Source organism: Mycolicibacterium grossiae, assembly GCF_008329645.1.
Taxonomy (GTDB): domain Bacteria; phylum Actinomycetota; class Actinomycetes; order Mycobacteriales; family Mycobacteriaceae; genus Mycobacterium; species Mycobacterium grossiae.
In genome coordinates, this window is the sequence record NZ_CP043474.1 from 2,686,801 (window position 1) to 2,744,471 (window position 57,671).

Below are 57,671 nucleotides of genomic sequence, written 5' to 3' on the forward strand. Positions count from 1 at the left end.
AGCGCATCCTGCAGCTGTTCGAGGCGGAGGGCATCAACACGCTGTTCGGCATCCCGGACCCGAACTTCGTGCACATGTTCCACGCCGCCGAGGAGCGTGGCTGGAGCGTCGTGGCGCCGCACCACGAGGAGGCCGCCGGCATGATGGCCGAGGCCGTGTCCCGGATGACGGGCCGACCCGGGCTGGCCATCGGGACGCTGGGGCCGGGGCTCGCCAACCTCGCCGGCGCCATCCAGTGCGCCAAGGTGGAGAACTCCCCGGTGATCTTCCTCGGCGGCCAACGCGCACGCATCACCGAGCAGCGCGTCCGGCGCGGACGCATCCAGTTCGTGAAGCAAGCCCCCATGATCGAGGCGTCGGTGAAGTACTCGGCGAGCATCGAGTACGCCGACCAGACCGACGAGATCATCCGGCACGCACTGCGCATCGCGCAGACCGGAACGCCGGGTCCCTGCTACGTCGAGTACCCCGCGCACGTCATCCAGGAGGAACTCGACGTCCCCGAACCGCTGGCGCCCGAGGCCTACCGGCTCGTTCAGCAGGGCGCCAGCGCCCAGATGATCGAGCGCGCCGTCGAGGCCATCCGCAGGGCGGAGAAGCCGATCCTGCTCGTCGGGCACGCCGTGCACACCGCCCGTGCCGGCGAGTCGGTCGAGGCGCTGGCGAAGCTGATGAACTGCCCCGTCATCCAGACCTCGGGTGGCACGTCGTTCATCAAGGGTCTCGAGGACCGCACGTTCCCGTACGGCTTCTCGCCGTCGGCCGTCGAGGCGGTCGTGACGTCGGACCTGGTGGTGTCCATCGGCACCGAACTCGGCGAGCCGGTGCACTACGGCAAGGGCAGGCACTGGGTCGATAACGAGGCCAATCGCAAGTGGATCAGCATCGAACTCGATCCCACGGCGATCGGAGTCAACCGTCGCATCGACGTGCCGCTGGTCGGCGACCTGCGGGCCGTCGTGCCGCAACTCGTCGACGCGCTCAAGGACTCACCCCGCCAGGCGAGCGCCGAACTGTCCCGCTGGATCGCCGACGACGCCGCCCGCATCGCGAAGCTCGCCGAGGACGCGCCCGCGGGCACCCCGGTGCACACCGCGAAGTTCGTGGTCGAAGCGACGAAGGCCTTCCCGGAGGACGGCATCATGGTCCGCGACGGTGGCGCCACGGTGATCTTCCAGTGGACGTACTCGCAAGCCAAGCCGCACGACGTGGTGTGGAACCAGAACTTCGGCCACATCGGCACCGGCCTGCCGTATGCGGTCGGCGCGTCGGTCGCCGACGGCCGCAAGCGGCCGGTCATGCTGCTCACCAGCGACTCGTCGTTCATGTTCCAGATCGCCGAGCTGGAAACCGCTGCGCGGCTCGGCCTTCCGCTGGTGTGCGTCGTCGGCGTCGACAACCAGTGGGGCCTCGAGGTCGGCGTCTACAAGCGGACCTTCGGACAGGGCTCGCTGGAGACCGGCGTGCACTGGAGCAAGGACGTGCGCTTCGACACGATCGCCGAGGGCTTCGGGTGCTACGGCGAGTACGTCGAGGACCCCGACGAGATCGGTCCCGCCATCGCTCGGGCGTGGGCCAGCGGCAAGGTCGGCGTGATCCACGTGCCGATCGACCCGAAGGTCAACTCCGAGGAGATGCCGAGCTACGACGAGTTCCGCACCTGGTACGCCGAGGGGACGCAGTGACGATGCGCGAGTACACCCGGTTCTACATCGACGGCGCCTGGGTGGATCCGGTCGAGCCGAACACGATCGACGTCGAGAACCCCGCGACCGAGCAGGTGGCCGGACGCATCTCGATCGGCTCGGCCGCCGACGTCGACAAGGCCGTGGCCGCTGCCCGTCGCGCGTTCGCCACCTGGTCGGTGACCACGCGCGAGGAGCGCCTTGGCGTCCTCGAGGCCATCCTCGCCGAATACCAGCGCCGTGCCGACGATCTCGCGGCCGCGATCACCGAGGAGATGGGCGCCCCAGCCGGGCTGGCCGCCGGACCGCAGGTCGGGCTGGGCGTGGGGCACCTCACCACCGCGATCGACAACCTCCGGACCTACGCCTTCACCGAGGACCGCGGTGCGACGACGATCGTCAAGGAGCCCATCGGCGTCTGCGGCCTCATCACGCCGTGGAACTGGCCGCTGAACCAGATCGCGGTCAAGGTGTTCCCGGCGCTCGCAACCGGGTGCACCTCGATCCTCAAGCCCTCCGAGGTGTCGCCATTCTCCGCACAGGTGTTCGCCGAGATCCTGGACGCCGCAGGCGTTCCCGCCGGGGTCTTCAACCTCATCCAGGGTGACGGCGCGGGCGTCGGCGTGGCGCTCGCCGGCCACCCCGGTATCGACATGGTGTCGTTCACCGGGTCGACCCGGGCGGGCATCGAGGTGGCTCGCCTCGCCGCCCCGACCGTCAAGCGCGTCGCGCAGGAACTCGGCGGCAAGAGCCCTCACGTCGTCCTCGACGACGAGGCGTTCGCCGACAACGTCGCCTCCGGCGTGGTGACGATGATGGGCAACTCCGGGCAGACCTGCAGCGCCCCGTCGCGCATGCTCGTGCCGCAGTCCCGCATGGCCGAGGCGCGCGAGATCGCCGCCGCGGCCGCCGCGGGCATCACCGTCGGCGACCCGCACGGCGGCGCCGACCTCGGGCCGGTGGTCTCGGGCACCCAGTTCGAGAAGATCCAGGCGCTGATCCGCAAGGGCACCGAGGAGGGCGCCACGCTCGTCGCCGGTGGTACCGGCCGCCCCGACGGCCTCGACGCGGGGTGGTTCGTCAAGCCCACGGTGTTCGCCGACGTGACGCCCGACATGACGATCGCTCGCGAGGAGATCTTCGGGCCCGTGCTCGTCATCCTCGGCTACGACGACCTCGACCACGCGGTCGCCATCGCCAACGACACCGACTACGGACTCGCGGGTTACGTCTCCGGCACCGACCTCGACACGGCGAAGTCCGTCGCGGCGCGCATCCGCGCGGGGTGGGTGGCGATCAACGGGGGCTTCGACTTCAACTCCGCGTTCGGCGGCTACAAGCAGAGCGGCAACGGCCGCGAGTGGGGCGACATCGGCTTCGCCGAGTATCTGGAGACCAAGTCGATCATGACGCCGGCGGCGGGATGACCCGCTAGATGGGCGAACTGATCGACCTCACCGGACGCATCGTCGTGGTGTCCGGCGCCGGCGGCGGGGGCATCGGCACCACCGTCACGGCGCTGGCTGCCCGCGCCGGGGCGACCGTCGTCGCCGTCAGCCGACGTCAGGAGAACCTCGACGAACACGTCGGACCGCTGGTGGCGCAGGGGCTTCCGATCGTCACCGTCGCGGCCGACGCGGCCACCGACGACGGCATCGCCACGGTGCTGGACCGGGTCCGGGAGACGCCCGGCACGCTGTACGGCCTGGTGAACGTGGCGGGCGGCGCGGCGCCGGGAACCTGGATGGCCTCGACGCGCGTCACGCGAGAAGACTGGCGAAACCTGTTCGCCGCCAACCTCGAGACGACGTTCTTCACCAGCCAGGCCGTCGCCGCGGAACTCCTGGCGATCGGCGCGCCCGGGTCGATCGTCTCGGTGTCGTCGATCAGCGGCATGAACACCGCGCCGTTCCACATCGCCTACGGCACCGCCAAGGCCGCGGTCGTCGCGATGACCCGCACGATGGCCGTCGAGCTGGCCGCCAGCGGCATCCGCGTCAACGCCGTCGCCCCCGGCGTCACCGCGACCGCCGCGTCGCGGACCTACGTCGACGACGACGCCGAGCGCGACCGGCAGGCGATCGCCATGGGCCGGCGCGGCACCGCGGAGGAACAGGCCGGCGCCATCCTGTTCCTGCTGTCCGACCTGGCCGGGTACGTCACCGGCCAGACCCTGCTCGTCGACGGCGGGCTGAACCTGAAGTGGACCCACCTCGGCGCGGACAACACGTCGCTGTTCCTCGCCGACGACGGGTTCCGCACGAGCATCAGCAGGCTGTGAGAGGACGAACACGTGACGCACACCGAATCCGACCTGGACGCCGCGATCGAGGTCGCCGCCGAGCCCGACGACTCGACCGGCCAGATCGCGGAGGATTTGGCCGACCCGATGACCATCCCGGTCGAGGCGTACGTCTCCCGCGACTACGCCCGGGCCGAACGGGACAGGTTGTGGCGCAAGGTCTGGCAGCAGGTCGGCCGCGTCGAGGAGGTCCCCGAGGTCGGCAGCTACCTGACCTACGACATCGGTGACGACTCCGTCATCGTCGTGCGCACCGGACCGGATTCCTTCGCCGCGCACCACAACGTGTGCATGCACCGCGGCCGCCGGCTCGTCGACACCCCCGAGGGCGCGAAGAACGCCGTCGGCCGGGCACGGAAGTCCTTCGTCTGCGGATTCCACGGCTGGACCTACGGTCTGGACGGCGCATGCACGCACATCCGGGAGCAGGACGACTGGAAGGGCGCGCTGACGCCGCAGAACACCCACCTGCGTCCGGTCCGCGTGGACACCTGGGGCGGGTGGCTGTTCGTCAACCTCGACCCCGACGGGGAGTCGCTGGCCGACTACCTGTTCCCGGCGTCGAAGATCCTCGACCCGTTCGGTCTGGAGAACATGCGCTACAAGTGGCGCAAGTGGCTGTACTTCGACTGCAACTGGAAGGTCGCGATGGAGGCCTTCAACGAGACCTACCACGTCTTCACGACGCACCCGGAGTTCAACCAGTTCGGCGAGTTCAAGGGCTGGGCCAAGGCTCAGGGCCGGCACAGCAACATCGGCTACGACGCGCCGAAGGGCATGGACGAGACCAAGTCCAAGATCCGGCTCGGCACCGGTGACGACCCGCGCGTCACGACCGCCGAGATGCAGATGTACACCTGGGAGCAGACCAACGCGACCACCACCGAGACCTTGGTCAACGCAGCCAAACGGCTGGTCGACGAGCTGCCCGAGGGGACCCCGCCCGATCAGGTGCTGCAGCACTGGCTGGCCTCGGCCCGCCGCGACGACGCGGCGCGTGGCGTCGAGTGGCCGACGATCCCGCCGGACATCCTGGGCCAGAGCGGTACGGCCTGGCAGCTGTTCCCGAACTTCCAGATCGGCCAGGGACTGACCAGCGCGCTGTGTTACTCGGCCCGCCCGGATCCGAGCTACGACCCGGACAAGTGCATCTTCGAGGTGGCGGTCTTCGAGCTGTACCCGAAGGGCGAGGAACCGGTGACCGAGTGGGTCTACACCCCGAAGGATTCGCCGAACTGGCTGTCGGTGCTGCCGCAGGACTTCTCGAACATGGCCGCGGTGCAGCAGGGGATGAAGTCGCTCGGCTTCCCCGGCACGATGCCCAACCCGTACCGCGAGCGCAGCACCGTGAACCTGCACACCCAGCTGGCCAAGTACATGGGGACGGGCGCACCCCGCGATTTGTAGCGATTTCGGCGCGCTTTCGTTCGCTCACCGAACGTCCGCGCGCCGAAATCACCGAGGAAAGGGAGACAGCGATGACGATCTCGGAGGCCGAGGCCGAACACCCGCCGGTGCCGGCGGCCACCGGATGCGGACCGTCGGACGTGCCGCAGGACGTCGACATCCCCGCGTTGCGGGAGAAGTACGCCGCGGAGCGGGCCAAGCGGCTGCGCCCGGAGGGGTCCAAGCAGTACGTGGAACTGTCCGACGACTTCGCCGGCTACTACGAGACCGACCCGCACACGCCGGTGACCGAGCGCGACCCGATCGACGCGGACATCGACGTCGCGGTGCTCGGAGGCGGGTTCGGCGGCCTGCTGTCGGCGGCATACCTCAAGAAGGCCGGCGTCGAGGACGTGCGGATCATCGAACTCGGCGGGGACTTCGGCGGCGTCTGGTACTGGAACAGGTACCCCGGCATCCAGTGCGACAACGAGTCCTACTGCTACATCCCGCTGCTCGAGGAACTCGACTTCATGCCGAGCAAGAAGTTCGCCGACGGCGCGGAGATCTACCAGCACTGCCGCAACATCGGCACGCACTTCGGCCTCTACGACAAGGCCATCCTCTCCACCCAGGTGCGGAACCTGACCTGGGACGAGGAGATCCAGCGCTGGCGGATCGCCACCAACCGCGGCGACGACATCCGCGCGCGCTTCGTCGTCATGGCGTCCGGTCCCTTCCACCGTCCGAAGCTGCCCGGCATCCCCGGCATGGCGGACTTCGCCGGCCACAGCTTCCACTCGTCGCGCTGGGACTACGAGTACACCGGCGGCGACGCGAGCGGCGGCATGACGGGCCTTGCCGACAAGCGCGTCGCGATCATCGGCACCGGTGCGACCAGCATCCAGGTGGTGCCCTATCTGGCGCGAGATGCCCAGCAGCTGTACGTCTTCCAGCGCACGCCGTCGTCGGTCGACGTCCGCAACAACGCGCCGACCGATCCCGAGTGGGTCAAGACGCTGCGGCCCGGCTGGCAGAAGGAGCGGCAGCGCAACTTCCACGCGTGGACCTTCGAGGGCATGGCCCTCGGTCAACCGGACCTGGTGTGCGACTTCTGGACCGAACTCGGCCGCAACACCGCGGCGCGCGTCCTCGCCCTGCCCGACCCGGCGTCGATGACCCCCGAGCAGTTCATGGGCATCCGGGAGGAGGAGGACTACAAGATCATGGAGCGGCTGCGGCGCCGCATCGCCGACCTCGTCGACGATCCGGACACCGCCGAGGCGCTCAAGCCGTACTACCGCTTCCTGTGCAAGCGGCCGCTGAGCAACGACGACTACCTGCCGGTGTTCAACCAGCCGAACGTGACGCTGGTCGACGTGTCCGACTCCAAGGGCGTCGAGCGCATCACCGAGAAGGGGATCGTCGCCGGCGGCACCGAATACGAGGTCGACTGCATCATCTACGCCAGCGGCTTCGAGATCACCACCGAGATCAGCAGGCGGTACTCGATCGACGGCATCACCGGCCGCGACGGCGTCTCGCTCTACGAGCACTGGGCCGACGGGTACCGGACGCTGCACGGCTTCACCACCCGCGGCTTCCCCAACCAGTTCTTCACCGGCTTCACCCAGGTGGGCATCTCGGCCAACATCGCCGCCAACTACGAGCTGCAGGGCGAGCACATCGCGTACGTGATCGCCGAGGCGCTGCGACGCGGCGCCACGGTGGTCGAGCCGACGCAGGAGGCGCAGGACGGGTGGTGCGCCACCATCCGCGAGACCGCGATCGACAACTCGGCCTTCGACGCCGAGTGCACGCCGGGCTACTACAACAACGAGGGCGGTGGCGGCGGGGAGGGCGTCCGCAGCCACCTCGGCGAGCCGTACGCGCCCGGCTTCTACGCCTTCGGCGACCTGCTGTCGGTGTGGCGCGACAAGGGCGACCTCGAGGGGCTGGAGCTGACGACGTGACGCGTGGCGGGGCGACGGCGCGCATCCGGATCGGTCCGCTGACGTGACCGACCTCCGCTTCGACGGTCGCGTCGCCGTCGTCACCGGCGCCGGCCGCGGCCTCGGCCGCGCCTACGCCCTGCTGCTCGCCTCCCGGGGCGCCCGCGTCGTCGTCAACGACGTCGGTGCCGGCCTGGCCGGCGAGGGCGCCGACGCCGGTCCCGCCCACGACGTGGTCGACGAGATCACCTCCGCCGGAGGGGACGCCGTCGCCTCGACCGCGTCGGTCGCCACGCCGGCCGGGGGAGCGGAGATCGTCGGCGCGGCGCTGCAGCGCTGGGGCCGCATCGACGTGCTGATCCACAATGCGGGCAACGTGCGCCGCGGCTCGCTGAAGGAACTCGGCCAGGATGACTTCGACGCGGTGCTCGACGTGCACCTGCGCGGCGCGTACCACGTGGTGCGACCGGCGTTCGGCCCGATGTGCGAGGCGGGATACGGTCGGGTGGTGCTCACCTCGTCGATCGGCGGCCTGTACGGCAATCACGGCGTCGCCAACTACGCCGCCGCCAAGGCGGGCATCCTCGGGCTGACCAACGTCGTCGCGCTCGAGGGCGCGGCCGAGGGGGTGCGGTGCAACGCCGTCGTCCCCGGCGCGGTCACCCGGATGGCCGCGGGCCTGGACACGTCGGCCTACCCGCCGATGGATCCCGACCTGGTGGCGCCGACGGTGGGTTGGCTGGCGCACGAATCCTGTTCCGTCACCGGCGAATACTGGGTGGCGATCGCGGGCCGGGTGGCCCGGGCCTTCGTCGCGGAGACGCCGGGGGTGTACCGGCCGTCGTGGACGATCGAGGACGTCGCCGCCCACGCCGACGCCATCCGCGACGACACCGCGCCGCTGGTGTTCGCGCCGGTGCCCGACGGGCACACCGACCACATCCGGTACAGCTTCGCCGCGCAGGCGAAGAGCGACGAGGCAGGGGCGGCTCGTGACTGAGCGGTCGGGCCCGCTGGCGGGCATCCGCGTCGTCGACCTGACCGCCGTGGTGATGGGCCCGTACTGCACGCAGATCATGGCCGACATGGGCGCCGACGTCATCAAGGTCGAACCCCCCGAGGGCGACAACGCCCGCTACATCTCGGTCGGCCCGGCCCCGGGCATGAGCGGGGTGTTCGTCAACGTCAACCGCGGCAAGCGCAGCGTCGTGCTCGATCTCCGGACCGACGACGGCAAGGCAGCGCTGCGCGAACTGATCGCCGGGGCGGACGTCTTCATCCACTCGATGCGGGCGCGGGCCATCGCCAAGCTCGGCTTCGGGTACGACGACGTCGCCGCGATCAGCCCCGGCATCGTCTACACGAACTGCTACGGCTACAGCCGGCGCGGCCCCGAAGCCGACCGGCCCGCCTACGACGACGTCATCCAGGCGCAGTCCGGCGTCGCGGCGTTGCAGCAGCGACTCACCGGCGAGACGACCTACGTGGGCACCATCGTGGCGGACAAGGTCGGTGGCCTCACGGCGCTCTACGCCACGATGATGGCGCTGTTCCACCGCGAGCGCACCGGCGAGGGGCAGGAGGTCGAGGTCAGCATGTTCGAGACCATGGCCACCTTCCTGCTCGTCGAACACGCCAACGGGGCGATGTTCACCCCACCGCTCGGACCCGCCGTCTACCCGCGGACGGTGGCACGCGACCGCAAGCCTTATCCGACCAAGGACGGCCACGTCGCGGTGCTCATCTACAACGACAAGCACTGGAATGCGTTCGTGCGCAGCGTGAAACCGGCGTGGATCGAGGAGTACGGCGAAGCCTTCGCCTCACTGGAGCAGCGCGCCAAGCAGATCGACGTGATGTACGCGCTGATCGGGCAGACGCTGGCGGAACGCACGACCGCCGAGTGGCTCGACCTGTTCCGCGAGCTGGAGATCCCCGCGGCGGCGATCCAGACGCCCGACGAATTGTTCGACGATCCGCACCTGAATGCGGTCGGACTGTTCGAGACCGTCGACACCGCGCACGGCCCGGTGCGCTTCCCCGGTGTGCCGACGTGGTTCTCGCGCACCCCGGGCCGCGTCGCCGGCCCAGCCCCGGAGCTCGGGGCGGATACCGCCGCCGTGCTGGCCGAGGTGAACGCGCTACACGGTCCTCGCCAGCCGGTCGGCGAGTAGCGCCGCGAACCGCGCCGGATCGTCGAGCGCGCCGCCCTCGGCGAGAAGCGCCGTGCCGTACAGCAGTTCGGCGGTCTCGGCCAGCCGGTCGCGGGACTCGGCTCCGGCGAGGGCGTCCTTGAGCCCGGTGACGAGGGCATGGTCGGGGTTCAGCTCGAGGATGCGCTTGCCCACCGGCACCTCCTGGCCCGACGCACGGTACATGCGCGCCAGCTGCGGGGTGATGCCGAAGGCGTCGGTGATGAGGCAGGCCGGCGACGACGTCAACCGCGTCGACAGCCGCACCTCCTTGACGTGCTCGTCGAGGGTCTCGGTGAGGAACGTCAGCAGGTCGGCGAAGTCGCCCTGCTCCGGCTTGTCGGCGTCGGCGGCGTCCAGGTCGACCTCGCCCTTCGCAACCGACTGCAGTGCCTTGCCGTCGAATTCGCCCACCGCGTCGACCCACACCTCGTCGACCGGATCGGTGAGCAGCAGCACCTCCAGGCCCTTGGCCTTGAACGCCTCGAGGTGTGGCGAGCGCTCGAGCAGGTGACGCGACTCGCCCGTCGCGTAGTAGATCGACTCCTGGCCGTCCTTCATCCGGGCGACGTAGTCGGCGAGGGTCGTGGACGCGTTACCGAAAGTCGACGCGAACGACGACAGCCGCAGCAGCGCGTCGCGGTTGTCGGCGTCGGACAGCAGGCCCTCCTTGAGGACCCGGCCGAACTGCGTCCAGAACGTCGTGTAGTCCTCGGGCCGGTTGGCCTGCATGTCCCGCAGCGTTGCGAGCACCTTCTTGGTCAGGCTGCGCCGGATCACCTTGATCTGCCGGTCCTGCTGCAAGATCTCGCGGGACACGTTGAGCGACATGTCCTGCGCGTCGACCACGCCCTTGACGAACCGCAGGTACTCGGGCACCAGGTCGTCGCAGTCGCCCATGATGAAGACGCGCTTGACGTAGAGCTGGATGCCGGTGGCGGCGTCGCGGTTGAACAGGTCGAACGGCGCCTGCGACGGGATGAACATCAGCGCCTGGTACTCGAACGTGCCCTCGGCCTTCATGGCGATGACCTCGAGCGGCTCGTCCCACGCATGGGCGACGTGCTTGTAGAACTGCGCGTACTCCTCGTCGGAGACCTCGCTCTTGGGCTTCGCCCACAGCGCGGTGCGCGAGTTCAGCGTCTCCGTCTCCACCGTCACGGTGACATTCCCCGAGTCGCTTCGCTCCTGCCCGCCGGTGGTCTCCGCGTCCTCGCCGTCGGCGGTGGGCACGGTCTTCTCGACGTCCATCCGGATGGGCCAGGAGATGAAGTCGGAGTACTTCTTCACCAGCTGGCGGATCTTCCACGGCGAGGTGTAGTCGTGCAGCTCGTCGTCGGCGTCCTCGGGCTTGAGGTGCAGCGTCACCGACGTGCCCTGCGGGGCGTCGTCCACGGACGTGATCGTGTAGGTGCCGTCGCCGCTGGACTCCCACCGCGTGGCCGCGCTCTCGCCGGCCTTGCGGGTCAGCAGGACCACCCGGTCGGCGACCATGAACGTCGAGTAGAAGCCGACGCCGAACTGGCCGATGAGATCCTCGGTCTCCGCACCCTGATCCGCGTCGCGCAGCTTCTGCCGCAGCTCCGCGGTCCCGGACTTGGCGAGGGTGCCGATCAGCTCCACGACCTCGTCGCGCGTCATGCCGATGCCGTTGTCGCGGACCGTCAGCGTGCGGGCGCCGACCTCGGGCTGCAGCTCGATGTGCAGATCCGACGTATCGACGTCGAGGTCCTTGTTCCGGAACGCCTCGAGACGCAGCTTGTCCAACGCGTCGGAGGCATTCGAGATCAACTCCCGCAGGAACGAGTCCTTGTTGGAGTAGATGGAGTGCACCATCAGCTGCAGAAGTTGGCGGGCTTCGGCTTGGAACTCCCGCTGCTCGACCTGTTCGCTCACGCGCGCGATCCTAATTCCCGCGACGTGGGCGCGTGTTCCGGGGCTCGACGCCCGCGCGCCGACATCGCTATCCGAAGGTGACGCCTTGGGCCAGCGGCAGCTCGGAGGAGTAGTTGACGGTGTTGGTGGCGCGGCGCATGTAGGCCTTCCAGGAGTCCGACCCCGACTCGCGGCCACCGCCGGTCTCCTTCTCGCCGCCGAACGCGCCACCGATCTCGGCGCCCGAAGTGCCGATGTTGACGTTCGCGATGCCGCAGTCCGAGCCGTCGGCGGCCAGGAAGCGCTCCGCCTCGCGGACGTCGGTGGTGAAGATGGCCGACGAAAGCCCCTGCGGCACGGCGTTGTTGAGTGCGATCGCCTCGTCCAGCTCGTCATAGGCGACCACGTAGAGGATCGGGGCGAACGTCTCGGTGTGCATGACCGCGGTCTGCCCGGGCATGCGGACCACGGCGGGCCGCACGTAGTAGCCGCCGTCGGCGCCGTCGAACGCGACCCGGTCACCACCGGTGACCTCACCGCCCTCGGCGCGCGCCGTCTCCAGCGCACCGACCATGTCGCGGTAGGAGCGTTCGTGGATCAGCGGGCCGACCAGGGTGCCCTCGGCGAACGGATCGCCGACCGGCAGGCTGCGGTAGGCCGTGACGATCCGCTCGACGAGCGCGTCGACGATCGAGCGGTGGGCGAACACCCGGCGCAGCGTCGTGCACCGTTGCCCGGCGGTGCCGGCCGCGGAGAACACGATGCCGCGCACCGCGAGGTCGAGATCGGCCGACGGGGTGACGACGGCGGCGTTGTTGCCGCCGAGTTCCAGCAGGACCCGGCCGAAGCGTTGCGCCACGCGTGGACCGACCTGCCGGCCCATGGCCACCGACCCGGTGGCGCTGAGCAGCGCGACCCGCGGATCGTCGACCAGCCGCTCACCGACGTCGCGGCCGCCGAGGACGAGGCGCGACACCTCCTCCGGTGCGCCGACGTCGCGGGCGGCCCGGGTGAGCAGCGCCTGGCAGGCGATGGCGGTCAGTGGGGTGAGTTCGGACGGCTTCCACACCGCGGTGTCACCGCACACCAGCGCCACGGCGACGTTCCACGCCCACACCGCGACCGGGAAGTTGAAGGCGGTGATGACGCCGACGACGCCGAGCGGGTGCCAGGTCTCCATGAGCCGGTGGCCCGGCCGCTCGGAGGCGATCGTGCGGCCGTACAGCTGCCGGGAGAGACCGACGGCGAACTGGCAGACGTCGATCATCTCCTGCACCTCGCCGAGTGCCTCGGAGTTGATCTTGCCCGCCTCGACCGTGACGAGCGTGGCGAGGTCGGCGCGGTGCTCGGTGAGCAGTTCGCCGAGCCGCAGCACCAGCGCTCCGCGCACCGGCGCGGGAGTGACGCGCCATGCGGCGAAGGCGGCGGCCGCCTCGGCGATCGCCGCGTCGGCCTGCTCGGCGGTCGCCGGTGCGACGGTGAACAGGACGTCGCCGGTGATCGGGCTGCTCGCCGGCATGCCGTCGCCGTCCGGCGCGCCGAGCGCGACGTCGGCGCCGATGGCCGCGAACGCGGTGCGCACCCGGTCGCGCAGCTGCTCGGCGGTCGGCACCGCCGCGGCGAGGGAGGTCTGGGTGCTGGTCATGTCGCGGCCTTTCGGTGGGATCGAACGTCGGAGGGATCGTGGGAGAAAACGAGGTCGTGCGGGTCGCGCGGGCCGCGATAGTCTCCGGCCATGACCGACGCGGCCGAGGAACTCGACGACATCGACCGGAGCCTGGTCCGGGCGCTGGTGGCCGACGGGCGCGCCACACTCGCGCAGCTCGCCGCCTGTGCGGGGCTGTCGGTGTCGGCGGTGCAGTCGCGGGTTCGGCGTCTGGAGGCGCGCGGCGTCGTGCAGGGATACCGGGCGAAGGTCGATCCGCACGCGGTCGGGAACCTGCTGTCCGCGTTCGTCGCCATCACCCCTCTCGATCCCTCGCAGCCCGACGATGCGCCGGCCCGTCTCGAACACATCGCGGCGATCGAGTCGTGCCACTCCGTGGCGGGGGACGAGAGCTACGTCCTCCTGGTGCGCGTGCCGTCGGCCCGCGCGCTGGAGGACCTGCTGCAGCAGATCCGCACGGCGGCGAACGTCCGCACCCGGAGCACGATCATCCTACAAACTTTTTACGAGGGACGCGACGTCATCCCGTAATGATTCCGGTCAGTAAGGCTTCATGTCGTAAATATTGCGTTAGGATCGGCGGCATGACCGCTGTCCTGCCGCACGCCACGACTACTGCGCTCGCGCCCGACGAGGTGCACGACGTCCTGCGCCGCAGCATCCTCACCGACGGGATGGACCTCGTCCTGGACCTGGACCGCTCGGCGGGCTCCCGCCTGATCGACGCCCGCGACGGCCGGTCCTACCTCGACATGTTCACTTTCTTCGCCTCCTCGGCCCTGGGCATGAACCACCCGGCGCTGGCCGACGACGAGGAGTTCCGCGCCGAGCTGGCCGCGGCGGCGGTCAACAAGCCCAGCAACTCCGACGTGTACACCGTGCCCATGGCGCGCTTCGTCGACGCCTTCCGGCGCGTGCTGGGTGACCCGGCGCTGCCCCACCTGTTCTTCGTCGACGGCGGGGCGCTCGCGGTGGAGAACGCGCTCAAGGTGGCGTTCGACTGGAAGAGCAGGCACAACGAGGCCCGCGGTGTCGATCCGGCGCTCGGCACGCGGGTGCTGCACCTGCGTGGCGCCTTCCACGGCCGCAGCGGCTACACGCTCTCGCTGACCAACACCGACCCCACCAAGGTCGCCCGCTTCCCGAAGTTCGACTGGCCCCGCATCGATGCGCCGTACCTGCGCCCGGGTCTCGACGACGACGCCCTGGCCGCACTGGAGGCCGAGTCGCTGCGGCAGGCGCGCGCGGCCTTCGAGGCGCACCCGCACGACATCGCCTGCTTCCTCGCCGAGCCGATCCAGGGAGAGGGTGGCGACCGGCACCTGCGGCCCGGCTTCTTCGCCGCGATGCGCGCGCTGTGCGACGAGTACGACACGCTGCTGATCTTCGACGAAGTGCAGACCGGCTGCGGCATGACCGGAACCGCCTGGGCCTATCAGCAATTGGGTGTCGCGCCCGACGTCGTCGCGTTCGGCAAGAAGGCGCAGGTGTGCGGCGTCATGGCCGGACGCCGCGTCGACGAGGTCGCCGACAACGTCTTCGCCGTCAGCTCCCGGATCAACTCGACCTGGGGCGGCAACCTGACCGACATGGTCCGCGCCCGTCGCATCCTGGAGGTGATCGAGGCCGACGGGCTGGTCGCGCGGGCCGCCGAGGTCGGTGAGTACCTGCTCGGTGGCCTCGAGGCGCTGGCCGCCGACTTCCGCGCCCTGGTCTCGGCGCCGCGGGGCCGCGGGCTGATGTGTGCCTTCACCATGCCCTCGCCCGTGCAGCGCGACGCGCTGATCGCGGGTCTGTGGGACGCCGGGGTGATCATGCTCGGCAGCGGCCCGGACAGCGTGCGGTTCCGTCCGGCGCTCACCGTCACCCGCGAGGAGATCGACGAGGCGCTCGCCGCGGTGCGCCGCGTGCTGGCTCAGATGCGCTGAGCGCCCGGCGCGAGCAGCGCACGGATCGTGCCGGCGAGGCGGGTCAGCTCGGCGCCGCCGACGAGCACGCACCCGTGCCGCTCGGCGAGACGGCGCGCGGCGGGGGTGAAGTCGTTGTCGGTGACCACCATGGTCCGCGTGCAGTCCTGCATCGGTGCCCCGGCCACCACCTCCTGCACGGCACCGGTACCGACCGGCCGGGCTTGGCGCTTGCACTGGATCGCGAGCCGGTTCGGGCGGGTGCCGACGATGAGGTCCACGCCCCAGTCACCCGACAGCGGCGTCATGATCACCGGTGCGCCGGTGCTGCGTGCGACGCGGGCCACGTGGTCCTCGAACTCGGTGCCCGAGAGGGCGGCCTTGTCCGCGGCGGGATGCTCGCGCGGGCTCGGCGTCGCGGCGCCCCGCGCGAGCCCGAGGGCGAACGCCGGCAGCGCCGGTGCGAGCACGCCGATCAGCACGCACCACTGGACGTCGAGGCCGCACGCCCACGCCGCGCCGGCGGCCAGCAGGCCCACCGCCACCCGCGTCCTCCACACGGTGGCCGACTCTAGGGTGCCCCGCTGACATGCAGTTCGCGCCACACCCGCGCCGGCGTCATCGGAAGACGCCGCAGCCGTGCGCCGCAGGCCCGGGCGATGGCGTTGGCCAGCGCCGGCGCCACCGGGTTGTACGGCGACTCGCTCATCGACTTCGCGCCCAGCGGGCCGAGTTCGTCGACGGTGTCGGCGAAGTGGACCTCCGTCACGGGCACGTCCGCGAGCTGGGGGATGTGGTAGTTGCGCAGCTCCGTCGTCGTCACCGCGCCGTCGGGACCGACTCGCATCTCCTCGTACAGCGACGAGCCGATCGCTTGCGCCACACCGCCTTCCACCTGCCCGCGGCACTGCTCCGGGTTCAGCACCACGCCGGCATCGGCGGCCTGCACCGACTGCAGGATGCGCACCACCCCGGTGCGCACGTCCACGGCGACGCGGAACGCCTGCACGTTGAACGCCACCGACCGCGGCGTGCCGTCGTGCCGGCCGTGCCCCGTCAGCGGCGCGACGCCGCCCGCGTCGAGCCGGGCTCGCAGGTCCGCGCACGCCGCGCGTACGGCGCGGCCCGCCACCACGGTGCCCGCGGAGCCGAAGGCGCCCGTGTCGTAGCCGGTGAAGTCGGTGTCGGACTGGCGGATGCGGACGCGCTCGACCGGGACGTCGAACTCCGCGGCCACGAGCTGCGCGTGCACGGTCGAGGTGCCGTTGCCGAACTCCGCGGTACCGACCGAGAGCACGTAGCCGCCGTCGGCGCCGAGCGTCAGCGACGCCTCGGAGTGGTGGCCGCGCGGCGGGATGGTCGCGATCATGGCCAGCGCCATGCCCTCGCCGACCCGCCAGTGCGCACCCTCGGGTGGCGCGACGCCATTGCCCGCGTGCAGCGCCCGCTGCGCGTCGTCGATGCACTGATCCAGCCCGTAGCTGCCGAACCCGAGGTCGTGATGGCCGTCCTGGGTGTCGACGAACGGATCGCCGGGCACCACGACGTTGCGCCGGCGCAGCTCGAACGGGTCGATGCCGAGGTCGAGCGCCAGCTCGTCGAGCGCGGACTCGATGGCGAACGCCACCTGGCCGAGGCCGTAACCGCGGAAGGCGCCCGAGGGAATGTTGTTGGTGTACACCGCCTCCGCGTCGACGCGCTTGTTGGGGCAGCGGTACACCGCCACGGATTCGCCGCAGCCATGGAACATGACCCCCACGGTGTGGTTGGCGTAGGCGCCCGCGTCGACGAGGACGTCGACGGCCAGTGCGGTCAGCACGCCGTCCGGTCCGGCGGCGACCGTCGCATCGACGCGGAACGGGTGCCGGCACGGGGCGCCGGTGAACTCCTCGGAACGGGTGAACTCGTAGCGCACCGGGAGTCCGAGGCGCAACACCGCGAGCGCGACGAGGTCCTCGGCGAGCATCTCCTGTTTGGCACCGAAGCCGCCACCGACGCGGCGGGTGAAGACGTGCACGTCGTCGGGCCGTAGGCCGAACAGATGGCACAGCTCGTCGCGCACCAGGAACGGCACCTGCGAGCTGGTGCGGACCACCAGCCGGCCGGCCTCGTCACGCCACCCGGTGGCGCCGTGGGTCTCGAGGTGCGCGTGCTGCACGCGCGCGGTGTGCCACCGGCCGCGGACCACGGCGCCGCCGGACCGCTCGGCCGCGGCGATGCCTGCGGCGACGTCGCCCACCTCGCCGTGGTGGGCGGCCACCAGGTTGCGTCCGGCGTCGAGGATGCGTGCCTCGACGCCCTTGTCGCCGTGCACCTTCGGCGCATCCGGCAGGCGCGCGGCCTCGGGGTCGAGCACGGCGGGCAGCTCCTGATACTCGACGGCGATCGCGCGGCACGCGGCTTCCGCGGTGGCGACGTCGTCGGCGACCACCGCGGCCACGCGCTGCCCGACGAAGCGCACGACGTCGTCGAGGACCAGGGTGTCGTCGGGGTCGTCGCGACGGTCGTCGTGGCGGGCGGTGGAGAACGCGGCCCGGGGACCGTCACGGTGGGTGAGCACCAGCCGGACCCCCGGAAGGCGTTCGGCCGCAGCGGTGTCGATCGCGATGATCCGGGCGTGCGCGACGGGGCTGCGGAGGACCGCCAGGTGCAGCAGGCCGGACGGAGCGAAGTCCATCGTGTACTGCTCGGTGCCCGTCACGACGCGGAGGCCTGCCGGCGCCGCGATGGACCGGCCGACGTCGGCGGCGCCCTCGGACTTCTCGACGTTCCTCCGTCCGGCGAGCGCATCGCCGATCGCGCGGTACCCGGTGCAGCGGCACAGGTTGCCCTTGAGTCGTTCGGCGAGCGCCTCGGCGGCGTCCGGCGTGGCGGCCTCGAGCACGGCTGAATCCAGCGTCGCGGCGGTGGTGATCATCCCCGCGGTGCAGAAGCCGCACTGGAAGCCGGCGGCCTCGGCGAACCGGCGCTGCAGCGGATGCAGATCGTCGGGCGTGCCGAGTCCCGCGACGGTGGTGACGGCGCGGCCGGCGGCGCGGAAGGCCGGATACACGCAGGAGTGCACGGCAGCGCCGTCGACGATCACCGAACACGCGCCGCAGTCCCCGGCGTCGCACCCCTTCTTCACCTCGACGTGCCCGTGGTCGCGCAGGTAGGTGCGCAGGCACTGGCCGGGCCGCGGCTCGCCGGGCAGGGGTCGGCCGTTCACGGTGACGGTCACGACAGCTCCGCGCAGACCTCGTCGGCGAGCAGCAGCGTCATGGCGCGCCGCCAGTCGGGGTCGCCGTGCGGATCGTCGGTCCACGCGTCGGCGGGAATGGTGGCGTGCGCGGCGCGGACGTCCGCGGCGTGCGGCGGGCGGTCGAAGGAGAAGACGTAGGGCCGCACCGTCGCCGCCGTCACGGACAGGTGCACGCGCCCGCCGTCGGCAGCCGCGTCGCGGCGTCCGATGACCACGACGCCGGAGCGGCCGAGGGCCGACGGCGCCAGCTTGCGGTACGCCGTCCGTGCGCGCAGCGCCGCGGCGGGAACGTGGGCGGAGCGCAGGACGTCGCCCGAGGCGAGCACGTTGGCGCTGCTGCCCGTGACGAAGTCGGTGACCGGCAGCCGGTAGTCGGCGCCGTCGGACCGCCACACGGTGACCTCGCCGTCCAACGCCGACAGCAGCGAGATCATGGCGCCGGCCGGGAACGACAGACACACATTGCCGCCGACCGTCGCCGTCCGCCAGATCTTGAACGACGCGAGCAGAGCGGTGCAGCACTGGTGGAACAGCGGCGCAGCCTGCCAGTCCGGGCGGGTCGACGGCAGTGCGGTCGACAGCGCGGACATCTCGGCCAGTGTGCAGGTGGCGGCCAGGTCGATCCCACCGTCGTCGACGGTGACGGGCGGCCAGCCCAGGGCGGTGAGGTCGACGAGGCGGCGCACCCCGGGCTGGGGTTCGGAGAACAACCAGGTGCCGCCGGCGAGCACGGCGTCGGTCCTCTCCAACGGCCAGAGCGTGGCGCGGCTCGTCGGGGCGACGACTGCTTCGACGGTGCCGAGGTCCATCGCTCGACGATACGAACGACGGGCGCACCCCGCATGCCGTACGGCACACGAAGAAGCCCGACCGGTGGGACCGGTCGGGCTTCTCGGTTCGGCTGGGGAGATCAGCCGATCACTGATGGGATTCCTGGCGCTTCTCCGCGGCGGCGGCGCTCGTCCGCGCCGCGTCCGCCTCGGCTTCCTTCTTGGCGGCGTCGCGCTGGGCCTCGGCCTTGTCCTGCTGGGCCTTGCCCTCCTCGGTCAGGTTGTCACTGCCGGTGACGGTGCCCGCCACTTCCTTCGCCTTGCCCTTGACGTCCTCGACGACGCCCTTGATGCCCTCTTCGGGTCCGCTATCGGCCATGGCCATCTCCTTCGATCGTCCGAGAGCCGGCACTCCACGTGTCGGAGGCCTCGCTCCGTGCTCTGGACTGGTTCCCAACGGCCGCTGACGTCAAACCCGGTGGGCGGGCGCCTCGGCGTCGTGATCGCAAAAGCAGTGATTGCGAACGACTTTCGCTGCCACGTCCGCCTCGGGATCCGGGCGTGACGTGACGCGCACCACCTCGGGTCGGCCATCGGGTTTGAAAACGGCCCATCTGGGCACACATCGCCGACGTGTCGCGGGAGGTGGGGTCGTCCGAGGCGACCATGCCGTCACCCCGCTCTTGCGGCGAGCCACCCCGGCCGGGACGGATTTCCGCCGGGGGTAGTCTCGCGTGGAGATCAGGAGGTCGCGTGGCAGAGGTTGACGACAAGGTCGAGTTCAGGGTGGCCGCCAAGTTGGAGAACTTGGCGATCCTGCGCACCCTCGTCGCGGCGGTGGGCACCTTCCAGGATCTGGACTCCGACACCGTGGCCGACCTGCGGTTGGCCGTCGACGAGGCCTGCACGCGGCTCATCCGGTCCGCGGTTCCCGCCGCGACCCTGATCGTCTCGGTGTGCCCGACGCTCGACGACGTCGTCATCGACGCGTCGACCGCCTGCACCACCGCCGACATCATGGAGCCGGGCAGCTTCAGCTGGCACGTGCTCAGCTCGCTGGCCGACGACGTGCAGACCTACCAGGACGGTCAGGGGCCCGACGGCGGACAGATCGTCGGCATCACGATGTCGACGAGACGAGTGAGTTCTCTTCGGTGACGGCGTCCTCGCCACAGGGTTCGTCACAGCGCTCGAACTCTGAGTACGCGGACGTCATCGGCATGTTCCGCGAGTTGGCCGACCTCGACGAGGGAAGCCCCCAGTTCACCCGCCAGCGCGACCGCATCGTCGAACGCTGTCTTCCGCTGGCCGACCACATCGCGCGCCGCTTCGACGGCCGCGGCGAATCCCGTGACGACCTCGTCCAGGTGGCGCGCGTCGGCCTGGTGAATGCGGTCATCCGCTTCGACGTGGACGCCGGTTCGGACTTCGTGTCGTTCGCGGTGCCGACCATCATGGGCGAGGTTCGCAGGCACTTCCGGGACAACAGCTGGTCGGTGAAGGTGCCGCGCCGGCTCAAGGAACTGCATCTGCGGCTGGGTGCTGCCACCGCCGAGATGTCGCAGCGCTTGGGCCGGGCTCCCACGCCGACCGAACTCGCCGCGGAACTCGAGATGGACCGCGACGAAGTGGTCGAGGGTCTCGTCGCGGGCAGCTCGTACAACACGATGTCGATCGACGGTGGCGGCACCGGATCCGAGGAGGCGCCGGCGATCGCCGACACCCTCGGCGACGTCGACGCCAACCTCGACCGCATCGAGAACCGCGAGGCACTGCGCCCGCTGCTGGCGTCGCTGCCCGAGCGCGAGCGCACCGTGCTGGTGCTGCGCTTCTTCGAGTCGCTGACCCAGACCCAGATCGCCGAGCGCGTCGGCATCTCGCAGATGCACGTGTCCCGGCTGCTCGCCAAGTCACTGGCGCAGCTCCGCGATCAGCTGGAGTGACGTCCGATCGCGTCAGCCCAGCCAGCCGCGCTGCAGATCCCACGCCGGTCCGGGTGGCGGGGCCTCCTCGCGCGTGACGGTCGCCTGGATCAGGCCGTAGGGGCGATCGTCGGCGTGGAAGACCTCGCCAGGGTTCTCCAAGCCGAACGGCGCGAGGTCGTAGGCGAAGTGGTGCTTGTTGGGTGCGGACAGGCGGATCTCGACGATCTCGGGATGGCCCTCCAGCACGGCCTGGCCCATCCGGAACAGCGTCTGCTGCAACGCGAGTGACTGGACCACGGCGAACTGCTCGACGAGACGGGCCTTGACGTCGGCGTACACCGCCTCCCAGTCGACCGGCCAGCCGTCGTCGCCGGCACCGAACCGCCACTGCGCCACCAGCGCCGTCGCCATCATCCGATCGTGCGTCGGTTCCAGCACCGTGTAGGGGTCGGTGAGGAAGCCGGCGAACTCCGAGCCGGTCGACTTGAGGATCACCAGGTCCTTCAACCCACCGACGACGTACTCGCCGGTCTCGTCGACGGTGATCGCCGCGGTCCGCACATCCTGGCCCTTGCGCACCCAGGTGTGCGGATGCTCGGCGCCGTCGATGACGGCGCGCTCCCAGGCGTACTCCTCGATCTCGATCCGTGCACCGGTCACCGGCGCGACGTCGGCGACGAAGTGCCGGGCCAACGTCAGCCCGTAGTCCTCGATGGACAGCAGGCCCTCGGACTTGGCGTACGCGTAGGCCGTCTGCTTTTGCGTGTCGGTGGGCAGTACCGCCGACTGATCGCCGGCGAGGTGCGCGGCGCTGAAATCGCCACGCAGACATGTGGAGACGTTGACGTCGTGGATCTCGTGCCGCGGGGTGTCGCGGTAGACCCGGACGATGCGGTTCTCCGCCTTGCCGTACTGGTTCTTGCCCAGGATGATGCCCGACACGCGTCAGCTCCCTCGGTAGGTGGAATAGGCGTACGGCGACAGCAGCAGCGGAACGTGGTGGTGCGCCGCCGCATCGGCGATCTCGAACGCGATGGTGACCTCCGGGTAGAACGCCGGCGTCCCGCGCTCGGCGAACCACGCGGCGGTGTCGAAGCGCAGCCGGTGCAGCCCGGCGCCGGTGTCCTCGGCGAGGCGCGCGATGCGGCCGTCGGCGTCGGTGCGACCGTCGGCCAGCACGGCGCCGCCGGCGTCGAACAGCGTGACCGTCACCCCGGCCGCGGGGGTGCCGGAGACGGCGTCGAGAACGTGGGTCGAGATGCTCATGGCTCCAGCGTCCTCCTCTCGTCGGGCTCGGTCAGCAGCCGCTCCAGGCGGAGCCGGTTGATCTTCGCCAGCTCGCTGCGCATCACGCGGCGCTCGGTCGCCGGGTCGTTGTCGAGCCGCTCGGTGAGGATCGCGAGGAGTTCCTCGGCGCTGCGGCCGCTGGCGCACACCAGGTAGACGTAGCCGAAGCGGTCCTCGTAGCGCCGGTTGCCCTCGGCCAGCGCGGTTCTCACCTCGGCTCCCGCGTCGGCGACACCGGCCTGCTCACGTGCCGAGGAGGAGTCCACTGGGCGCGCGCCGATGCGCGGGTGGCCGTCGAGCGCGGCGTCGATTTCGGCGTCGGGCAGTTCGGCGAGCATCCGGTCGGCGCGGTCGAGCAGCGCGTCGGCATCGGGGAACGGGCCGCCCGCGAGGACCCGGCGGGCCCAAATCGTTGACGAGCACACCCCGAACAGCAGGTGCATCCGCTGCCGCTCGGACAGGGCGTTGAAGCGATCGACGTCCGGCATCTACCGCAGCTCGTTGAACCGGCTGAACCGGGCCGCGGCGATCGGGTTGGCGTCGGCGACCAGGTCGGCGAACCGGTAGTTCGCGATCTTGGCGACCTCGATGAGGGCGAACGCCCGCTCGGCGGCGGGCGAGTTGTCCATTCGCGACCACCCGTTGCGCAGCACCCTGTCGAAACGGGCGGTCTCCCGCGCGCAGATGACGAGCGGAAAGCCGAAGTGCTCGCGGTAGGCCGTGGCGAGGTCCACCACGTCGCGGTGGTCGTCGGCGTCGAGGCTCGACAGTGCGACGTGGTCGACGGCCAGGGCGTGGCCGACCTCGTCCTCGGCGCCGAGGTCGGGGAACGCGTTCAGCAACTGATCCTGCTCGGCAGGTGATCCGGTGAGCACGGCGTCCTGGAACGCCTCCCGCAGCGCGCGGGTGTCGGCGAACGGCCGTGCGGCGTAGGCGCGTTCGACGGCCCACGGCACGTCCTGCACGATGTGTCCGAACACCTCGGTGAAGCGCTCGGCGGTCATGGCGTTGACCTCGTCGAGGGTGATCGAGCCGCCGCCCGCGACGCGGGGACCGCGGGTGCCGAGGTGGAAGAACACGACGTTGAGCAGGATCGCGGCGATGGCCCCGATGCTGATGCCGCTGCCGAACAGCAGGTCGATGCCGGCCGGAAGGCCCTGCGCCACATCCGGGTAACTGGTGACCCACAGCGCCAGAGCGACGCTGGTCGTGACGATGATGAGGTTGCGGTGGTCGGTGAAGTCGACCTTGCCGAGCGTCTGGATGCCCACCACCGCGACGGTCGCGAAGAGCGTGAGGGCGGCACCGCCGAGCACCGGCTGCGGGATGGACGACACCACGGCGGCGACCTTGGGCAGGAAGCCGAGGACGATCATGATGGCGCCCGCGGCGGCCACCACCCACCGGCTCTTCACGCCGGTGAGCCGCACCAGTCCGACGTTCTCGGAGAAGGCGGTGTAGGGGAACGAGTTGAAGATGCCGCCGATCGCGGTGGCGATGCCGTCGGCGCGCAGCACGTTGCCGATGTCGGACGGCTTGATCCGCTTGCCGACGATCTCGCCGGTCGCGTAGGTGCTGCCCGTCGACTCGACCGCGGTGATGAGCAGCACGATGATCATCGTGAGGCAGGCGACGACGTCGAACTTGGGCATGCCGAACAGGAACGGCGGGGTGAAGCCGAACGCCGACGCCCGGCCGACGTCGGCGAAGTCCATGTCGCCGAGCGCGTAGGCCACTGCGCATCCGATGACCAATCCGAGCAGGACCGCGATGGTCGCGAGGAAGCCGCGGAACAGTCGCTGGATCGCGACGATCACCGCGACGGTGCCCAGGGCGTAGAGCAGCCACCGGACGTTGGCCGGATCGGTCTCGCCGGTGTGCGGGTTGGTGACCGCGTCGTGCGCACCCACCGGCACCAGGCACAGCCCGATGATGGTGATGAGGGTGCCCGTGACGACGGGTGGGAAGAACCGCAGCAGCTTGATGAAGATCGGCGCGACGAGGAAGGTGAAGACGCCCGCGACGATCACCGCGCCGTACACGTAGAGCAGGCTCGCCGCGCCGCCACCGTGCGCCAGTCCGATCGCGATGATCGGCGAGACGCCGGCGAACGTGACGCCCTGCAGCAGCGGCAGCCGCACGCCGATCTTCCAGAACCCGACGGCCTGGATGATCGAGGCGATGCCGCAGGTGAACAGGTCGGCGGTGATCAGCTTGACGAGGTCCTCGCCGGGCAGGTCGATGGCGCTGGCGATGAGGATCGGCACCAGCACCGCGCCGGCGTAGAAGGCGACGACGTGCTGGAAGCCGTAGGTGGCCAGCTTCGGCAGCGGCAACACCTCGTCGACGGGATGGACGTGCGCTCCCGACGAGGCGGCGGGCCGGATGGAGTTCGGGGCCGTCATCACCCAAGGATCGGGCAGGAGGACGATGTCTGCATGTCGAACGACGCGCGGGCGGTGGGCATCGTGCTGGCCGCGGGCGCGGGCACCCGCTACGGGATGCCCAAAGTGCTTGCCCAAGATGGGGATTGGCTGCGGTACGCGGTGGCGGCGCTCGCCGGCGGGGGCTGCGCAGACGTCGTCGTGGTGCTGGGCGCCGCTGTGGTCGAGGTGCCGGCGCCGGCGCGGGCGGTCGTGGCCGCGGACTGGGCGTCCGGTGCCGCCGCGTCGGTGCGGGCGGGGCTGGCCGCGGCCGGGGGAGCGGCGCTGGCGGTCCTGCACACGGTCGACACCCCCGACGTGGGCGCCGACGTCGTGGCGCGGGTACTGCCGCGGGCGGCGGGCACCGGGCTGGCGCGGGCGATGTACGGCGGTCGCCCCGGCCATCCCGTCGCCGTGGCGGCGCGGCACTGGCCGGCACTGCTCGACACGCTGCGCGGCGACGAGGGCGCCCGGCGGTTCCTCGCCGGCCGCGACGATGTCGTCGAGGTGGAGTGCGGGGACCTCGCGAGCGGGCTGGATACCGACGAGCGCTCGTGCGAGGAGCATGTTCCCGACGAGCGCTAGGTGTGCACCTCGAGACCGAGGACCGTGGCCGCGTAGCGGCGCACGGTGTCCTCGCTCATCGCGGCGGCATCCTCCTGGCCGGGGCGGGCCCGGCTGTAGAGGTATCCGCTGACGGGGTCGAGCACGACCTCGGCCAGCAGCTCACCGGTCGTCGGCTCGCACACCGCCCAGGTGTACCGGGTGTCGTCGGCCCACGCGTCGGTCGCGTCGTCGATGTACTCCCCGTCGGTCTCGCCGAGATCGGCCAGCGCGGGCCGATCGTCGACGCGATCGTCGTAGCGCAGGGCGCGCAGGTACCACTGACCGTTGTTGATCTCGACGGGGTCCACGGACGGTACTACTCGGCGGCGTCCTTGATCTCGGCGATCACGGTGCCCTGCGTGACGGCGGCGCCGGGCTCGACGGCCAGGCCGGTGACGGTGCCGTCCTTGTGCGCGGTGACCGGGTTCTCCATCTTCATGGCCTCGAGCACGACGACGAGGTCGCCCGCGGACACCTGCTGACCCTCGGTGACGGCGACCTTGACCACGGTGCCCTGCATCGGTGCGGTGACCGAGTCGCCGGACGCGGCGGCTCCGCCGGAGGCGCCCCGCTTGCGCGGCTTCGGCTTCTTGCGGACGACGTTGCCGCCGCCCGCCGCGCCGCCGCCCCCGCCGAGGGCGAGGTCGCCGGGCAGGGACACCTCGACGCGCCGGCCGCCGATCTCGACGACGACCTTCTGGCGGGGGAGGCTGTCCTCCTCGTCGAGGGGCTCACCACCGGTGAAGGGCTCGACGGTGTTGTTCCACTCGGTCTCGATCCAACGGGTGTGCACGTCGAAGCCCTCGCCGTTGCCGATGAAGGCGGGGTCGGACACCACGGCGCGGTGGAACGGGATGACCGTCGCCAGGCCCTCGACGTGGAATTCGGCCAGCGCGCGGCGGGACCGGGCGAGCGCCTCCTCGCGGGTGGCGCCCGACACGATCAGCTTCGACAGCATGGAGTCGAACTGGCCGCCGATGACCGACCCGGCCTCGACGCCGGAGTCCAGGCGCACACCGGGGCCGGTGGGGATGTCGTAGCGCGTGACGGGGCCGGGGGCGGGCAGGAAGCCGCGGCCGGCGTCCTCGCCGTTGATGCGGAACTCGATGGAGTGGCCGCGCGGCGTCGGGTCCTCGGTGATGTCGAGGGCCTCGCCGTTGGCGATCTTGAACTGCTGCAGCACCAGGTCGATGCCGGAGGTCTCCTCGGTGACCGGGTGTTCCACCTGCAGGCGGGTGTTGACCTCGAGGAACGAGATGAGGCCGTCCTGGCCGACGAGGTACTCGACGGTGCCGGCGCCGTAGTAGCCGGCCTCCTTGCAGATGCGCTTGGCGGACTCGTGGATCTCCTTGCGCTGCGCGTCGGTGAGGAACGGCGCGGGCGCCTCCTCGACCAGCTTCTGGAAGCGGCGCTGCAGCGAGCAGTCGCGGGTACCCGCGACGACGACGTTGCCGTGCGTGTCGGCGATGACCTGCGCCTCGACGTGACGCGGCTTGTCCAGGTACCGCTCGACGAAGCACTCACCGCGACCGAAGGCGGCGATCGCCTCGCGGGTGGCCGACTCGTAGAGTTCGGGGATCTCCTCGAGGGTGCGGGCCACCTTCATGCCGCGTCCACCGCCGCCGAACGCGGCCTTGATGGCGACGGGCACGCCGTACTCCTGGGCGAAGGCGACGACCTCGTCGGCGTTCTTCACCGGGTCCGGGGTGCCGGGCACCAGCGGCGCCTGCGCGCGGGCCGCGATGTGGCGCGCGGTGACCTTGTCGCCGAGGTCGCGGATGGACTGCGGGCTGGGCCCGATCCAGATGAGGCCGGCGTCGAGCACGGCCTGGGCGAAGTCGGCGTTCTCGCTCAGGAAGCCGTAGCCCGGGTGCACCGCGTTGGCGCCCGACTTCTCGGCGGCGTCCAGCAGCTTCTCGAACACCAGGTAGGACTCGGCGGAGGTCTGGCCGCCGAGCGCGAAGGCCTCGTCGGCCAGGCGCACGTGCGGCGCGTCGGCGTCGGGGTCGGCGTACACGGCCACGCTCGCCAGCCCGGCGTCCTTGGCGGCCCGGATGACCCGGACGGCGATCTCGCCGCGGTTGGCTACGAGCACCTTGGAGATCTTCGAGCTGGCGTGACTGGGCACTGCGCCTCCTGGTGGCATGTCTAAGAAACGTCTTTAAGAATGTATCCGCCGCAGTTTAAGCCGCGCGACATCGGCCCCGGCGAGCCGGTCTGGTTACTCTCGAGTAGGGAACGCATACCCGCTGGACGGCTGTCCGAATGGGCGTTCGGCGGGTGCGCCGGGCCGCTCGGGGAGCCGGCTGGTCAGGCTGCGCGCAACCGGCGCTTGATGCGCGTGAGCATCGCCGACATCCCGCGCAGCCGCAGCGGACTGATCAACGCCCCGAGGCCGAGTTCGGAGTAGAAGTCGTCGGGCACGGCGAGGATCTCGTCGGCCGAGTGCTCGTCGAGTCCCTCGCGCAGGATCGCCGCGAAACCGCGCGTCGTCGGGGCCTCCGCGGGCGCGCTGAAGTACAGCCGGACGTGCTCGCGATCCTCGGCGTCGACGTGGAGGAACAGCGGCGACTGGCACTCCGGCACCGGTTCCATGGCCGCCTCCTCGAGGCCGGCGGGCAGCGGTGGCAACTCGTTGGCGAACTCCAGCAGCAGCTGCAGCTTGTCCTGTCCCTCGACGTCGGCGAAGTCGGACACGACCGCGGCCAGCGAATCCGGCAGCGCGCCCGGCGCAGTCACGGCGCCACCGTCATCACGGCGCCTCGCCGGGCTCGTCGCCGACGGCGACCGGCACCCGCACGGCGTTGCCCCACTCGGTCCAGGAGCCGTCGTAGTTGCGCACGCCGGGCAGGCCCAGCAGATGCGTCAGCACGAACCAGGTGTGGCTGGACCGCTCGCCGATGCGGCAGTACACGATCGTCTTCGGGTCCGCGTCCCCCTCGGAGAGGAAGCCGTACAACTCGTCGAGTTCGGCGCGGCTGCGGAAGCGTCCGCTGTCGTCGGCCGCCTTGCCCCACGGGATGGAGCGCGCCGTGGGGATGTGCCCGCCGCGCAGCGCACCCTCCTCCGGGTAGTCCGGCATGTGGGTGCGCTCACCGGTGTACTCGAGCGGCGAGCGCACGTCGATCAGCGGCTGCGTGCCGAGGGCGGCGAGCACGTCCTCCTTGTACGCGCGGATCGCGGCGTCGTCGCGCTGCACCACCGGATAGCCGGACGTCTGCTTGTCCGGGACGTCGAGGGTGGTGTCGCGCCCGTGCGAGACCCACAGGTCGCGGCCGCCGTCGAGCAGGCGCACGTCCGGGTGGCCGAACAACGTGAACACCCACAGGGCGTACGCCGCCCACCAGTTGCTCTTGTCGCCGTAGATGACGACGGTGTCGTCGCGACTGATGCCCTTGCGATTCATCAGCTCGGCGAACTGGGCGCCGTCGATGTAGTCGCGGACGTTCGGGTCGTTGAGGTCGACGTGCCAGTCGATCTTCACCGCGCCGGGGATGTGGCCGGTGTCGTAGAGCAGGACGTCCTCGTCGGATTCGACGATCGCCAGACCGGGGCGGCCGAGGTTGCCAGCGAGCCAGTCGGCGGTCACCAGCCGTTCCGGATGTGCATACGTCTGAAGGGCGGGATGCGGGTCTGCAGGCAGGGGCACAGTGCGAGCCTACTCACGTCGAATCGCGGACACGCGCGTTCATGTCCAGAGTTGGCGCGGCAGGAGGTACTGCTGTAAGAATTTACGGAATGAGCGGTTTGCCAGCAAAGTTTGACGTCGGGATCGTGGGCCTCGGCTACGTCGGCCTTACCTTGGCCACGGTGCTCGCCGAAGCGGGTAACTCCGTCATCGGTGTGGAGAAACGTCGGGAACTGGTCGACATGACCAACGAGGGAATTCCGCATTTCACCGAAACGGGCCTGCCCGACGCCCTGTCCGGTGTCACGCGATCGAAGAAACTCGTCGCTGCCGAAGCGTTCGACGACAGCTTCTCCTGCGACGTCTACATCATCACCGTCGGCACGCCACTGGCCGCCGACGGCGTGGCCCGCGTCGACATGATCGAGGCCGCCGCACGCGACATTGCTGCGAATATGCAGGACGGAGCCCTCGTCATCCTGCGCTCCACGGTCAAGATCGGCACGACCCGCGACGTGGTTGCGCCCATCCTCGAGGCCAGCGGCAAACGCTTCGACATCGCGATGTGCCCGGAGCGCACGCTCGAAGGCAAGGCGCTGCAGGAATTGCGCGAGCTGCCGCAAATCATCGGTGCCGACAGTCAGGAAGTCGCCGACCGCGCGGCGGCGGTGTTCCGGAAACTCACGAATTCGATCGTCGGCGTTTCCAGCATCGAAACCGCCGAGATCATCAAGCTCATCAGCAACACTTTCCGCGACGTTCAGTTCGCGTTTGCCAACGAGGTCGCGCGCGTCTGCGATGCGTTCGGTGTCAGCGCCCACGAAGTCATTTCCTCGGGCAAGCTCGGCTACAACCGGACCAACATTCCGCTGCCCGGTCTGGTGGGCGGTCCGTGCCTCGAGAAGGACCCGCACATCCTCATGGAGAGCGCCCGCACGCGCGGGGTGGAACTCGAGATCACCTCGGCCGGCCGCGTCGTCAACGAACGGCAGCCGGAGGAGACCGTCGCGTTCATCAACGCCGAGATCGCGCGCCGCGGTCTGCCGGAACCGTTGAAGATCAACCTCGTCGGCATGGCGTTCAAGGGTCAGCCCGAGACGAGCGACCTGCGCGGCTCGATGTCGATCAAGGTCCTCGACGCGCTGAAGAAGGCGCACCCGGAGGCCGAGATCGGCGTCTACGACCCGGTGACCCCGCAGGAGCTGCTCGCCGAGGAGTTCCCCGACGAGCGCACGTTCAGCCGCTTCGGCGACGCCGTCAGCGGCGCCTCGGTGCTGGTGATCGGCAACAACCATCCGTCGCTCGGCACGATCTCGCCGCGCACGATCAAGGAGTTCATGAGCCCCGAGGGCTTCGTGTTCGACTACTGGAACCACTTCAGTCACCTCCCGCCGTCGGAACTCGGCGACTCGTACTTCGCCGTCGGCCGCAGCGGCGCCGTGGGCGGGGCGGAGCCCTACCGTGGGTAAGCGCGTCGTCGTCACCGGCGGAGGCGGCTTCATCGGCGCCTACCTCGTCAAGCGGCTGGTGCACGACGGCTGGGACGTCGCCGTCGTCGACACGATGGTCCGCGGCGACGCCAGCCGGTTCGCCGAGGTGGCCGATCAGGTCGAGCTGCACACCTGCGACGTCCGCGACCAGGCGGCGCTGGAGAAGGCGTTCGTGGGTGCCGAGGTCGTCATGCACCTCGCCGCGGTCAACGGCACGCAGAACTTCTACACCCAGCCGGAGATGGTGCTGGAGGTCGGCATGCTCGGCGCGCTGGCCGTCGCCAACGCCGGCCGCGTCGCCGACGTGCCCGACCTCGTCTTCGCGTCGACCGCCGAGGTGTACCAGACGCCCGCGGTGATCCCGACGCCCGAGACGATCCCGCTGATGCTGCCGGACAGCCTCAACCCGCGGTACTCCTACGGCGGCGGCAAGATCGTCAGCGAGCTGATCGCCTTCAACTACGGCCGCGAGCACTACCGGCAGGTGCAGGTCTTCCGTCCGCACAACGTGTTCGGGCCCAACATGGGCTGGAAGCACGTCGAGCCGCAGTTCATCATGCGCGCGCTCGCGGCGAAGGATGCCCACCCGGAGGGCAAGGCGCCGTTCGACATTCAGGGCGACGGCACCGAGACCCGCTCCTTCTGCTACGTCGACGACGTGGTGCAGGGCATCCTGACGATGTACGAGAAGGGCGGGCACCGCGAGATCTACCACATCGGCAGCGACGAGGAGGTCTCGATCCGCGACCTGGCCTCGCGCATCGGGGACATCGTCGGGGTCGACCTCGACATCCGTCCCGGCGCGTCCGCTCCCGGTGGCACGCCTCGCCGGTGCGCCGACATCAGCAAGATGCGCAGCCTCGGCTGGTCGCCGGTCACGAGCCTCGACGAGGGCCTGCGGCGCACCGTGGACTGGTACACCGAGCACCGGGACGACACCCCCGCCAACGAGCTGATGTAGCCCCGCGGCGCGTCAGTCGACGGGATTGGCGCGCCACAGGGCGGCGACCGACACGCCGACCCGGGCGAGCAGCCGGGCGGTCAGCGGCAGCCCGATCCCGATGACCGCCGACGGGTCGCCATCGACGCCCTCGATGAACCAGCCCGCCAGGCCGTCGATCGTGAATCCGCCTGCGACGCCCAGTGGTTCGCCGCTGGCGACGTACGCGGCGAGGTCGTCCGGCGACGGGGTGCCGAAGTGCACCGTGGTCACCGCGTGGTCGGCCGCGACGGCGTGCACGGCCGCGTCCCGCATCCGGATCACGCAGTGACCGGTGAAGAGCTCCGCCGACCGGCCGGCCACCGCCTGCCACCCGGCGAGCGCCGCGGCGTCGGTGCCCGGCTTGCCCCACAGCCGGCCATCGCGGAACAGCATCGAGTCGCAGCCGATGACCACGCAGTCCGCCGCGACGTCGGGCGTCAGCGTCGCGGCGACGGCACGGGCCTTCGCCTCGGCCAACGCCGTCGTCGTCCCGGCGGGCCCCACGTCGGCGGGGAGTGCGGCGACCACGGCGTCCTCGTCCACGCCGGACACCACCACGAGGGGATCGACGCCCGCGGCGCGCAGCACCCGGCGCCGGCCCGACGAGGCCGAGCCGAGGACCAGTCGCGTCATCGACGCAGGTGCGTCCGCTCCACCAGGGTCACGCGCTGCCAGCTGAAGCTCGAGTAGCGCAGCTTGTCCACCGGGTGACCCCACAGGTCGCGTTCGTGGGGCTCCATGTCGGCCGACGTGACCTGGTTGCCGGCGCCGGCGAGCACCGTCACCAGCGCCGCCAGCTCCTCGTCGGTGGGCTCGCCCCGGACCACCTGGATCACCGGCTCGGTGGTGGCCGAAGGATCCTCCGGCACGGGCAGATTCGCTTCGCTCACGACACACTCCTGACGTCGATGGCCGATGACATCACAGCGGGATGTTGCCGTGCTTCTTCGGAGGGATCTGGCTGATCTTGCGCTCCAGCAGCCGCAGCGACGTCGCCACGTACCCGCGGGTGTGCGACGGCGGGATGACGGCGTCGACGTAGCCGCGCTCGGCGGCGACGTACGGGTTCACCAGGGTGTCCTCGTACTCCTGCTGCAGCTCGAGGCGGAGCGCGTCGACGTCCTGGCCGTCCTGGGCAGCCTGCTTGAGCTGCTGGCGGTAGACGAAGCCCACTGCGCCCGACGCGCCCATCACGGCGATCTGTGCCGACGGCCACGCGACCACGACGTCGGCACCCATGTCCTTGGAGCCCATGACGCAGTAGGCGCCGCCGTAGGACTTGCGGGTGATGACGGTGACCTTGGCGACGGTGGCCTCGCCGTAGGCGTAGAGCAGCTTCGCGCCGCGGCGGATGATGCCGTTGTACTCCTGGCCGGTGCCCGGCAGGAAGCCCGGCACGTCGACCAGCAGCACGATGGGGATGTTGAAGCAGTCGCACGTGCGGATGAAGCGCGCGGCCTTCTCCGAGGCGTTGATGTCCAGGCAGCCGGCGAACTGCGTGGGCTGGTTGGCGACGATGCCGACCGGGCGGCCGTCGACGCGGCCGAAGCCCACGATGATGTTCTGCGCGTAGCCCGCCTGCACCTCGAGGAACTCGTCGTCGTCGAGGATGCGCGAGATGACCTCGTGCATGTCGTACGGCTGATTCGGGGAATCCGGGATCAGCGTGTCGAGTTCGAGGTCCTCCTCGTTCAGGTTGTCCTCGATGGCGCCCGGGTGCGGCGGCGCGGGGTAGCGCGGCGGGTCGGCGTAGTTGTTGCTGGGCAGGTAGGACAGCAGGTCGCGGACGTAGTCGAACGCGTCCTGCTCGCCCGACGCCACGTAGTGGGCGGTGCCGGACTTCGCCATGTGGGTGTGCGCGCCGCCGAGCTCCTCCATGGTGACGTCCTCGCCGGTGACGGTCTTGATGACGTCCGGGCCGGTGATGAACATCTGGCTGGTCTGGTCGACCATGACGACGAAGTCCGTCAGCGCGGGGGAGTAGACGTGGCCACCGGCCGCGGCGCCCATGATCAGCGAGATCTGGGGGATGACGCCGGACGCCAGGATGTTGTTGCGGAAGATCTGGCTGTACAGGCCGAGCGAGACGACGCCCTCCTGGATGCGCGCCCCGGCGCCGTCGTTGATGCCGATCAGCGGACGGCCGGTCTTGATGGCCAGCTGCTGCACCTTGACGATCTTCTCGCCGTACACCTCGCCGAGGCTGCCGCCGAACACCGTGGCGTCCTGGCTGAAGATGCAGACGTCGCGGCCGTCGATGGTGCCGTAGCCGGTGACGACGCCGTCGCCGAGCGGCCGGTTCTGCTGCAGGCCGAAGTTGGTGGAGCGGTGCCGGGCCAGCGCGTCGAGTTCCACGAAGGAGCCCTCGTCCAGCAGCGCGAGGATGCGCTCGCGGGCGGTCAGCTTGCCCTTGGCGTGCGTCTTCTCGACGGCTGCCTCGCCGACCGGATGCTGTGCCTCCTCGGTACGCTTGCGCAGTTCGGCCAGCTTGCCCGCGGTCGTGTGGATGTCGATCTCGTGCTCGCTGGCCGGCTCGGTAACGCTCGTCATGGGTGGCATGCTATCGACTGCGTCCGGCGGCGGGTGCGGCGGCTGCGCAGGAGCGTCCCGGCAACGCGCCCGAGTGACCTGCGGAAGTTTGCCAAGAGTTGTCGCAAGACGTTTTGTGCTGTTTCATGGACGCATCGATCGGCACGCCGACCAAGGCTTGCTGCGCTCAACCGGACGAATCGTTGTGGAAAGGGAAGTTCCGCGTGCACGAGAAGCGTCGGTCGAGCAGCAATGATGCTCCGCGCGTGGCCATTGCCCACGATTATCTGACGCAGCGCGGGGGTGCGGAGAAGGTCGTCCTCTCCATGAGTCGCGCCTTTCCCGACGCCCCCATTTACACGTTGCTGTACGACCCCGAGAACACATATCCGGAATTCGCTGAGCGCGATATTCGCGTATCCCGGCTGAATGCGCTGGGCGTATTCCGCAGGCACCACCGCGCGGCGTTGCCGATCCTGCCGCTCGCCGCGCACTCGATGAAGATCGACGCCGACGTCGTGCTGACCAGTACCAGTGGCTGGGCCCACGGGTTCCGCACCACTGGCCGCAAGCTGGTGCACTGCCATTCGCCGGCGCGCTGGCTCTACCTCAAGGACAAGTACCTCGGCGAGGAGGCCGGGCTGGCAAAGCGCGCGGTGTTGGCCACCACGTCGGGCTACCTGCGCGCGTGGGATCGCCGGGCCGCGCACTCCGCCGACCGGTACCTCGCGGTGTCCACCGTCATCCAGCAGCGCATCGCCGACGCCTACGGCATCGATGCCGACGTCCTGCCCTCACCGGTGGCCATGACGCGCTCCAGCGTGGGCGAGCCGGTGCCCGAACTCCTCGACTGGCTGGGCTCGGCCCCCAGCGACGGCGCCTTCTACCTCTGCGTGTCGCGGCTGCTGCCGTACAAGAACGTCGACGCGGTGGTCGGCGCGTTCGCCGGCCGTGACCGTCGCCTGGTGGTGGTCGGCCGCGGCCCGGACGCCGAGCGGATCGCGGCGATGAAGACGCCGAACGTGCTGATGCTGTCCGATCTCACCGATGCCCAGATGTCGTGGCTCTACGAACACTGCCGCGCATTGATCGCCGCCAGCTACGAGGACTTCGGGCTGACGCCCATCGAGGCCGGCGTCTGGGGGCGCCCGAGCGTCGTGCTGCGCTGGGGCGGCTTCCTGGACACCGTCGACGAGGGCATCACCGGGTTGTACTTCGACAGCCCGGACGCCGCGTCGATCGCCGAGGCGGTCGACCGCTTCGAGGCCATGTCGTTCGATCCGGACAAGGTGCGGCTGCACGTCGAACAGTTCACCGAGGAGCGCTACGCCGCCGCGTTGCACGCTGCGGTCGACGAGTTGGCGGTGCGGCCGGGATGACGGCCCGTACCGCCGTCGTCACGGGCATCACCGGACAGGACGGCCACTACCTCGCCGCCCTCCTGCGCTCCGAGGGCGTCGTCGTGCACGGCACGACGCGACCCGGCGTGCGGGCGGACGGGACGCTGCCCGACCTGCCGCCGGGCACGGTGTGTCACGAGGTCGACCCGACCGACCCGGTGGCCGTGGCCGCCGTGCTCGACGCCGTCGCACCCGACTACGTCTTCCACCTCGCCGGGATGTCCTCGGTCGCGGCGAGCTGGGACGACCCCGTCCACGCCGCCCGCAGCAACGGGCTGTCGGTGGTCGCCGTCCTGGACGCCGCGCTGAGGCTCCGAGACCGCACCGGCCGCCCGGTCACCGTGGTGAACGCGTCGAGCTGCGAGATCTTCGCCGGCGCCCCCGACGTGCGGCAAGCCGAGGGCACGCCGGTCCGGCCCATCTCGCCCTACGGCGCGTCGAAGGCGTTCGGCCACCACATGGTGCAGGCGTACCGGGCGCGCGGGCTGGCGGCGTCCAACGCGATCCTCTATCACCACGAATCGCCCCGGCGGCCGGAGCGATTCGTCACGCGCAAGATCACCCGTGGCGTCGCACGGATCGCCGCCGGGCGTCAGGACCGCCTGGTGCTCGGCGACCTGAGCGTGCGGCGCGACTGGGGTTGGGCGCCCGACTACGTCGACGCCATGTACGCGATGGCCCTGCGGGAGACCGGCGACGACTACGTGGTCGCCACCGGTGAGGACCATTCGATCGAGGACTTCGTCGCCACCGCGTTCGCGGCGGCCGGCATCGACGACTGGCAGGACCTGGTGGTCGGCGACAGCGCGCTGATCCGTCCCGCCGATCGGCCCGCGATGATCGGCGATGCGACGAAGGCGTGGGAAGTACTCAACTGGAAACCCACGACGTCGTTCCACGACATCGTGGTGAAGATGGTCGATTCGGACACAACACAGGAGCGAGACGCGTGACCCCCGAACCCTTGATCCCCGAACCCTTCGTCGCCGACCCCGAGGACCGTGCCAGGAAGCTGGCCGCCGCCCCCGGGTTGAAGCTGCCGCCGGACCCGGAGTGGGAGGTCGGCCCCGACGGCCGGGTCGTCGACTACAAGATGCAGGGCATGACGTTCCGCCGCAAGGCGCAGAACCGACTGGCCACGATCCTGTTCAACATGATCGTCACCTACATCCCGTCGCACTTCGTGCGGCAGAACTTCCTGCGGTGGTTCGGCAAGTCGACCATCGGCAAGGGCTCGACGCTGATGCGCGGCGTCACGGTGTTCGATCCGGAGTTCCTCACCATCGGCGACAACACCGCGATCGGCTTCCGCTGCTTCCTGGACTCGCGCGCCGGCATCTACATCGGCAACAACGTCACCATCGCCAGCGACACCCACATCCTCGGCGGCGGGCACGACATCAACCACCCCGACTTCCTCCCGATGCCGGTCCCGACGGTCATCGAGGACTACGTGTGGATCGCCAGCCGCGCGATGATCCTGCCCTCGCACATCAAGCGGGGCGCCGTCGTCGCCGCACATGCGGTGGTCACCAAGGACATCCAGGAACTCGAAGTGGTCGGCGGCGTGCCGGCCAAGGTGCTGACCAAGCGCAACCCGGACGCGCTGAAGTACAGCGGTCACTACCGTCCGCTGTTCTTCTGATGAGCGTCGATCTCCACGACTACCGACTGGTCTACATCGGGCCGCGCAACCACGTCACGGCGATCGGGGACTACACCGAGGACCTCATCGCGGCGTACCGGCCGCACTTCGGCGAGGTGAGCGAGGTCCGGGTGTCCGGGCCGGGCGACGAGACCTGGGCCGACGTGCGTCGCGTCCGGGCCCGGGTGCGCGAGCTGGTGGCCTCGGCGCCGGGCGGAAAGGTGCTGGTGCACAGCGAGATCGGCTGCGGCATGCTGTCGCCGTTCTGGTCGATCGCCGGCCTCGAGGGCGTCCCGGTAACACTCACCGTGCACGACCCGCCGCAGGCGCTGTGGTTCATCGCGCGCACCAGTTTCGTGGCGCGGCACAAGCTGCTGATGCACGGATTCCACTACCCGATGCGGCCGTTCTCGCGGTGGCTCGAGGGCCGGGTCAACGGGCGGCGCGACGTCTTCGCGCTGAGCCGGACCGGGCAGGCGTCGATCGACCGGGTGTATCCGCAGAGCCACACGCACTACGTGCCGTACCGGGTCGCGGAGAAGAACGTGATCCCGCCCGCCGAGGACCGTCCCAAGGCGATCGGCTTCTTCGGCCTGGTCTACCGCGGCAAGGGTTTCGAGCAGATCGCCCAGATCCGCAAGGAGCTGCCCGACGACATCGCCATCCGGGTGGCGGGGCGCGGCACCGAGGCGCTGCCGCCGGTGGACGGCGTCGAGCTGGTCGGCGGCGTGGACGGCGCGGCCGAAGATGCCTTCTTCGCCTCGGTGCGCGCCATCGTGATCCCCTACGGCAAGCGGCACTTCTACGCCGACACCTTCCCGGCGTCGTCGGTGGCCGCGCACGCGCTGGCCTACCGCACCCCGATCATCGCCACCAGCTACGGCTCGCTGGCCGAATTCGACACGGAGACGGGCGCTCTGGTGGTGCCGATGGGCGACGACGTGAACGCGCTGCCGCCGGGCTTCGCGACGGAGATCGCCTCGTTCGTCAACGACGACGCGCGCGTGACGGAGTTGGGCAAGAACGCCGACCGCACCCGCGAGGAGCGCTCCACGCCGCGCACCGCCGAGGCGTTCGTCAAGGCCTGGTCGACGATCCTGGACCGTCAGCGGCCGAGTGTCTGACCCCGCGGCGCAGGGCCAGGAGGCGGCCCCGCGCAACATCCTCAAGACGCTCGTCGCCGTGGGCTGGATGTACGGCGGCCGCGGCATCGGCATGCTGTGGACGCTGGCGCTGGTGGGCAAGCTCAGCGTCGGCGACTACGGGCGCTACGGCATGGGGTTCGCGCTGTCCGCGGTCGTGGGACCGCCGCTGGACAATCCGTTCAACGTGCGCGCCATGCGCGAGTCCGACGAGCACTTCCGCGCCGAACGCACCAGCCGCTTCCTGCTCGGGCTGACGCTGATGGCGGTGGGCGCCTGCCTGATCGAGGTGAACTACGTCGCCTGGTTCGGCCTGGTGATCGCCGGCGGCGAGATGGTGTTCAAGTCCTATCAGAGCCAGGCTGCGCGCGACGGGCACCCGCAGGTGACCTGGCGGATGGACACCATCCGGCAGATCTCGAGCGTCGCGCTCGCCGGCAGCTACCTGTTCGGCACCGACGAACCCAACCTGCAGATCGCCAGCCTGCTGTACTGCGCGCCGTACCTGGTGGTGCTGGTGCTCGCAGCCCGGCGGGTGTGGGGCCACCGGCCCGGCGTCCCGGGTCCGCCGCGGCTCATCGCGGCACTGGTCGGCGAAATGCTCGGGATGTGCATCTACCTGCAGGGCGACGTGCTGCTGCTGGGCTTCCTCACCGACGACACCACGGTCGGCTACTACGCGCTGACCGTGACGGTCACCGTCGCGCTGGCCGCCATCGGCCAGTCGTTCGCGATGACCTACAACGAGCCGCTGCGGCGCAGTGGGGGTGACCTGTCCACCGGTCCGTCGCTGCGGCACATCGTGATGCTCGGCGCCGGCACCGGCGGGCTGGTGGTGATCGCGGGCGTCGTCCTGCTGCTGACGCCCGCCCCCACCGAACTCGGGATCGCCATGCTGGTGATGTCGGCGTTCTGCGCCATGCGCACGATGAGTTCGGTGCTCGCCGTGATCCTCTACGCCCAGCGGCGCGACGTGATCCGGTTGAGCGCCAACCTGGGCCTCGTCCCGGTCAAGCTGGGAGCCGTTGCCGCACTTGCCCAATTCGGTGCCGTCGGCGCGGCGGTCGCGACCGTCGCCACCGACGCCATCCTGCTGGTGATCTATCTGGTGGCCATCTATCGAAGGAAGGACCGGGCCGAAGCATGACGACGAAGGTCGCATTCCTGGTGTCCAAGGACCCCGTGACCGAGCACGGTGGTGACGTCGAACTGGCGCGCGTGGTGATGCGCCTGGCCGCGGAGTCGTTCGACATCCGGGCGATCTGCCTGTCCGACGAGCCGCCGGGGGAGTCGGTGGTCGACGTGGTCTCCGGCGGGCTGCGCCTGCAGCGCATCGTGCAGCATCCCGTCGACAAGGTCGGGCTGCTGACCGGATCGCTGCGCAAGCGACGCAGCCTGGTGCACATCCGCTTCGACACCCCCGAGCTGCTCGCGGCGATCGAGGCGAGCGATGACGACGTGTTCTTCTGCGAGCACAACTACATGGGCGAATCCTTCATCCGCAGCAAGCACTTCGGTAGCAAGGGCTTCGTCATCAACACCATCAACACCGAGTCGCAGGTGTGGCTGTCCACGCGCGGCCTGCTGGGCAAGATCGAGGCTCCGCGCCTGCTGCGCGACGAGCTGCGGGTGGCCAAGCTCGCCAACGCCGTCGGCTGCTACGAGATCGAGGAAGCGCAGATGTACCGCGACCACGGCGTCCCCGGCGCGCGGTTCATGGAGGTGACGCTGCCGCCGATCGAGCAGATCGACGTCTCGGCCACGGGCCGACGCCTGGTGTTCCTCGGCGGCCGGGACTGGCCGCCCAATCAGGAGGCATTCCTCGTCGCCCTGCGGCTCTGGCCGCGCATCGCCGAGGGCATCCCGGACGCCGAACTCGTCATCGTCGGTGCCAAGAAGACCGGCTCGACGGACCCGGAGTACCCCGACCGCGTGCGCGACCTCGGCTTCGTCGACGACCTCCCGGCGTTCCTGCGGACGTGCCGCGCCCTGATGGCGCCGATCCGCACCGGTGGCGGGGTCCGGGTGAAGCTGCTCGACGCGGCCAGCCAGGGGCTGCCGGTGATCGGCAGCAAGCCGGCGGTGGGTTCGCTCGACGAGCTGTTCGGGATGTCGACGTTCGACGACGACGACGCCTTCGTCGCGGAGTGCCGTCGCCTGCTGCTCGACCGCGATGCAGCGGTGCAGGTGGGCAACGACCTCTACGAGGTCAACCGCGAGCACTGGGCCCAGAAGCGGCCGCAGAAGGCCGTCGAGGACCTGGTGTACGCCGGCCTGGGCCGCTGACGCGCAGACCCTCAGGTGACGTACGCCGTGGCGCCGACGAACGGCTGCCAGGTGATGTAGCCGTGCTCGAACGTGACCCGCACGCCCCAGCCCTCGCGCACCTCGTCGGTGGTGGCCAGGCCGAGTCGAGGCGTCCACGCCTCGACGATGCCGCCGCCGACGACGTGCGCTCCCGTGGTCGGTGACCACCAGACGCGCATGCCCGACGGCGAATCCATGTCCTGGTAGCCGTTCGCGAAGGCAGCCTTCGGGACGACGCCGTACTGACGGGCCCTCTCGGCCACGGCATTCGGCGATGCGAGGAATCCCGACGGGGTCTCGTACACCGTGCTCGCCGCGCGGGTTTGCGCCCACACCGACGGGGTCGCCCGGTACACCGGGCTGAGGACCTCGCCGTACGCCGGATCGGTCACCTGCGAGAAGCGCTGGTACTCCGGCGTCTCCGGGATGCCGTCCGCCACGGCGTCGGAGATCGTCTGCGCGCTCGGCTTCGGTGACCCGTCGGAGCGGTACACCCCGAAGACGTCCTCGGGGTCGCTGCTGCCGGTGTTCCGGTCGCGCGTCGTGTGGATCATGATGGGCCCGGCGTAGGGCATCTCGCGCCACTTGGTGAGCAGGTCGCCGATGAAGGCGGCCTGGGTCGCCTCGTCCGCGGCCGTCATCGGCTCGCCGTACTCGGTGGCCCAGATCTTCTTGCCCGCATCGCCGTTGGCGAGCATCAGCTGGCGCATCGCGATCACCTGGTTCATCGGCGAGTTCGCGATGGGGAAGCCCTCGGAGAACTTCAACGTGTACTGGTACGGGTGGAAGGACAGGGCGTCGAACGAGCCGTGGGCCCCCGCGGCGTACATCTGCTGCAGGAACGTCACGGGGTTGACCGTCCAGGTGCCCCAGTCGATGACCGAGCCGAGCACGCCGCCGATCACGGTGGCGCGCGCGTCGACGGCCTTGATCCTCGGATAGGCGGCTCTGAGCAGTTCGGTGTACGCGGCCGGGTCCGGGGTGGGTGCGAAGAACTGGGAGCCGTTCGGCTCGTTCCAAATCTCGTAGGCCGAGACCTTGCCTTGGTAGCGCGCGGCGACGCGCTCGCAGAACTCGGCGTACTGCGCGGCCGACGCGGGACGTCCCGTGATCGGCGGGGCGCCCGGGACCACGGCCCAGGCGGGCGTCGCGTTGACGATGCCGAGGATCGCCATGTTGCGCGCCACCGCCGCATCGATCGTGCGGTCGACGTTGGTCCACGTGAACTGGCCCTGGGTCTGTTCCACCCCGGCCCACGGGATCATGAGGCGCACGGTCTTCACGCCGAGGGCGACCATCTGGTCGAACGCCGCGCCCACCTGCGCGTCCGACATGAAGTACGTCTCGGGATCGTGGAAGCCGACCGTGGTCGGCAGCGGCGCGATGCGCGCCGTCCCGACGACCTGCACGACGCGCGGCGCGGCCGGCGTCAGCCAGATGCCCGCGACGGTGAGGAGCGCGACGGCCAGTGCCGTGAGGCTCCGGGTGGCGAACCGTCGACGGGGACGACGATGGGGGCGCCGCACGCGTGCACCTCAGACTTCCTGGCGGTCACCGCCTCGAGGGAGGTCCGTGGGAAATCAACGGAGTTGCAAGGAGTATGACGGTTCGGTGACCGATTCTCCTGGCGGCGCCCCGGTGTGTCCCGATCTTGATTTCAGCCGGATCCGGTCGCGGTCCACGACGACGAGGAACACCAGCAGGATCGAGAACATCAGCGTCACCTGCTGGATCGTCGCGACCATGTGATCGAGCTGCAGCGCCACGAAGCACATCCCGATGAAGATGCCGCCGAACATCGCCTTGCCCCAGGACTCGCTGCGGATGGCGCGGCCGCTCATGATGCAGCCCACCAGCAGGACGGCGAGGAACGCGATGCCGACGATGATGCCGGCGCGGTAGATGGTGATGAGCGGCACGTTGGCGACGAAGTTCAAGGTGAACGCCGTCTGACCGTTCTTGAACTCGGGCCGGCCCCAGCCCAGTCCGAACAGCCAGTGACCGGACATCTGGCCCGGGAAGGCGCGCAACGCGTCCCCGCGGGCGGAGCTGCCGACGTCGTCCGAGCTGAACGAGCTGAAGATGCGCGTCCGGACCGACGGCGTCAGCATGGCGGCGACCGCCACCAGGCCGATCGCACCGACCACCATCCCGCGGTTGCGGGCGCGCATGCCGTGGAAGGCGAGGACGAGGAACACGCCGACGAGCACGCTGAAGATCGCGGCCCGGCTCAGGGTGAGCACGATGGCGGCGGCGAGGATCACCGTGATGCCGATGCGCAGCCATCCCTTGACCAGGACGCAGGCCAGGGCCAGGGCGATCATCAGGCCGAGGCCCGCCATGTTCGGGTCGACCCACAGGCCGCCGAGGCGCATGAAGCTGGTCGCGCCCTCGTCGGTGTAGACGAAGCGGCCGGTGTCCACCAGGCCGTAGCCGAAGGCGCTGAAGGCCTTGATGAACCGGTGGCCCGGGTCGGCGACGACCACCAGGAGGCCGAACGCGGCGTTCGCCGTCGCGAAGTACACGTAGACCCTGCCGAAACGCGCCAATACGTCGGGCGGAAACCTCAGCAAAGCCACGACCGTCAACGTGGCAATGGACCACTTGATGAATTCTGCGAGGTCGGTGATCGTTCGCCCGGTGAAGATCAGTGATAGGCCGGACACGCCGACGAAAACGATGAGCGCCTTTTCCAGCGGATGAAACGGAACCGGGGTGCCGCGGTGCACGACGGCCGCGAGGACGACGCCGGCAGCAAAGGGCAGGTAGAGCGGTACGTGGATGCCCGGGAAGTAGCCGAACGGCAGGAAGCCGAGCGCCGCAGCAAGGCCGTAGGCGAGCCACTGCGGGTGGCGAATGCCCACGTACACGCCGATCGCGGCCGCCGCCAGCCCGCCGAGGGCAAGCATCGCCGTCGTCCCGCCGGTGATGGCTAGAGCTGCAACGATCGGACACGCAACTACGATGGCGGTGCCAGTTATCAGTTCTGAATGCGACTGCATCGCCCATCTCACGTCATCAATAGTCGACGTTGTGTTCGCTGAATGCAACCGTCCGCGGCGACGCGGCAGTGTGCTTTATCGCTCGTCTGCGGCTATGGTGATTGAGTTGCGGCAAACTACGACGAATGGAGATCCCGTGGCGATCGGGGACTATCTGCGAGCCTTTCGGCGGTTCTGGTGGCTCGTCCTCGTTGCGACCCTGATCGGCGCGGGCGCCGGCTACGGCTACACGCTCTTCACCACGCCGGAGTACCAGTCGACGGCCCGTCTGTTCGTCACGACACAGAGCGGCACCTCGGTCGGTGACGCCTACCAGAACAACCTGTTCTCCCAGGAGCGCGTCGTTTCCTACGCCGGTCTGGCCACCAGCGAGCAGGTCGCGGCGCGTGCCGTGGACCAGCTGAAGATGCCGATCAGCCCCGAGGCGTTGCGCGGCAAGATCACCGCGACGCCGCTGCCGAAGACCGTCCTGCTCGACGTCTCGGTCACCGACCCGGACCCGGGCCTGGCGCAGACCTACGCCAACGCGGTCGCCGATCAGCTGGTGCAGCTCGTCAGCGAACTCGAGACCTCCCGTCGCGGCGGTACCCCGGCCGCCGGCGCCATCCTCCTCGACGACGCGAACTACCCGACCGAGACCGCGGGCATGTCTTTGCTGACGACGGTCGGACTGGGCGCGGCCGCCGGTCTGGTGCTCGGCCTGCTGCTGGCCGCGCTGCTGGCGGCACTCGATCCGCGGCTGCGGGCGCGCGAGTCGGTCGACGCGATCGCCCCGGCCAAGACGCTGGGCAACCTGGTGGCCGACAAGCGCAGGCCCGACGTCCCGGTCGCCAACCTCGCCGCGGGCGGCCTCGCCGCCGAGCGGCTGCGCGAGCTGCGCACCAACCTGCAGTTCGCCAGGACTCCCGGCGGTCGACGTCCGCAGGTCATCGCCGTCACCAGCCCGTCGCGCGGCGACGGTCGCTCGACCACCGCCATCGACCTGGCGGCAACCTTCGCCGAGTCCGGCCGCCGCGTGCTGCTCGTCGAGGGCGACCTCGTCAACCCGACCCTGACCACCACGCTCGGACTCACCGACGCCGAGCGCACCCGCGCCGAGCAGCGTGGCCTCGGCACCGTGCTGGCCGGCGACCACGACGTTGCCTCCGCCGTAATCGCCAACCCCGGCGGGGCCGCCTTCGCGCTGCTGCCCGCGGGCCCGTCGCCCGCCTCGCGCCGCCAGCTGTGGGGCGATGAGAGCGCCGGCCACCTCGTCGACGACCTCCGCGCCGGCTGGGACTACGTCGTCGTCGACACCCCGCCGCTCACCACGGTCTCCGACGGCGCCGCGGTCGCGGCCCTCGGTGACGGCGCGCTGGTGCTCGCCCGCATCGGGCATACCAAGACCAAGCCGCTGCGTGCCGCGCTCACGGTCCTCGAGACCGCCGGTGCGGCGCTGCTCGGCACCGTCGTCACGTGCGAGCCGGGACACGAGCGGGAGCTGTCCAAGCAGCCGTCCGGTGACGGCAACCCGGTCGTGGCGCCGCGCGCCGAGGATGCGCGGCCGGCCCGCGGCGGGGCCGCACGCCCGAACGGCAACGGGGGCAACGGCAACGCGGGCAACCCGGGCATCGGCAACGCCGGCACCAACGGCGCCGTGGACGCCCCGACCGAGGCCATCGATCAGACGGGGGCGCACCGGATGTCCGGTGCCAAGCGCGAAGGCCGGTGAGTTCGATGGGTGCCTCGAGACGGACGCCGTGGCGGCTGCTGACCTGCGCCGTGGTCGCCGCCACCCTGGCGGGCGGCTGCACGCCGGCGACGCGCGAGGCGACTCCGCCGCCCCGGGACGAGGTGCCCACGGTCAAGAAGTTCGAGCCGCCGTTCGGCGGAGCGACCCAGCTCGGCCCGCCGGACCTCACCGACGACGGGCCCGGATCGCTGGTGTCGGTCGAGGTCCTGCACGGCAGTGAGGAACTCGAGGACGCCAATGCCACGTATGCGCGGGTGGTCTACCGGTCCACCTCCGGGATCGACGACAGCCCGACCGAGGTCTCCGGCGTGGTGGCGATCCCCCCGGGCACCCCGCCCAAGGGCGGCTGGCCGGTGATCTCCTTCGGCCACGGCACCACCGGCGTGCTGGAGAAGTGCGCACCGAGCCGGTTCCCGACGCTGCCCGGCAACGGGTTCATGATGCAGGCGATGGTGCTCAACGGCTTCGCCGTGACGATGACCGATTACCAGGGCCTCGGCGTGCCCGGTTACACGCACCCGTTCCTGGACGGGAAGACGTTCGGCAACAACATGATCGACGCCGTGCGCGCGGCCCGGCGGGTCGGCGCGGACGTCAGCACGCAGTGGGTGGCGTTCGGCCACTCGCTCGGCGGCATGGCCGCGTGGGCCGCCGCCGACCGCAACACCGCCTACGGCCAGGGTCTGCAGCTGATGGGCACGCTGTCGATGGCACCGGCGGCCGACATGGCGGGCATGGCCGACGCGGCGTGGAACGGCACGCTGACCGCCGACCAGCGCGTGGCCATGGTGTTCGTGCTGCAGTCGCTGTCCTGGTCGCACCCCGATCTCGACCTGAACAAGTACCGCCGCGGCTACACGGCCGAGCACTGGGATCAGCTGCTCGACTGCCTGCCGCCCGACCTCGACGACATCCTGCGGGTCCGGTCGAAGATGCAGAACTCCGACCTGCGGCCCGAGACGCCCGCCGACCGCGACCGGCTGCGTGACCTCCTGGCGCAGATGGCGTTGCCGCAGAACAAATTGGACACGCCGATGATGGTCGTCTACGGCACCCAGGACACGCTGGTGGACCTGCCGTGGTTCGAACAGGCGGTGTCGCGTGCCTGCGCCCAGGGTGACCACATCCAGATCGAGAAGAGCATCGGTCAGGGTCACTCCGACCTCGACAGCACCTACGGCCTGCCGTGGCTGCGGGACCGCCTGACGGGACAGGACATCCCCAACTCCTGCACGGGTCAGGCGTGAGACCGCCGGTCGGTGTGCCCCGCCTGCGCGACTACGCGCGCATGCTCCGCCGCGGCTGGCGGGTGATCCTCGCCGCCACCGTGCTGTCGGCCGGAGCCGGGGTGCTCGCCGCCGGGTTGCTGACCGACCCGGTGTACGCGGCCACCACCCGGGTGTTCGCCATCGTCCCGGGCGACGCCCAGACTCACGCCGCCTACGAGGGCAACCGCGGTTCCAGCGTCCGGATGCAGACCTACGCGCAGTTGGCCACCTCGACCATCGTCACGCAGCGCACCATCGACGAACTCGGGCTCGACGAGACGCCCGCGGAGCTGGCCGAGCACATCACCGCCACGCCGACGCCCGGCGACCTGTCGCGGTTCTCCTATCCGCTGTCGGTGCTGCTCGACGTCCAGGTCACCGGCAGCGACCCTGGCCGCACGGTCGACGTCGCGAATGCCGTGGGCCGCAACCTGATCGCGGCGTCCCAGGAACTGGAGTGGCACGAGGATCAGCCCGGCCCCGAGCTGGTGCCCGTCGACGCGGCGACCTCCGCGCACGACGTCGCCAAGCCCTGGTACACCAACGCCGGCATCGGCGCGGCGTGGGGACTGGCTCTCAGCGTGCTCGCGGTGCTGGCCTTCGGTGCGGCGCGGGACAGCGTCCTCTCCCGCGACCAGATCGCCTACGCCGCCACCGCGGGCGATCCCGACGACGAACCGGAGGCGCTGGCGTGATGAGGGCGAAGGCCGTGGTGGGTCTGCTGGCGGCCGTGACGCTGTGCGCGCCCGTCCTCGGCGCGTGCGCGCCGTCGACCGCGCCCGCGCCGCCGCCCAGCCAGGGCAGCCGGCCGACCGGCGTCCCGGTCGACGGCGACTTCAGCGGCTCGGGCAGCGGCACGCTGCGCAAGGCCGAGACCCTGCCGACCGTCGACCGCCGGGTCCTCAAGGTGACGTCGCTCGCCGCGCGCATCGAGTACCAGTCGACGTCCGGCATCGACGGCAGCGCGCAGACGGTGTCCGGTTCGGTGTTCGTGCCCAAGGGCGATCCGCCTCCCGGTGGGTGGCCCATCGTCGCGATGGGCCACGGGACCACCGGCGTGCAGCACGACTGCGGTCCGTCGCTGTGGCCCAACCTGCTCGGTGCGTCCGAGCCCGTCGCCACCCTGGTGAACGCCGGCTTCATGGTGACCCTGCCGGATTATCAGGGCCTCGGGATGGACGACGTCTACCACCCGTACCTCGACTCGACGACCGTCGGCCACAACATGATCGACTCCGTGCGGGCGGCGCGAAAGCTCGTCCCCACCGCGTCGGACCGCTGGTTGGCCTTCGGCTCCTCGCAGGGCGGCCAAGCCGCCTGGGCGGCCAACGAACTGGCGCCGGCCTACGGCGGCGGGCTGCAACTGATCGGCGCGGTGAGCATCTCGCCCGCGGCGAACGTGGCGGGTCTCGCCGACTCCGCGGCCCAGGGCGTGCTGACCCCGGAGCAGGCGTCGGCACTGCAGTGGGTGCTGGTGTCGCTGAAGAACGAACACCCCGCCCTCGACCTCGACCTGTACCGCCGCGGGATCGTCGCCGAGAAGTGGGACGTGCTGTCGGCGTGCGCCGGCCCGCTGGTCGCCCAGCGGACCGAGATCACCACCCAGGTCACTCCGGACGACCTGCGTCCGGCCGACGAGCAGGCCACCAATCAGCTGCGGGACTACCTGGCGGCGATGAGCCTGCCGAAGGCGCAGACCGCCGCGCCGATGCTGGTGCTGTTCGGCGAACTGGACAAGGTGGTGTCGCCGCCGTGGACCGGGGACGCGGTGCGGCGCGGCTGCGAGATGGGCGACGTCATCGAGGCCTACCTGGTGCCCGGACGGGGACACGACGACATCGACGGTGCCGCCGCGCTCGGCTGGATCAACCAGCGCTTCGCCGGCGTCGAGGCCAAGAACTCCTGCACCGTGGCCGAGGGGCCGGTCCTTCCGCTGCCGAACAAGCAGTGGTACGAGCAGTGACGGCCCGCACCGACGGGTGCGGTGACCGGTGACGCGCCGGACCATCCTGCTCATCACCGTTCCGATCGTCGTCATCGTGGTCGCCGCCGTGACCGTGCTGCTGGTCGTGGACCGGCGTCGTGACGAGGCTGCCCAGGCCCCGCCCGGCCCGCCACCGATCGCCTCGGCCCGCATCGCCGACGCCGGGCCGGGATCGCTGGTGAGTGCCGTCCAGATGCCGGCCTTCGACCGGACCAACTACGGCCGGTCGATGACTGCGGCGCGCGTGCTCTACCGGTCCACTTCCGGTGACGACGGTGCCGCGACCGTGGTGTCGGGCACCGTCTTCGTCCCGAAGGTCCCCCCGCCGCCGGGCGGCTGGCCGGTGGTGTCCTTCGGTCACGGCACGCTGGGCTGGCAGGAGGACTGCGGCCCGTCGCTGTCGGTGACGCTGCTCGGGCAGGTCGACGCGGTGCAGGGCTTCGTCAACCGTGGCTACGCCGTCGCCATGGCGGACTATCAAGGTCTCGGTGCGCCGGGCATCCACCCCTACAGCGACGCGAAGACCGCCGGGCTCAACATGATCGACGCGGTGCGCGCCCTGCGCAACACGTTCGACGGGATATCCGACCGCTGGGCTGCGATGGGCGGATCCCAGGGCGGGGGAGCGGCCTGGGCCGCCGACGAGCAGGCCGCCGTCTACGCCCCCGAGCTGAATCTGGTGGGCGCCGTAGGGCTCTCGCCGGCCGCGGACGTGTCCGGATTGGTGGACAAGGCGGTGGCGGGCACCCTCACCACCGATCAGGGACCCGTCCTGCAGGGCATCCTGTTCTCCCTCGCCCGGCTGCATCCCGACCTGAACCTCGACGACTACCGGCACGGTGCGGCGGTGAAGTACTGGGACGTGCTCTCGTCGTGCGGCGGGGCCGACGTCCACGACCGCACGACGGCGATGAACGCGCTCGGGCCGGACGACTTCGCGCCGAGTTCGCCTGCGGCGGCCGACGTCCTGCGGGACTACCTGACCGCCTGGGCGCTGCCCCAGCGGCCGCTGTCGGCGCCGCTGTACGTCGAGTTCGGCGCCCGGGACACCTTCATCGACCCGGCGTGGACGATCGCGGCGATCCAGCGGGCCTGCGCGCTGGGCGGCACGGTGACGTGGCGGGAGGACCCGCTGGCCGGGCACGGCGATGTCGAGTGGACCGCCGGGCTGACGTGGTTGGACCAACGATTCGAGGGGGTGCCCGCAGTCAATGGTTGCGCGTGAGAAGAGGAATCCCGACGGTGACAGCCCGCTGTGGCGGCGCCTGCTGATCGAGGCGAAGTGCACGGTGAAGCGCCGGATCGCGAAACCCGGTGTGCCCGTCGACCCGCCCGCCGAGCCGTACCTGGTGGTGCCGATCCTCGGGCAGTCCAACGCCTTCGGGATGGGACTGCCCCTGGACCCCGAGGGTCTGGACCGTCCGCATCCGCGAGTGCACCAGTGGGCGATGAGCGGTCCGTCCAAGGGCACCGTGGTGCTCGGCGTGGACCCGCTGTTCCACGAGATCCCGGCCCGACGCGTCGGTTTCGGCGTCACCTTCGCCAAGCGCCTGGCCGACGAGACGGGCCGCGCGGTGCTGCTGGTTCCCGGAGCGCGAGGCGACACGTCCTTCACTCCGAAGAACGGCTACACCTGGGACGGCGCCGACACCACGACGCGGACGAACCTGTACCGGCAGGCGGTCGCCGCGATCGACGCCGCCCTCGCCGCCCATCCCGGCAGCGAGGTCGCGGCGATCCTCTGGCACCAGGGCGAAACCGACGTGCCGCTGATGGAGCCCCGGGTCTACCAGGGCAAGCTCGACACCATGATCGCCGACCTGCGGTCGCGCTACGGCGCGCGGACCCCGGTCGTGCTGGGCCAGATGGTGCCCGAGGAGATGGAGCGCAGCGGCAAGCCGTACGCCGGCATCGACGCCGTGCACCAGGACACGCCGAACCGCCTGCCCGACACGGCCTTCGTGCCCGGACCGCGCGACGCCTTCAACAGCGACGCCGACCGGCACTACAGCGCCGCCGGACTGCGGGAACTCGCCGAGCGGATGTGGTCGGCGTACCGCGAGACGTGGCCGGATGCCCTCGCCCGATACCGGGTGGCGGGCGCGGGAAAGGGCGAATAGATGTCGATGCGGACCGTCGTCGCGTGCCTGGCCGCGGTGGCGGCCATCGTCAGCGGCTGCTCGACGAGCACGCCTGCCGAGTCGGCGGACCCGTCGGGTGCGATGCCGCTGCCCGGTGACTTCGGCGGCGACGCCGCCGGCTCGCTGCTCTCCGCGCACACGCTGCCCACCCTGGACCGCCGGCTGAGCGCCGCGTCCTCGGTGGCGGCCCGGATCACGTACCTGTCGACGTCGGGCATCGACGGCTCGGTGCGCGAGGTGTCGGGCACCGTCTTCACCCCCGCAGGGACACCGCCCGACGGCGGCTGGCCGGTCATCGCGTACGGCCACCCGACCACCGGCACGCGCTCGGAGTGCGCGCCGTCGCTCGATCCCATGCTGCTCGGGATGTCGCAGACCGTCACCGGTCTGGTCAAGGCCGGATACGTGGTGACGGTGGCCGACTACCAGGGCCTGGGCACCGACGGCTACCACCCCTACCTCGACGCGACGACCGAGGGCTACAACCTGATCGACTCGGTCCGTGCCGCGCGCAAGCTCACCGCCGGCGCGTCGACCCGGTGGGCGGCCTTCGGCGGTTCCCAAGGCGGCCAGGCGGCGTGGGCCGCCAACGAACTGGCCGGCGGCTACGCGCCGGAACTCCAGCTCGTCGGATCGGCCAGCTACTCCGCGCCGCTGTCCCTGGAGGGCTTCGTGGACGGGGCGGTCGAGGGAACGCTCACCTCGGAGCAACGGCTGGCGCTGTTGCAGGTACTCGGGTCGCTGGCGGCCGCGTCGCCCGACTTCCCGCTCGACGACTACCGCAGCGGCCTCGCGAAGGAGAAGTGGGACGTCTTCGAGGCGTGCAAAGGCCCCCAGGCAGAAGAGCGCGACCGGCTAGCGAATGACCTCACGGCCGATGATGTGCGTCCGGCGAGCCCGGGAGCTGCGGAGACGCTTCGCGCACGTTTGACGGCCATGTCACTTCCCAAGGTTCCAGCAACGGCGCCGCTCCTCATCGTCTATGGTGGGCAGGATCAACTCGTGCCGCCCGTGTGGACCGATCGGGCGCTCGAAGAGGCCTGTCGGAAGGGTGACGTGATTCAGATCGAGTTCCAGCCCGACCGCGGGCACGCCGACGTCGACGGCGGATCGGCGTTCCCGTGGATCAATCAGCGATTTGCTGGTGAACCGGTGCGCAACGACTGCCCCGCCTTCCTCGGGCCGGTGGAGCCCCCGGAGACGGAGCAGGTCCCGCAATGATCGGGGCCGGGCGATGACGGCCGGTACCGCGGCCGGCCCGGTCGCGGTCGCCGCCTCGGGAACGAGCCGCCCCCGAATCATCGGCCTGGATGGTGCGCGCGGCCTGTCGTGCGTCGGCGTCGCGGTCATGCACGTGTGCGCGCACTACTCGCCCGACACGGCCGCGCAGTACAAGACCAACCTGTTCGGCATGGGGCTGATCTTCTTCTACGTGCTGAGCGGCTTCCTGCTGTTCCTGCCCTACGTCCGCAACCTCGTTGCCGACCGGTCGCGCGCCGCCCTGCCGAGCACCCGGAACTTCGCCATCCACCGCCTGGCGCGCGTCATGCCCGGGTACCTGGCGATCTTCCTGCTGGTCAACTACGTCTTCAGCGTCGCCTACCTGGAGAACGCCTCGCTGCAGCCCCCGCGCAGCGACGCCGGCACGGGAACCATCACCGACCCCGGCCAGCTGATCGCGAACCTCGTGCTGGTGCAGTCCTACGTGCCGGGGTACTTCCAGACCGGGCTCAACCCGTCCTGGTCGCTCACGCTCGAGTTCGCCTTCTACACCTCGCTGCCGCTGCTGGGCATGGTGCTCTTCGCCCTGCGGAGGCGCACGACGCTGGCGCCCTACCGGATCGCCCTGATCGCACCGCTGGCCCTGATCGCGCTCGGATTCGCCGGCAAACTGATGGTGCCGCTGCTGATGACGCACTTCGGCATCACCGATCCGCACCAGGCCGACTGGGGCGCCAACTGGGTGGCGGTGTTCCTGCGCAGCTTCGTCGCGAGCGGCGACAACTTCGCCTTCGGCATGCTCGCGGCCGTGCTGGTGGTCGCCATCCAGAAGGGGACGCTGCGCGAGTCGGTGAGCCGCCGGGTCCGTGCCGCGTCGTGGCTCGCGATCCTGCCGGCGTGCGTGCTGTGCGCCGGGCTGCTGGGGCTCGGCGGCGTCTTCGCCCTGTTCGGCGTCAGCGCGGTGGCCCTGCTCGCCGGTCTGGCGATCCTCGTCATCGTCGTCCCCGTCGTGCGCGGCGAGAAGTCGAGGATCGCGAACCTCCTGGAGACGACGCCGTTCCGTTTCGTCGGTAAGGTTTCCTTGTCGGCGTACCTGTGGCACTTCCCGGTGATGCTGCTGCTCGGCCGCTGGGGCCTGCTGGGCGCCGACACCGTGGGCGGCATGGCGTACAACGTCGCGATCGTCCTCGGTGCCACGCTGCTGATCTCCACGGTCACCTACTACGCCGTCGAACAGCCCGTGGTGAACTGGGCCAGGCGATACCGGTACGGGATGGGATGATGCGCAAGACGCTGCGGAGGGTGGCCGTCGCACTCACCTCAGCGCTCGCCATCGTGGCCCTGGCCGCCTCGCTCCCGGTGTCCTTCAACGCCGCGGCCAATCTCATTGCGGTGCTGGCCCGCTCGGGTGGTCAGGTGGTGCCGATCGCCAACGCCGACCTCTCCGGCACCGGTCCCGGGTCGCTGGTGAGTGCGGTGACGATGCCCGGCCTCGCCGCCACGCCCGCCGGCCTCAAGCAGCAGTCCGCGCGCGTGGTGTACCGCTCGACCAACGGCGACGACGGTGCGCCCACCGAGGTGTCGGGTGCCGTCTTCGTCCCGCTGGGCAGCCCGCCCGGCGGGGGGTGGCCGGTCGTCGCGTTCGGTCACGGCACCACCGGCATCGACGAGCCGTGCGCGCCGTCGCTGTCGAACGACCTGATGGGCACCGCGAGCATCGTGGCCGGGCTGACCGGTCAGGGCTTCGCGGTGGTCATGCCCGACTACGAGGGACTCGGTGCCCCGGGCGTGCATCCCTACACCGACGCCCGGACCGCCGGGCGGAACCTGATCGACGCCGTCCGGGCGTTGCAGCACACGTTCGCCAATGTCTCGAATCGCTGGGCGGCGCTGGGGCATTCCCAGGGTGGCGGGGCGGCGTGGGCGGCCGACGAGCAGGCCGGCCAGTACGGCGCCGGCCTCGACCTGGTGGGCACCGTCGCCCTGGCCCCGGCGGCCAGCGTCGCGGGGCTGGTCGACAAGGCCCAGGCCGGCACGCTCACCCAGGATCAACGGCTGGCGCTGACCCTGATCGTCGAGTCGCTGGCGCGGCGCTACCCGGACGTCGATCGCGACGAGTACCGCCGCGGCAAGGTCGCCCGCACCTGGGACGTGCTCACGGCGTGCGCCGGACCGCTGGTGGCGCAGCGCCCGACCGTCTCGGCGAACCTCGCGCCCGACGACGTGAAGCCCTCGAGCCCGGCGGCCGCCGACCGGCTGCGCACGCCGCTGCAGCGCTGGGCGCTGCCACAGCAACCGCTGGCCGCTCCGATGTACGTGGTCTACGGCGACAGCGACACGCTGATCGATCCGGGGTGGACGACCGACGCGATCGCCCGCGCCTGTGCGCTCGGCGGCACCGTGCAGTGGGAGCTGCAGGCCGGCAAGGGCCACGGTGACATCGACTTCAGCCGTGCCCTGGCCTGGATCGTCGAGCGGTTCGCCGGCAAGCCCGCCGCCAACGACTGCCGCTGACCGCCCGTGTCCTGGCGGAGGCGATGGATCACGGCCGTCGAGGCCCTGCTGACGGTGCTCGTGGTGATCGCGGTCGACCTCGCGGTCAGTGGCTACGTCGTCTTCGCGAACGCCAAGGTCGACGCCCTGACGCGCGCGGACGCCATCATCGTGCTCGGCGGCGAGCACGACGGCCGCGAGGACTACGGGCTGGACCTGGCCCGGCAGGGCTGGGCCCCAACGGTCGTGCTCTCCAACCCCTACGACGACTGGGACCCGGTGATGAAGCGCGTGTGCCGGCCGTCGCCCGGCATCGAGGTGCTGTGCGTGCGTCCGGACCCGCTCACCACCCGCGGCGAGGCGTTGCTCATGCGCGACCTCGCGACGCAGCGGAACTGGAGCCGGATCATCGTCGTCAGTTGGCGGTACCACCTGCCCCGAGCACGGTTCGTGTTCACGCAGTGTTTCTCCGACACGCCGGGTTCCTCGGTCATGGTGGCGGTACCGCGGCGCTATCGCTATTCGATATTCCGCTGGGAATTCGTCTACGCATACCAATGGGCTGGACTCGCGAAGGCCGTTGTGCAAGGCGAATGCGATTGACCACGGGTTTCAGCGAATATGTGGCGTCCGCTGGCAAACGGTGTCATAGTGTTACCGAGCGCGGGGGCGGGCTCGAAATCATTTGCCGCCAGCAAACAGGAGGTTAGCAGCAAGTGTCGGTGGCTGAAGAGGTTCACGTACCCGCCCGAACCTCGGTGCGCTCAGTCGGTCAGATGGCCGGCCCGCAGTGGCAGCAACGCTACGTGCGCGGCCTCGTCGTGATCGACGTCCTCGTCGTCGGCGTCGCCCTCGCCTGCGCCCAGATGGTGCGCCTCGGCCGCCCCATCACGGCCGGTGACCCCGCGACCGTCTACTTCCTGATCCTCTCCTGCTTCGTCGGCGCCATCTGGCTGACGTTGCTGGCGGCCTACCGCACGCGCTCCCCGCGAATCGTCGGCGCCGGCGTCGAGGAGTACCGCCGGGTGGTGTCGGCCACGCTCGCCACCATCGGCGTCGTCGCCGTCGCCCTCATGATCTTCCGGCCGGAGTACGCCCGCGGCTATCTCGCGGTCGCCTTCCCGCTCGGGCTGCTCGGCCTCGTCGTCGGACGCAACCTGTGCCGCGCCTACCTGGCCCGCCAGCGCCGCCGCGGCCGCTGCGTCGTCACGGTGCTCGCCGTGGGCGACGCCCGCGCGGTGCGCAGCCTGGTGCAGTCGCTGACCCGCGGCTGGGGCTACGGCTACCAGGTGATCGGCGTGTGCCTGACCGGCCGCAGCTCGGGCGGCACCATCGAGGTGCCCGAGGTCGGCACGCTGCCCGTCCTGGGTGACGAGGGGAAGGTGCACGACGCCATCCTCAAGACCAACGTCGACACCGTCGCGCTGACCACGACCGACCACCTCGGCCCCGAGGGCGTCCGGGAACTGTCCTGGGATCTGCACAAGCTCGGCGTCGACCTCGTCGTCACCCCCGGCGTGGTGGACGTGGCCGGCCCGCGTCTGACGATGCGCCCGGTCGCCGGCCTGCCGCTCATCCACGTGGAGAAGCCGCAGTACAGCGGCACCAAGAAGGTGCAGAAGCTGGCCTTCGACTACTTCGTCGCCATCAGCGTCCTGATCGGCGCGCTGCCGGTCATGCTGGCCTCGGCCATCGCCATCAAGCTCACCAGCCGCGGCCCGGTGTTCTACAAGTCCGAGCGCATCGGCCTGGACGGCCAGCCGTTCCAGATGATCAAGTTCCGCACGATGGTCGACGGTGCGGACAAGCAGGTCGACACGCTGCTGGCCGTCAACGACAGCGTTGGCGGCGTGCTGTTCAAGGTGAAGAACGACCCGCGGGTGACCCCGGTGGGCCGCGTGCTGCGGAAGTACAGCATCGACGAGCTGCCGCAGTTCTTCAACGTGCTGCGCCGCGACATGAGCGTCGTGGGTCCGCGCCCGCCGCTGCGCCGCGAGGTCGACACCTACAACGACCAGGTGCGCCGCCGCCTGCTGGTGCTCCCCGGCATCACCGGCCTGTGGCAGGTCAGCGGCCGCTCCGACCTGTCCTGGGAGGACTCGGTGCGCCTCGACCTGTCCTACGTGGAGAACTGGTCGATCACCAACGACCTGCTGATCGCGGTCAAGACGATCCGCACCGTCGCCAGCGGCAGCGGCGCGTACTGACAGCAAACGCGTCGCCGCACCCGCGGCAGCGACGTGACCGGCGTCACGAACGGCGGCCGCAAACCCCTTTGGCAGTCTCGCCATCGGGTGATGCCCGAACGTCGCGCCGGTGCTCCTAGGCTGAGCGGCATGTCCGATCCCCGCGCTGCCCTCGACCCCGCCGCCCTCGCCGACGTGGCCGGCCCCGGCGGGCCGTGGCGCCGGATCGACGTCGTCGCCGAGACCGGATCCACGAACGCCGACCTCACCGCGCGCGCCGACGCCGGCGAGGACGTCGACGGCACCGTGCTGGTCGCCGACCACCAGACGGCGGGCCGCGGCCGCAACGGCCGGACCTGGGCGGCCGTGCCGGGCGCGCAGGTGTCGATGTCGGTGGCCGTCGCCACCGCGGGGCTGCCCCCGGCGGCGTGGGGCTGGGTGCCGCTGGTCACCGGGCTCGCCGTGCTGGACGCCGTCGCCGAGACCACCGGGGTGCGCGCCGGGCTGAAGTGGCCGAACGACGTGCTGGCCGGACCGGACGCGCGCAAGCTGGCGGGGATCCTCGCCGAGGTCGCCGGCGGCGGCTCGGTGATCGTGGTCGGCGTGGGCCTCAACGTCTCGCACGACGTCGACGAGCTGCCCGACCCGGCGGCCGTCTCGCTGCGGCTGCTCGGCGCGCCGGAGGCCGACCGGCGCGAGTTGGTGGCCGCACTGCTGCGGCAGCTGGCCCGCCGCATCGACGACCTGCGCCGCCACGGCGGCGCAAACGCCGCGCTGGTCGAGGAGTACGTCGGGCGCAGCCTCACGGTGGGGGCCCGCGTGCGTGCCGTGCTGCCCGGGGACCGCGAGGTGGTGGGCACCGCGCGCGCCATCGACGACCAGGGACGGCTGCCCATCGACACCGACGCCGGGACGGTCGTGGTGTCGGCCGGCGACATCGTGCATCTTCGTCCCGTCTAGTTGTCGTGACCCGGCAGGTTGTTGACGGCGTGCCTGCTTGAAATTGGGAGGACCTCCTGACGGAGTGGATGTGTCTGGCATTCACCCGTAGGAGGTCCTCGTGTCCCACGCTAACGCCCGTACCAACGTGTTCGCTCGTCGCCTGATCGTCGAGCGTGTCGCCGCTGGCTGGCCACCCGCTCACGTCGCTGAACAGCTGGGTATCTCTCGTGCGACGGTCTACAAGTGGCTGCGCCGCTACGACGAAGGCGGCGATGCGGCCCTGTCGGACCGGTCCTCGCGACCGATCAGGACCCCGGCGCGCACCAGCGCCAAAGTGGAGCACGAAGTGCTCGCTGCCCGGC

At 70.5% G+C, this 57,671-nt stretch carries 52 protein-coding genes (2 of these 52 only partly in view); 33 read left to right on the top strand and 19 right to left on the bottom strand.

Going from position 1 to position 57,671, the window contains the following annotated elements:
- The 7 genes from FZ046_RS12865 to FZ046_RS12895 form a co-directional block, all read left to right on the top strand.
- Positions 1 to 1,685 carry the 3' portion of a thiamine pyrophosphate-binding protein gene (locus FZ046_RS12865; RefSeq protein ID WP_070354373.1) on the top strand. 19 nt of this gene lie to the left of the window's left edge, so only the last 1,685 of its 1,704 coding nucleotides appear in the window; the start codon falls outside the window, past its left edge; the stop codon is at positions 1,683 to 1,685.
- A gap of 2 nt (positions 1,686 to 1,687) precedes the next feature.
- Positions 1,688 to 3,112, top strand: coding sequence for an aldehyde dehydrogenase family protein (locus FZ046_RS12870; protein ID WP_070354388.1), 1,425 nt, complete (start codon positions 1,688 to 1,690; stop codon positions 3,110 to 3,112).
- Positions 3,113 to 3,120: 8 nt separating this feature from the next.
- Complete coding sequence (locus FZ046_RS12875; RefSeq protein WP_070354372.1) at positions 3,121 to 3,966, top strand: SDR family NAD(P)-dependent oxidoreductase; 846 nt, start codon at positions 3,121 to 3,123, stop codon at positions 3,964 to 3,966.
- Between the two features lie 12 nt (positions 3,967 to 3,978).
- Positions 3,979 to 5,394, top strand: a complete 1,416-nt coding sequence (locus FZ046_RS12880) for an aromatic ring-hydroxylating oxygenase subunit alpha (protein WP_070354371.1) — start codon at positions 3,979 to 3,981, stop codon at positions 5,392 to 5,394.
- A 71-nt stretch (positions 5,395 to 5,465) separates the two neighbouring features.
- On the top strand, positions 5,466 to 7,346 hold the full coding sequence (locus tag FZ046_RS12885) for a flavin-containing monooxygenase (protein WP_070354370.1): 1,881 nt from the start codon (positions 5,466 to 5,468) through the stop codon (positions 7,344 to 7,346).
- Between the two features lie 43 nt (positions 7,347 to 7,389).
- Positions 7,390 to 8,325 (top strand): SDR family NAD(P)-dependent oxidoreductase, encoded by a 936-nt coding sequence (locus tag FZ046_RS12890; protein ID WP_070354369.1) that lies wholly within the window; start codon positions 7,390 to 7,392, stop codon positions 8,323 to 8,325.
- 52 nt (positions 8,326 to 8,377) lie between these two features.
- On the top strand, positions 8,378 to 9,499 hold the full coding sequence (locus tag FZ046_RS12895; protein WP_070354387.1) for a CaiB/BaiF CoA transferase family protein: 1,122 nt from the start codon (positions 8,378 to 8,380) through the stop codon (positions 9,497 to 9,499).
- Here FZ046_RS12895 and htpG read toward each other — a convergent pair.
- Both htpG and amaB read right to left on the bottom strand, forming a co-directional pair.
- On the bottom strand, positions 9,467 to 11,413 hold the full coding sequence (gene htpG / locus FZ046_RS12900) for a molecular chaperone HtpG (protein ID WP_070354368.1): 1,947 nt from the start codon (positions 11,411 to 11,413) through the stop codon (positions 9,467 to 9,469). The two genes, FZ046_RS12895 and htpG, sit on opposite strands and share 33 nt — an antisense overlap.
- A gap of 67 nt (positions 11,414 to 11,480) precedes the next feature.
- Positions 11,481 to 13,037, bottom strand: coding sequence for an L-piperidine-6-carboxylate dehydrogenase (amaB, locus tag FZ046_RS12905; RefSeq protein WP_070354367.1), 1,557 nt, complete (start codon positions 13,035 to 13,037; stop codon positions 11,481 to 11,483).
- A gap of 90 nt (positions 13,038 to 13,127) precedes the next feature.
- Here amaB and FZ046_RS12910 point away from each other — a divergent pair, with 90 nt between their 5' ends.
- On the top strand, positions 13,128 to 13,589 hold the full coding sequence (locus FZ046_RS12910) for an Lrp/AsnC family transcriptional regulator (RefSeq protein ID WP_070354366.1): 462 nt from the start codon (positions 13,128 to 13,130) through the stop codon (positions 13,587 to 13,589).
- 53 nt (positions 13,590 to 13,642) lie between these two features.
- Entirely contained in the window at positions 13,643 to 14,986 is a 1,344-nt protein-coding gene (gene lat / locus FZ046_RS12915) for an L-lysine 6-transaminase (RefSeq protein ID WP_070354365.1), read from the top strand.
- Here the strand turns inward: lat and FZ046_RS12920 are convergent.
- The 4 genes from FZ046_RS12920 to mbp1 all read right to left on the bottom strand — a co-directional run bounded on the left by FZ046_RS12920 (position 14,974) and on the right by mbp1 (position 19,361).
- A complete protein-coding gene (locus FZ046_RS12920) occupies positions 14,974 to 15,525 on the bottom strand; it encodes a restriction endonuclease (protein ID WP_099045982.1) in 552 nt (183 codons plus the stop codon). The genes lat and FZ046_RS12920 overlap by 13 nt on opposite strands.
- 11 nt (positions 15,526 to 15,536) lie before the next feature.
- Positions 15,537 to 18,185, bottom strand: coding sequence for a molybdopterin-dependent oxidoreductase (locus FZ046_RS12925; RefSeq protein ID WP_070354364.1), 2,649 nt, complete (start codon positions 18,183 to 18,185; stop codon positions 15,537 to 15,539).
- Positions 18,182 to 19,015: an FAD binding domain-containing protein gene (locus FZ046_RS12930; protein WP_070354363.1), complete on the bottom strand. Its 834-nt coding sequence runs from the start codon at positions 19,013 to 19,015 to the stop codon at positions 18,182 to 18,184. The genes FZ046_RS12925 and FZ046_RS12930 overlap by 4 nt, the downstream gene beginning before the upstream one ends.
- Positions 19,016 to 19,124: 109 nt before the next feature.
- Positions 19,125 to 19,361, bottom strand: coding sequence for a microaggregate-binding protein 1 (gene mbp1 / locus FZ046_RS12935; protein WP_070354362.1), 237 nt, complete (start codon positions 19,359 to 19,361; stop codon positions 19,125 to 19,127).
- Positions 19,362 to 19,729: 368 nt separating this feature from the next.
- On the opposite strand from mbp1, the gene FZ046_RS12940 reads away from it, so the two are divergent.
- Positions 19,730 to 20,134: an ATP-binding protein gene (locus FZ046_RS12940; protein WP_070354361.1), complete on the top strand. Its 405-nt coding sequence runs from the start codon at positions 19,730 to 19,732 to the stop codon at positions 20,132 to 20,134.
- Positions 20,131 to 20,919 carry an RNA polymerase sigma factor SigF gene (locus FZ046_RS12945; RefSeq protein ID WP_070354360.1) on the top strand — a complete coding sequence of 263 codons (789 nt, stop codon included), beginning with the start codon at positions 20,131 to 20,133 and terminating at the stop codon, positions 20,917 to 20,919. The genes FZ046_RS12940 and FZ046_RS12945 overlap by 4 nt, the downstream gene beginning before the upstream one ends.
- Before the next feature lie 12 nt (positions 20,920 to 20,931).
- Here the strand turns inward: FZ046_RS12945 and pucL are convergent, their stop codons facing one another.
- The 4 genes from pucL to FZ046_RS12965 are packed head-to-tail and all read right to left on the bottom strand — an operon-like array spanning position 20,932 to position 24,593.
- On the bottom strand, positions 20,932 to 21,843 hold the full coding sequence (pucL, locus tag FZ046_RS12950; RefSeq protein WP_070354359.1) for a factor-independent urate hydroxylase: 912 nt from the start codon (positions 21,841 to 21,843) through the stop codon (positions 20,932 to 20,934).
- 3 nt (positions 21,844 to 21,846) lie between these two features.
- Positions 21,847 to 22,167, bottom strand: coding sequence for a hydroxyisourate hydrolase (gene uraH, locus FZ046_RS12955; protein ID WP_070354358.1), 321 nt, complete (start codon positions 22,165 to 22,167; stop codon positions 21,847 to 21,849).
- The gene (uraD, locus tag FZ046_RS12960; RefSeq protein WP_070354385.1) at positions 22,164 to 22,631 is read right to left on the bottom strand and encodes a 2-oxo-4-hydroxy-4-carboxy-5-ureidoimidazoline decarboxylase; all 468 of its coding nucleotides are present in this window, start codon (positions 22,629 to 22,631) and stop codon (positions 22,164 to 22,166) included. Before uraD ends, uraH begins: the two co-directional genes overlap by 4 nt.
- A gap of 45 nt (positions 22,632 to 22,676) precedes the next feature.
- Complete coding sequence (locus FZ046_RS12965; RefSeq protein WP_070354357.1) at positions 22,677 to 24,593, bottom strand: PbuX/PucJ/PucK family nucleobase permease; 1,917 nt, start codon at positions 24,591 to 24,593, stop codon at positions 22,677 to 22,679.
- A 33-nt stretch (positions 24,594 to 24,626) separates the two neighbouring features.
- Between FZ046_RS12965 and FZ046_RS12970 the strand changes: the two genes are divergently transcribed.
- Positions 24,627 to 25,196 (top strand): nucleotidyltransferase family protein, encoded by a 570-nt coding sequence (locus tag FZ046_RS12970; RefSeq protein WP_070354356.1) that lies wholly within the window; start codon positions 24,627 to 24,629, stop codon positions 25,194 to 25,196.
- On the opposite strand, the gene FZ046_RS12975 is transcribed toward FZ046_RS12970, so the two are convergent.
- From FZ046_RS12975 to FZ046_RS12990, 4 genes are all read right to left on the bottom strand, one after another.
- Positions 25,193 to 25,525, bottom strand: coding sequence for a hypothetical protein (locus FZ046_RS12975; RefSeq protein ID WP_070354355.1), 333 nt, complete (start codon positions 25,523 to 25,525; stop codon positions 25,193 to 25,195). The two genes, FZ046_RS12970 and FZ046_RS12975, sit on opposite strands and share 4 nt — an antisense overlap.
- Positions 25,526 to 25,533: 8 nt before the next feature.
- Complete coding sequence (locus FZ046_RS12980) at positions 25,534 to 27,345, bottom strand: acetyl/propionyl/methylcrotonyl-CoA carboxylase subunit alpha (RefSeq protein WP_070354354.1); 1,812 nt, start codon at positions 27,343 to 27,345, stop codon at positions 25,534 to 25,536.
- 182 nt (positions 27,346 to 27,527) lie between these two features.
- Entirely contained in the window at positions 27,528 to 27,956 is a 429-nt protein-coding gene (locus tag FZ046_RS12985) for a SufE family protein (RefSeq protein ID WP_170292433.1), read from the bottom strand.
- Between the two features lie 13 nt (positions 27,957 to 27,969).
- Positions 27,970 to 28,866: a sulfurtransferase gene (locus tag FZ046_RS12990; protein ID WP_070354353.1), complete on the bottom strand. Its 897-nt coding sequence runs from the start codon at positions 28,864 to 28,866 to the stop codon at positions 27,970 to 27,972.
- Positions 28,867 to 28,955: 89 nt separating this feature from the next.
- Here FZ046_RS12990 and FZ046_RS12995 point away from each other — a divergent pair, with 89 nt between their 5' ends.
- Positions 28,956 to 30,314: a nucleotide sugar dehydrogenase gene (locus FZ046_RS12995; RefSeq protein ID WP_070354352.1), complete on the top strand. Its 1,359-nt coding sequence runs from the start codon at positions 28,956 to 28,958 to the stop codon at positions 30,312 to 30,314.
- On the top strand, positions 30,307 to 31,296 hold the full coding sequence (locus tag FZ046_RS13000; protein WP_070354351.1) for an NAD-dependent epimerase/dehydratase family protein: 990 nt from the start codon (positions 30,307 to 30,309) through the stop codon (positions 31,294 to 31,296). Before FZ046_RS12995 ends, FZ046_RS13000 begins: the two co-directional genes overlap by 8 nt.
- 12 nt (positions 31,297 to 31,308) lie before the next feature.
- Here FZ046_RS13000 and FZ046_RS13005 read toward each other — a convergent pair whose 3' ends face one another.
- The 3 genes from FZ046_RS13005 to FZ046_RS13015 are packed head-to-tail and all read right to left on the bottom strand — an operon-like array spanning position 31,309 to position 33,867.
- The gene (locus tag FZ046_RS13005; protein ID WP_070354350.1) at positions 31,309 to 31,950 is read right to left on the bottom strand and encodes a Maf family protein; all 642 of its coding nucleotides are present in this window, start codon (positions 31,948 to 31,950) and stop codon (positions 31,309 to 31,311) included.
- Entirely contained in the window at positions 31,947 to 32,207 is a 261-nt protein-coding gene (locus FZ046_RS13010; RefSeq protein WP_070354349.1) for an acyl-CoA carboxylase subunit epsilon, read from the bottom strand. The genes FZ046_RS13005 and FZ046_RS13010 overlap by 4 nt, the downstream gene beginning before the upstream one ends.
- 31 nt (positions 32,208 to 32,238) lie before the next feature.
- A complete protein-coding gene (locus FZ046_RS13015) occupies positions 32,239 to 33,867 on the bottom strand; it encodes an acyl-CoA carboxylase subunit beta (RefSeq protein WP_070354348.1) in 1,629 nt (542 codons plus the stop codon).
- A 245-nt stretch (positions 33,868 to 34,112) separates the two neighbouring features.
- Between FZ046_RS13015 and FZ046_RS13020 the strand changes: the two genes are divergently transcribed.
- From FZ046_RS13020 to FZ046_RS13045, 6 genes are read left to right on the top strand one after another with little or no spacing between them, the layout of a single operon-like run.
- Entirely contained in the window at positions 34,113 to 35,225 is a 1,113-nt protein-coding gene (locus FZ046_RS13020; RefSeq protein WP_246182985.1) for a glycosyltransferase, read from the top strand.
- Positions 35,222 to 36,199: a GDP-mannose 4,6-dehydratase gene (locus FZ046_RS13025; protein WP_070354346.1), complete on the top strand. Its 978-nt coding sequence runs from the start codon at positions 35,222 to 35,224 to the stop codon at positions 36,197 to 36,199. The genes FZ046_RS13020 and FZ046_RS13025 overlap by 4 nt, the downstream gene beginning before the upstream one ends.
- The gene (locus tag FZ046_RS13030; RefSeq protein WP_246182986.1) at positions 36,196 to 36,891 is read left to right on the top strand and encodes an acyltransferase; all 696 of its coding nucleotides are present in this window, start codon (positions 36,196 to 36,198) and stop codon (positions 36,889 to 36,891) included. Before FZ046_RS13025 ends, FZ046_RS13030 begins: the two co-directional genes overlap by 4 nt.
- On the top strand, positions 36,891 to 38,015 hold the full coding sequence (locus FZ046_RS13035; RefSeq protein WP_070354345.1) for a glycosyltransferase: 1,125 nt from the start codon (positions 36,891 to 36,893) through the stop codon (positions 38,013 to 38,015). Before FZ046_RS13030 ends, FZ046_RS13035 begins: the two co-directional genes overlap by 1 nt.
- A complete protein-coding gene (locus FZ046_RS13040) occupies positions 38,008 to 39,180 on the top strand; it encodes a polysaccharide biosynthesis protein (RefSeq protein WP_246182987.1) in 1,173 nt (390 codons plus the stop codon). The genes FZ046_RS13035 and FZ046_RS13040 overlap by 8 nt, the downstream gene beginning before the upstream one ends.
- On the top strand, positions 39,177 to 40,319 hold the full coding sequence (locus FZ046_RS13045) for a glycosyltransferase (RefSeq protein WP_070354344.1): 1,143 nt from the start codon (positions 39,177 to 39,179) through the stop codon (positions 40,317 to 40,319). Before FZ046_RS13040 ends, FZ046_RS13045 begins: the two co-directional genes overlap by 4 nt.
- Positions 40,320 to 40,330: 11 nt before the next feature.
- Here FZ046_RS13045 and FZ046_RS13050 read toward each other — a convergent pair whose 3' ends face one another.
- Complete coding sequence (locus FZ046_RS13050; protein WP_070354343.1) at positions 40,331 to 41,866, bottom strand: cellulase family glycosylhydrolase; 1,536 nt, start codon at positions 41,864 to 41,866, stop codon at positions 40,331 to 40,333.
- A 54-nt stretch (positions 41,867 to 41,920) separates the two neighbouring features.
- Complete coding sequence (locus tag FZ046_RS13055) at positions 41,921 to 43,249, bottom strand: O-antigen ligase family protein (RefSeq protein ID WP_070354342.1); 1,329 nt, start codon at positions 43,247 to 43,249, stop codon at positions 41,921 to 41,923.
- 229 nt (positions 43,250 to 43,478) lie between these two features.
- On the opposite strand from FZ046_RS13055, the gene FZ046_RS13060 reads away from it, so the two are divergent.
- The 13 genes from FZ046_RS13060 to FZ046_RS13120 all read left to right on the top strand — a co-directional run.
- Positions 43,479 to 45,053 carry a tyrosine-protein kinase domain-containing protein gene (locus tag FZ046_RS13060; protein WP_070354341.1) on the top strand — a complete coding sequence of 525 codons (1,575 nt, stop codon included), beginning with the start codon at positions 43,479 to 43,481 and terminating at the stop codon, positions 45,051 to 45,053.
- 5 nt (positions 45,054 to 45,058) lie between these two features.
- The gene (locus FZ046_RS13065; protein WP_125939750.1) at positions 45,059 to 46,321 is read left to right on the top strand and encodes an alpha/beta fold hydrolase; all 1,263 of its coding nucleotides are present in this window, start codon (positions 45,059 to 45,061) and stop codon (positions 46,319 to 46,321) included.
- Positions 46,318 to 47,037 carry a YveK family protein gene (locus tag FZ046_RS13070; protein WP_125939749.1) on the top strand — a complete coding sequence of 240 codons (720 nt, stop codon included), beginning with the start codon at positions 46,318 to 46,320 and terminating at the stop codon, positions 47,035 to 47,037. Before FZ046_RS13065 ends, FZ046_RS13070 begins: the two co-directional genes overlap by 4 nt.
- The gene (locus FZ046_RS13075; protein ID WP_070354339.1) at positions 47,037 to 48,305 is read left to right on the top strand and encodes a lipase family protein; all 1,269 of its coding nucleotides are present in this window, start codon (positions 47,037 to 47,039) and stop codon (positions 48,303 to 48,305) included. Before FZ046_RS13070 ends, FZ046_RS13075 begins: the two co-directional genes overlap by 1 nt.
- 28 nt (positions 48,306 to 48,333) lie before the next feature.
- Positions 48,334 to 49,551: a lipase family protein gene (locus tag FZ046_RS13080; protein WP_070354338.1), complete on the top strand. Its 1,218-nt coding sequence runs from the start codon at positions 48,334 to 48,336 to the stop codon at positions 49,549 to 49,551.
- Positions 49,538 to 50,446, top strand: a complete 909-nt coding sequence (locus FZ046_RS13085; RefSeq protein WP_070354337.1) for a sialate O-acetylesterase — start codon at positions 49,538 to 49,540, stop codon at positions 50,444 to 50,446. Before FZ046_RS13080 ends, FZ046_RS13085 begins: the two co-directional genes overlap by 14 nt.
- The gene (locus FZ046_RS13090; protein WP_246182988.1) at positions 50,447 to 51,688 is read left to right on the top strand and encodes a lipase family protein; all 1,242 of its coding nucleotides are present in this window, start codon (positions 50,447 to 50,449) and stop codon (positions 51,686 to 51,688) included.
- A gap of 13 nt (positions 51,689 to 51,701) precedes the next feature.
- The gene (locus tag FZ046_RS13095) at positions 51,702 to 52,970 is read left to right on the top strand and encodes an acyltransferase family protein (protein ID WP_070354336.1); all 1,269 of its coding nucleotides are present in this window, start codon (positions 51,702 to 51,704) and stop codon (positions 52,968 to 52,970) included.
- A gap of 20 nt (positions 52,971 to 52,990) precedes the next feature.
- Complete coding sequence (locus FZ046_RS13100; RefSeq protein ID WP_246182989.1) at positions 52,991 to 54,202, top strand: lipase family protein; 1,212 nt, start codon at positions 52,991 to 52,993, stop codon at positions 54,200 to 54,202.
- Positions 54,203 to 54,265: 63 nt separating this feature from the next.
- Entirely contained in the window at positions 54,266 to 54,784 is a 519-nt protein-coding gene (locus FZ046_RS13105; RefSeq protein WP_246182990.1) for a YdcF family protein, read from the top strand.
- 173 nt (positions 54,785 to 54,957) lie between these two features.
- On the top strand, positions 54,958 to 56,388 hold the full coding sequence (locus tag FZ046_RS13110; protein ID WP_083298352.1) for a sugar transferase: 1,431 nt from the start codon (positions 54,958 to 54,960) through the stop codon (positions 56,386 to 56,388).
- A 129-nt stretch (positions 56,389 to 56,517) separates the two neighbouring features.
- Positions 56,518 to 57,327 (top strand): biotin--[acetyl-CoA-carboxylase] ligase, encoded by an 810-nt coding sequence (locus tag FZ046_RS13115; RefSeq protein WP_149484255.1) that lies wholly within the window; start codon positions 56,518 to 56,520, stop codon positions 57,325 to 57,327.
- Between the two features lie 100 nt (positions 57,328 to 57,427).
- Positions 57,428 to 57,671, top strand: partial view of an IS481 family transposase gene (locus FZ046_RS13120; protein ID WP_070356453.1) — the 5' portion only. It continues 728 nt past the right edge of the window; only the first 244 of its 972 coding nucleotides appear in the window; its start codon is at positions 57,428 to 57,430; its stop codon lies beyond the right edge, outside the window.

Excerpts from the sequence above, each read along its gene's own strand:
- FZ046_RS13065 (WP_125939750.1), top strand. The coding sequence starts at position 45,059 with ATGGGTGCCTCGAGACGGACGCCGTGGCGGCTGCTGACCTGCGCCGTG.
- lat (WP_070354365.1), top strand. The coding sequence starts at position 13,643 with ATGACCGCTGTCCTGCCGCACGCCACGACTACTGCGCTCGCGCCCGAC.
- FZ046_RS13055 (WP_070354342.1), bottom strand. The coding sequence starts at position 43,249 with ATGCTTGCCCTCGGCGGGCTGGCGGCGGCCGCGATCGGCGTGTACGTG.
- mbp1 (WP_070354362.1), bottom strand. The coding sequence starts at position 19,361 with ATGGCCATGGCCGATAGCGGACCCGAAGAGGGCATCAAGGGCGTCGTC.
- FZ046_RS13015 (WP_070354348.1), bottom strand. The coding sequence starts at position 33,867 with ATGACGAGCGTTACCGAGCCGGCCAGCGAGCACGAGATCGACATCCAC.
- FZ046_RS13035 (WP_070354345.1), top strand. The coding sequence starts at position 36,891 with ATGAGCGTCGATCTCCACGACTACCGACTGGTCTACATCGGGCCGCGC.
- FZ046_RS12910 (WP_070354366.1), top strand. The coding sequence starts at position 13,128 with ATGACCGACGCGGCCGAGGAACTCGACGACATCGACCGGAGCCTGGTC.
- FZ046_RS13110 (WP_083298352.1), top strand. The coding sequence starts at position 54,958 with ATGGCCGGCCCGCAGTGGCAGCAACGCTACGTGCGCGGCCTCGTCGTG.
- FZ046_RS12885 (WP_070354370.1), top strand. The coding sequence starts at position 5,466 with ATGACGATCTCGGAGGCCGAGGCCGAACACCCGCCGGTGCCGGCGGCC.
- FZ046_RS12930 (WP_070354363.1), bottom strand. The coding sequence starts at position 19,015 with ATGGACCTCGGCACCGTCGAAGCAGTCGTCGCCCCGACGAGCCGCGCC.
- uraD (WP_070354385.1), bottom strand. The coding sequence starts at position 22,631 with ATGCACCTGCTGTTCGGGGTGTGCTCGTCAACGATTTGGGCCCGCCGG.
- FZ046_RS13090 (WP_246182988.1), top strand. The coding sequence starts at position 50,447 with ATGTCGATGCGGACCGTCGTCGCGTGCCTGGCCGCGGTGGCGGCCATC.
- amaB (WP_070354367.1), bottom strand. The coding sequence starts at position 13,037 with ATGACCAGCACCCAGACCTCCCTCGCCGCGGCGGTGCCGACCGCCGAG.
- FZ046_RS12995 (WP_070354352.1), top strand. The coding sequence starts at position 28,956 with ATGAGCGGTTTGCCAGCAAAGTTTGACGTCGGGATCGTGGGCCTCGGC.
- FZ046_RS13115 (WP_149484255.1), top strand. The coding sequence starts at position 56,518 with ATGTCCGATCCCCGCGCTGCCCTCGACCCCGCCGCCCTCGCCGACGTG.
- FZ046_RS12895 (WP_070354387.1), top strand. The coding sequence starts at position 8,378 with ATGGGCCCGTACTGCACGCAGATCATGGCCGACATGGGCGCCGACGTC.
- FZ046_RS13025 (WP_070354346.1), top strand. The coding sequence starts at position 35,222 with ATGACGGCCCGTACCGCCGTCGTCACGGGCATCACCGGACAGGACGGC.
- FZ046_RS12870 (WP_070354388.1), top strand. The coding sequence starts at position 1,688 with ATGCGCGAGTACACCCGGTTCTACATCGACGGCGCCTGGGTGGATCCG.
- FZ046_RS13045 (WP_070354344.1), top strand. The coding sequence starts at position 39,177 with ATGACGACGAAGGTCGCATTCCTGGTGTCCAAGGACCCCGTGACCGAG.
- FZ046_RS13075 (WP_070354339.1), top strand. The coding sequence starts at position 47,037 with ATGAGGGCGAAGGCCGTGGTGGGTCTGCTGGCGGCCGTGACGCTGTGC.
- uraH (WP_070354358.1), bottom strand. The coding sequence starts at position 22,167 with ATGAGCATCTCGACCCACGTTCTCGACGCCGTCTCCGGCACCCCCGCG.
- FZ046_RS13095 (WP_070354336.1), top strand. The coding sequence starts at position 51,702 with ATGACGGCCGGTACCGCGGCCGGCCCGGTCGCGGTCGCCGCCTCGGGA.
- FZ046_RS12965 (WP_070354357.1), bottom strand. The coding sequence starts at position 24,593 with ATGACGGCCCCGAACTCCATCCGGCCCGCCGCCTCGTCGGGAGCGCAC.
- FZ046_RS12970 (WP_070354356.1), top strand. The coding sequence starts at position 24,627 with ATGTCGAACGACGCGCGGGCGGTGGGCATCGTGCTGGCCGCGGGCGCG.
- FZ046_RS12875 (WP_070354372.1), top strand. The coding sequence starts at position 3,121 with ATGGGCGAACTGATCGACCTCACCGGACGCATCGTCGTGGTGTCCGGC.
- FZ046_RS13085 (WP_070354337.1), top strand. The coding sequence starts at position 49,538 with ATGGTTGCGCGTGAGAAGAGGAATCCCGACGGTGACAGCCCGCTGTGG.
- FZ046_RS13005 (WP_070354350.1), bottom strand. The coding sequence starts at position 31,950 with ATGACGCGACTGGTCCTCGGCTCGGCCTCGTCGGGCCGGCGCCGGGTG.